Here is a 55567-nt window from a genome sequence, read left to right as displayed (position 1 = left end):
GAGTCTCCGGATCCTTGCGGATCTTGACCTCGCGGTACTTCATCTCCAGCGCGTCGTAGCTGACGAGCCTGCCCAGCAGCGGCTCACCGATGCCGGTGATCAGCTTGATCGCCTCGTTCACCATGATCGAGCCGATCGACGCGCACAGCACGCCCAGCACACCGCCCTCGGCGCACGACGGCACCATGCCGGGCGGCGGCGGCTCGGGGTAGAGGTCGCGGTAGTTGAGGCCCTTGCCGTTCGGCGCGTCCTCCCAGAACACGCTCGCCTGCCCCTCGAACCGGTAGATCGAGCCCCACACGTAGGGCTTGCCGGTGAGCACGGCGGCGTCGTTGACCAGGTAGCGCGTCGCGAAGTTGTCGGTGCCGTCGAGGATGAGGTCGTACTGCTCGAACAGCTCCAGCGCGTTGGACGACTCGAGCCGGTCGGTGTGCAGGTGCACCTTGACGAACGGGTTGATCTCGGCGAGCGACTCCTGCGCGGACGCCGCCTTCAGCTTGCCGATGTCGGACTGGCCGTGGATGACCTGGCGGTGCAGATTCGATTCGTCGACCTCGTCGAAGTCGACGATGCCGAGCGTGCCGACCCCGGCCGCGGCGAGGTACAGCAGCGCCGGGCTGCCGAGGCCGCCGGCACCGATGACCAGCACCTTGGCGTTCTTCAGCCGCTTCTGCCCGGTCATCCCGACGTCCGGGATGATCAGGTGACGGCTGTACCGGGCCACCTCTTCCTTGGTGAGCTCGGCGGCCGGCTCGACGAGCGGCGGCAGCGTGCCTGACATCGGGTCCTCCATCTCGCGTGGATCGCGGGTCGCATCCCAGTATCTACAACACGGAAAGGCCCGAACGCCTTCCCCTGTTCCAGACCCTGGGATATTCCAGCTGATGAGACGGCGCGGACTAGGGTGTCTGATTCGGCCAGGAGCCCGGCTTGCAGACCTTTCCGTCCGCAGGCACCTTGCCGCGGTCACCGCCGGGAAGATTGTTCAGCTGCGCCACGAAGTCGTTGGACACGCCGAACGTCTGCTGCATCATCACGGGCGCGATCCCGCCGTTCTCCTTGCAGCCCACATGCTTTCCGCCGAGGGCGTGCCCGACCTCGTGATTGATGGCGTACTGGCGATACCCGGTCATGTCGCTCTCGAAGGCCATCGCCCCCCGCACCCAGCGGGCGAGGTTGATCACCACGCGCTTGTCGAAGCTCGCGCGGTAACACGAGGTCTCGTAGGTGATCTGGAACATGCAGACGTCCGCGCGATGCGTCGTGTTCGGTGTGGTGAGGCTCACCCGGAAGCTGGGGTTCGGGTAACTCGCATCGACGCGCTGGAGCGCCTTCTTGCCGTCCCACGTCCAGCTCTTGGGGTTGGAGAGCGTGCCCTCCACCATCGTGGCGAAGCTGTCGTCACCGCTGTAGCTGGATGGATCGATGCCGTCCTCGACCTCGACGGTGTACGTGTACAACTGGCCCGTCCCGACCTTCTCGCCCTTGCCGGGCACCACGTGATAGGTGCCCTTGCCGGACTCGGTGTAGGGGCCGCCCTTGGGCAGGTCCGCGGTCGGGATCTTGAGGTCGACCGGTTTGGCCGGGTTCTCCGGGAGGACGTCGCCGCCCCCGTCCACGCCCGCGCCCGGCTCGCCGCCGTTGCCGGCGGACCCGTCGGATCCATCCGCCGAAGCGAGACTCGCCCCGTCCGTGGCGATCGGCTCCGGCGGGCCGGTGGCGGTGTTGAACACGACCAGTGCGGTGATCACCACGAGGATCGGCAGCGCGTACACGCGCCAGCCGTAGGTCTTGGCGAACTGGCCGATGCCGCCCTTGCCCTTACGCGCCTTGGACTTGGCCGCGCCCGGCTCGTGCGGCTTCCAGGACGCGCTGAGCGGCTGGGCACTCGTCCGGCGGCCGCCGGGGCGGTAGCGGTCCTCGTCGAGCCGCTGCGACGGCGGCGGCGTCGGCCGGTACTGGCCGGTGCGCGGTGCGTCGGAGGGCCGAGGCTGGGTACGCGGCGGTCGGCGACCGGAGGCGGAGTACTGAGACCGCCGTCCTTCGCCCTGCGCGCCTTGCTTTACCCGGTCCACGCGCACCAGGGTGCCATAACCGAACTGTGATGTTGTGAGCGACCGGCGCTTCGCGCGGCGTGTCCCGCCCACCCGAATGGGCTACCAGGTGCCCGATTCGACCGATTCCCACATCCCCAAAACAGCCTTCGCTACGACATTCGGGCGTTCCATCTGCGCCACGTGGCCGGTTCGGGGCAGGACCAGCAACCGGGCGTGCGGAAGTAGCCGGGCGGTGCGCTCAGCGCGCCGGACGGAGATCACCCGGTCGTGCTGCCCCCATACGACGAGCGTCGGCGCGTCGACCATCGGCGCGACCGCCCACAGCGACGCGGGCCCGCGGGCGGACCACGTCCGAAAGATGCCGAAGGTGCTGCGCGCCAGCGCGGGAGCGGCCCATTCGAAGGCGGCACGAGCGCTGTGCTCCTCTTCTAGCTCGTCCAGCCTGCTTTCGGCGAAGCGGCTCGGATCGGCGAAGCACAGCTTGATGACCTGCATGGCACGTTCACGCGGGCCGAGCGCGGCAAGCTGCCGCCGGACCCTCGGGCCGATCAGCGGCAGGTACGCGAACGCCATCCGCGGATCGGACAGCCGTTTCATGCTGGGCCGGAGATCCGGCATCGCGGGCGAGATCAGCGTCAGCGTCTTCACCAGCTCCGGACGGCGGGCCGCGACGAGCAGCGCGACCGCGCCGCCCATCGAGTTGCCGAACAAGTGCACCGGCCCCGCTTCGAGGCTCTCGATGTGGCTCGCGACGATCTCGGCGTGCGAGTCGAGGCTGAAGTCGAACGTACCGGGCGGCTCCGAATAGCCGAAACCCGGCAAATCGACCGAGGTGCCGCCCGCCTGGGGCGCCAGCAGCGCGGCGAGGTCGGTCCAGTTCGTGGACGAACCGCCGAGCCCATGGACGTAGACGGCCGTCTCCGGGCCGCCCGGCGTCCGGCGGATGTGCAATTTCACCCCGGCGACACCTATTGTTTCCCCGGGCCAAGGGGGCGGCGCGGGGTCCAGTGACGGCAACGACCTGCGCGAAAGCGGCACGTGGGTCAGCGGCGGCCGGCCCCCGGCGGCACGGGAAACTGGAGAAGACACAGCATCAAGGATGCCTGACCCTTGGCGGTCCGGCTGTACCGGCGAGTAATCTCGACCTCACTTCACGCGGTGGTGACCCCGCCTCGTGAAGCGCCGCTCGACTGCGCTGGTGATGCGTTCTCGGCGGAGACGAGTGCCTCGAACTGGAGGAACGATGACAGACATGGCGCGACTGCAGGCCCGAGGTGTCCGCCTGCCCAGAACGGAACGCCGCGCCCAGCTGCTGGCCGCCGCGCAGCGGGTGTTCGCCGCGAACGGATACCACGCCGCCGCGATGGACGAGATCGCCGAAGAGGCCGGAGTCAGCAAGCCGGTCCTCTACCAGCATTTCCCCGGCAAGCTCGACCTCTACATCGCGCTGCTGGAGAGCCACGTCGACGAACTGGTGCGGCGGGTCAAGGACGCGCTCGACTCCACGACGGACAACAAGCAGCGCGTGCCGGCGACCGTCGGCGCGTTCTTCGACTTCGTCAACAACGACGCCGGCGCGTTCCGCATGGTGTTCGAGTCCGATCTGCGCGGCGAGCCCGCCGTGCAGGAGGCGGTGGACCGGGCGACGTCGGCCAGCGTCGACGCGATCACCGAGACCATCACCGCCGACGCGGGCCTCGACGAGGACAAGGCCCGGCTGCTCGCCGTCGGCCTCGTGGGCCTCTCGCAGGTCAGCGCCCGGTTCTGGCTGGCGCACCACAAGTCGATGAGCCGCGAAGAGGCCGTCGCCCTCACCGCCAACCTCGCCTGGCGAGGCATCGGCGGTGGTTTCCCGCTGCAGCACTGACCCTCGTTTCGTCCTCTGAATGCGGTCCTTGCGCGTGCAACTACCGCATTCAGAGGACGAAATGCGTGGGGTTACTGGGGCAGGAGCTTCTTCAGGCGGTCGGCGGCAAGCTGGGCCTCGGCGACGACCTTCGCGGTGTCGATGCCGACAACGCGTCCTTCGCGCTTGAGGGCGCGGCCGTCGACGAACACCCACGAGACGTTCGCGGGCTGGGTGTTGAAGACCAGCTGATTGACCCAATCCACCTTCGGCGCGAAGTTGACCGCCTGCGCGTCGACCAGCTGGAGATCCGCCCGCTTGCCCGGCGTCAGCGACCCGATCTCCTTGTCCATGCCCAGCGCTTCCGCACCACCGAGGGTCGCCATGCGCAGGACGTCCGCGGTGGTCGGGTAGACCGCCGGATCCGTCGTGGTCGCCCGCTGGAGGCCGACGGCCGCGCGCATCACGTTGAACATGTCGCTCGTGTCGTTGGTGCCGCCGTCTAGGCCGAGCCCGACCTTCATGTTCCGCTTCTTCATCTCCGGCAGCCGGATCACCCCGGACGCGAGCCGCATGTTCGAGAGCGGGTTGTGCGCCACGCTGACCCCGGCGGCCGCGAGTTCGTCGAGGTCGGCGTCGGTGGTCTGGATGACGTGGTTCGCCACCAGCCCGGGATGCAGCGCGTTCGCCCGCCGGAGCGCGTCCATCTGCCCCGCGGTCAGGTCGGCCTTCGATTCGAGCAGGTGGACGTTCAGCGAGACACCGAGTTCGCGCGCGAGCTTCTCCGAGGCCTCGACGCTCGGGAAGTTCCCCGTGGACGGATGTGTCCCGATCTGCAGGCGTGCCAACGGGTTCGGGTCGATGACCTCGCGCTTCACGCGGCGGATCTCGTTCTGCAGCGCGGGATCCGTGGTGCCGTTGTAGGAGTACAGGAAGCGCAGCTTCGACTCGCCGAGCGCGCGGAGACCGCCCTTGGCGAAGTCGGTGTTGAAGGCGTGCGACCAGTCGGTGACCGTGGTGATGCCGGTCGAGACGACGTCGGCCGCGGCGAGTTTCGTGCCCGCGTACGCGTCCGCGTCGGTCACGGGCGCGCGGTACAACGGGATGACGCATTTGCCGAGCCAGCCGATGAGTTCCTTGTCGGCCGCGCAACCGCGGATGAGCGACTGCCACAGGTGGTTGTGCAGGTCGACGAAGCCGGGCAGCACGATCTTGCCGCGGCCGTCGACGACTTTCGCGGAGCCCGCGTCGAGGTCCTTGCCGACCTGCTTGATCTTGGTGCCTTCCAGCACGACGTCGGCATCGGCGAGGGCGCCGAGCGGTCCTTCGCCGAGGCTGGGATCCATCGTGAGCACCATCGAGGCGTCGCGGATGACGACGCGGCCGACACCGGCGAACTCGGCGTCACCGCCGGCTTCGGTGGTCTCACCGCCGAGATTCGTGAGCAGGGCCGCGCCGAGAACCGCGGCGAGAGTGAGGGTGAAGACGGACAGAATCGATCCACGCTGTTTCATCGTTTCAACTCCCCAGTCGATGAGATCACGTTAGCTCACCTGACGCGGACGCCCCGCAAAACGACCGCGACGGGATGCGCCAGCTGTCCGAGGTCTTGGCGCGGATCCTCCGCGTAGACGACGGCGTCGGCGGGCGCGCCCGGCACCAGCCCGGGCAACCCCAGGTACTCGCGCGCGGCCCACGAGCCCGCGGCGAGAGCGTCGTGCGGTCGCAGCCCCGCCTCCGCCAGCGCGCGGATTTCGTCGCCGACGCCACCATGCGGCCGGGAATCCGTGCCGGCGAGGATCTTCACGCCCGCCTCGGCCGCCGCCACGACCAGCGCCGGATGCGCCTCCGCCCCGCCGACGAACCAGCGTTTCCGCGGGGTGTCCTCGCGGTCCCGCACCCTCCCCAGCGCCGCCTGGAACACCGAAAGCGTCGGTGTGAGCGCGGTGCCGCGGGCCGCCATTTCCGACAGGTACGCGGGGTCGAGCCACATTCCGTGCTCGACGGAATCGACTCCGGCGGCCACCGCGGCTTCGCCTCCGGCGGCGTGCTGCGAGTGCACCGCGAGACGCCCGCCCACCGCGTGCACCGCCTCGACGACCGCGGTCAGGACGTCGGACGGCACGGCGTCGTCCCCGGTCTCCCAGTCGGCGATGACCTTCGCCCAGCCGGTGCGTTTCGCCTGCTCCGCGGCGAGCGCGGGCAGCTCCGCGTGCGTGGCGCGGCGACCCCAGCCATCGAAGAACTCGCCGTGCTGGGCGATCCATGGACCGGCGTGCACCGCGCGGGGCAGCCCTGGTTCGGCACCGAACCACTCGGGCGGCTCGCCGGGCAGCCCCGGCGAACGGATCATCGTGACCCCGGCGTCGACGTGCCGGTCCAGATCGGCGCGCAGGATTTCCTCGTCCATCGGATCGCCGGGCTCTTCGGCTCCGGGATGCGTGTGGGCGTCGACGAGTCCCGGCAGGAGCCAGCCCTCGGCCACCAGCTCCGCGCCCGGAACCGGATCGGCCGTCCAGCGGTCGCCGTCGGCGTACAAATCGACATACTCGCCGTCGGGAAGCGCGCGCCCCCGGACTCTGACGATCACGGTGTTCCCCTCGTGAGTGGTCGTCCCGACCCAACCACGATGGCCCCCTCGCGAGAAGAGCAAGGGACCTTTGCTACCGCTTTTGATCCATCCAGCGGCACCGGGCCCGGCCGGATCTCGGCTATGAATCGAACGATCACGTCACCGATCCGCGAGGAGTCACCCATGCCCCATATCGCGCTCGACGAGAACCTGCCCGGCATCACGGCTCTGTTCGCCTACCGGCCGGAGACGGCCGCGCCGCTCGGGCAACTCGCCGAGGTCCTGCTCCGCGGCCCGAGCAGCCTCAGCGTTGGCGAGCGCGAACTGATCGGCGCGGTCGTCTCGCGCGGCAACGACTGCACGTTCTGCTCACGCAGTCACGCCGCCGTCGCCGCCGAAGCGCTCGAAGGCGGCATGCCGGTCGTCGAAGCGGCCTGGAAGGACGTCGACGGCGCACCCGTGTCAGCGAAGGTGAAGGCGCTTCTGCACATCGCGCTCGCGGTCCGGGAAAGCGGGAAATCCGTGGGCGCCGATCTGATCGAGATGGCCCGCGCGGAGGGCGCGACGGACGTCGAAATCCACGACACGGTCCTGATCGCGGCCGCCTTCTGCATGTTCAACCGCTACGTCGACGGGCTGGCCACCCGCGCCGTCGACGACCAGGACGCCTACCGGGAGGCCGGGGTCCGGCTCCTGGAGCACGGCTACACGAACCTCTGAAGGGAGCAAGGGACCTTTGCTACCACCTAGGTACATGAAGGCCCCCTTCCTGTACCTAGGCGCAAGGAAGGGGGCCTTCATGTACTTGGCCTGTGACGCTTGGGGTTGCTGGGGCGATTCAGCGTTCCGTGAAGGCCCCCTTGAGGGACCCAGAGTCCGTGAAGGCCTCATTCACTACCTTCAGGGTAGGCACGGCACCGCCACGCCCAAAAGAGAGCAAGGGACCTTTGCTACCACTTGTCTCAATGTCGAGAGAAGCGGTAGCAAAGGTCCCTTGCTCCCCTTATTCAGACCCTCGCGGCGCGGCGGACGAGGGCGGCGATGCGGTCCGAAACCTCTTGCGCCCGTTCCTGCGGGAGCATGTGCCCGGCGCCCGGATAGCGCACGAACTCCGCCTCCGGCAGCTCGTCGGCGATGACCTTGGCGTGCGGCGGCGGGCAGAGCCGGTCCCGCTCCCCCGCGAGCACGACCACCGGTTTGCCTTGCAGCGCGGCCAGCGTGACCCGGCAGTCGTGCTGAGAGATCGCGTCCTGGAAACCCGCGACGCTCGCCGGATGCGCGCACAGCAACTGTTCCGCGACCGAGTCCACGTCGGCCCGCGCGGGCCGACGCCCGAAGACGAGCAGTCTGGCACCCGGCCGCACCACCGACAGCGGCAGCGGCAAGGCGTCACGGCGGTTCTTCGCGAGCAGCTTCGCGAGCCTCCGTTCGAACCTCGCCGCGCCGCTGCCCGCGATCCCCGGCAGGCCGAGGGTGATCCGGTCCATCTCACCGGACGACGTGGCGACGAACGCGACCCCTGCGACGCGCCGGGCCACGAGATCGGGATGTCTGCGGGAAAGTTCCATGATCGTCATACCGCCCATGGAGTGCCCGGCGAGCACGAGCGGTCCGTTCGGGACGCGATCCTGGATCAGCTCGGCGAGGTCGTCGGCGAGGGTGGCGATCGTGGCCGTCCCCGGTTTCGCCGGCGCGGAACCGCCGTGACCGCGCAGGTCGTAGCGCAGGATCCGGACCGAGTCGCCGAGGCGCGACGTCACGCCGTCCCAGGTCCGGTGGTCCTGGGTCCAGCCGTGCACGAGTACCAGGGTGAGTTCGGAGTCGGCGGGGCCGCTCGTCTCGACGTGCAGGGCGGTGCCGTCGCCCGTCACGAACCGGTGTTCCCGCGACGGGTCCCACGAGACGGCGTCGCGCTGCTTGACGCTCCTCATCGCTTTCCCGGCAGCAGGAAGGACTTGCGCCAGAAGTACATGCCCGGCTTGCCGACCAGCCCGGATTCCTGCAGGAACGGCATGATCTTCTCGCCTGCCCACTGGATGCTTTCGCGCCAGTGGGGGTTGTTCAGCGCGGCTTCGACACCGTCTCGCGGACGGATGCCGACGGCCTTGTAGACGTTCGGGTTGATGAAGGCCCGCGTCACGAAGTACGAAATGAGCGCGATGATGAACTGCTGGTAGACGATTTCCTTCTTCGACAGTTTCGCCATCCCGCGAGTCACCTCTTCGCGGGCGAAGGTGACGTGCCGGGCCTCTTCGAGGACGTGAATCCGGTTGACCATGCGCACCAGCGGCTGGATGTCCGGGTCGTTCATCTGCTCGCGCTGAAGCCGGTCGAGGACCTCTTCGGCGACGAGGATCGCGCCGTAGCGCGCGGGGCCGTAGCTGATAGTCGGCATCAGTTTCGCCAGCCGCCGCAGCCAGGGCACCGGCCCGTAGTTCGGGCAGCCGATCCGCGAAGCCATCCGCGCGAACATCGTCGAGTGACGGCATTCGTCGGCGATCTCGGTCAACGCGTACTGGGCGTGCGAGCTGGTCGGGTCCTCTTCGTAGACCTCCTTGAGCAGCATCTGCATCAGGAGGATTTCGAACCACAGCCCCGTCGTGGCGACACTCGCGACTTCGTGCTTGCCGAGTTCGATGCGCTGCACTTCGGACAGCGAATCCCACAACTCGGTGCCGTAGAGCGAAGAACGGTGGGCCGGGATGAAACGCTTCCCGTCGACGAGCGGGGCGTTCCAGTCGATGTCGACGTCGGGATCGTAGAACTTGTTCGCGGAGGACTTGAGCAGCCGCTCGGCCGTCTTCTCCCGGTCTGTTTCCTTCAGCGCCCGCGTCATTGCCGACACACCCCTATCTGTAACTCGTGGTAACAGTTACCTCTGGTAGCATGACTGGGGTGATCGAACGTGTCAAGCGCAACAGCAAGCAGTCGAGCAAGCACCCCACAGCGGGTGAGGCCGACACGGGTGACGCCCGTCGTGATCGCTGGCGCAAGCACCGGATCGCGCGCCGCGCGGAGTTCGTCGAGGCCGCCCTGCGCGCGCTCGACACCCACGGGCCGGACCTCGGCATGGAAGACGTCGCCGCCGAAGCGGGCGTCACGAAACCCGTGCTGTACCGGCACTTCGACGACAAGGCGGATCTGTACGTCGCACTCGGGCAGCGCGGCACGGAGATCCTCTTCCAGCGGCTGATCCCGGCCATCAACTCCGAACTCGCCCCGGTCCCCCGGATCCGGATGGCACTCGACGCCTTCTTCAGCGTCATCGAGGAGCACCCCAACCTGTACCGCCTGCTCGCGCGCGGCGGCCTCCAGGAGAAGGTGGTCGTCAAGGCCGACGTCGTCGCCGAGGACAAGGAACTGATCGCCACCGCGCTGACCGCGCTGCTCGGCGACTACATGCGGATGTTCAACATGGACTCCGGCGCCGCCGAACCGTGGGCGCACGGCATCGTCGGCATGGTGCAGAGCACCGGCGAATGGTGGCTGGACCGGCGCTCGATGGGCCGTGACAGCGTCGTCGAGTATCTGACGCAGATCATCTGGGCCGCGATCGACGGCCTCTCCCGCCAGCAGGGCATCGTCATCGACCCGAACCTGCCGCTCGAAGAGAACAAGGTCGTCCAGATGCGGAAGGAATCGGAGGCGAAATGAGCGAGCACGACGAAGACGGCTACTCCGGCGAAGCGGTCCTCGTGATCGACGGGACCGAGATCGCGACCACGGTCGACCTGAGGGGCTACTTCCAGCCCATCGACGGGTACTACCGCTGGTACGGCCGCGTCGCCACCAACGAGCAGGTGTCCGCGGCCGCGGGTGGCAAGAAGACCGCCGTCGAGATCCGCGCGGGCGAGTACAGCGCGAAGGGCGAACTCTCCGACCCGGACCCGTGGGACCGCTACCGCATCATGGGCACCAGCACGCCGCCCTTCTACGTGCCGACCAGCCTCGAAGAACTGAACGAACTCCACGCCTGAGCTCGTGAGTGGTAAGGACGGTTGGAACCGTCCTTACCACTCACGAGCCGGAGCGATCAGCCCCGCCGTTGAGCGGGCACCCGAGTACGCGGCACCACGTATTTCGGCCAGCTCGACAGCTTGTTCATCGCCCATTCCAGCGGCCCGCGCCCGACGAACTTCCGCCACAGCACCGCGGCGGTCAGCGCGACCACCGAGAACTCGACGAAGTGCAGCACGCTGAAGATCGAGTCGCCGTCGCTCTCGTCCCACAGCAGCGCGATCGCCACGAAATGCAGCACGTACGCGCTCAGCACCCGCCCGCCCAGATCCGAAAGCGGCCGCAGCACGCGTTCGAACTTCGGCATCAGCAGCTGGCAGCCACCGATCACCGCCGCCGCGATCCCGATCGAGATCAGCAGGTCGAACGGCGTGTACGAGGTCCCCGTCGGCAGTAGTTCCCAGGCCCAGCTGGTGGTGGGCGGCGTGCCGTGGATCCAGGTGTGGTGCAACCGCAGGAATTCCGGCGGCGTCATCCCCAGCTGCGCGGCGGCCGGTTCCAGCGAGCGGTACACGGCCTGCATGCCGCCGAGCGGCCCGGTCGCGATCCAGGACACGACATACCCGCCTACCGCGAGCGCGGATCCGCCGAAGAACAGCCGTCGGCACACGCTGCGCGAAGTCAGGTCCATCCGCCCGATCGCCATCCCGGCGAACACGTACGCCATCAGCGTCAACGCGGGGAAGGTTCCGGTGAGGACGAGAACGGTCGCGGCCTTCAGCAGACCGGTCGACGTGATGTCCTCCGCGGTCAGGTCCGGCGCGAAGAAGAGCAGGTCGCGGGGCAGAATCTGCGCCCTGATCAGATGCGAGAGCAGCGGGCCCGCCACGGCGACGACGACCGCCGCGATCGACAGCGCCTTCGCGCCCGCGCGCAGCCACGGGATCGCGAAGAGGAAACAGGCCCCGTAGTAGGCCAGGATCACCATGTAGCCGGTCTCGAGGCTGGTCAGCCACAGTCCCAGCGCCACCAGGAGCGGGGCACGGGTCGCCAGTTTGAGTGCGACGCGGGTCCGGTCGCGGCCCTGTTTGGGACGGCGGCCGCCGGACATCAGCGCGATCGAGACCCCGGCCAGCACCGCGAACAACGCCGCGGAATGGCCTTCGAACGGTTTGAACAGCACCCCGACGCCGCCTTTGGCGGGATCGGGGCCGACATGCACCGCGTACATGCCGAGTACGGCCAGGCCGCGGGCGACGTCGATACCGGTCAGCCGCCCCGCGACCCGTTTGCCTTGTTCGGGAACAGTGCGCACGCCGTCGACCAGCGCGCGGTCCATCACAGTGACGCCGTCCACCTCATTTCTCGGCTAGCCCCCTGCCGTCCCCGCCTTAGCGTGACGATCAAATCTGAGAGCTGGCTGAGACGCGGCGGTGACGCCACTGTGACATCCGACTACAACCCGATCGGGTTAGCCACCAACGGCGAAGCCGACCTTGCGAACGTCCGACGGCGCGATCTCGACGTAGGCGATCCGGTCGGTGGGCACGATGTACTTACGGCCCTTTTCGTCGTCGAGGCGGAAGATCCCGTCGCCGGCCCTCAAGGCGTTCGCGACCAGTTCCTCGACCTCGTCGGGTGACTGGCTGCTGGACACCACGAGCTCCCGCGGCGTGTCCTTGATGCCGATCTTGACCTCCACGTGGGACCTCCGCTTGAAAGTTCGAAAAATCACTGGTGCGCCAAGGCTAGCCGAAGAGACGTCAGCCGAGCCCCAGCACCTGCATGCGCTTGGTGTGCCCCTGCTGCAACCGGCGGAACAGCGCGGCGATTCCCGAAAGGTCGCCGGAGCCCTCGACGATCAGCTCGGCGAGCCCGTCGCGTTCGGCGACGACGTACTGGGCCTGCGTCAACGCCTCGCCCAGCAGACGGCGGCCCCACAGCGCGAGCTTGTCCCGCGCCTTCGGGTCGGCCTCGATACCGGCCGCGACTTCGCGCTCGGCGAACGCGGAATGCCCCGTGTCGGCGAGCACGGTGAGCACCAGATCCTTGGTCTCGGGGTCGAGCCAGCTGGCCATCTCGCGGTAGAGATCCGCCGCGAGCCCGTCTCCGACGTAGGCCTTCACCAGGGACTCGAGCCACGAACGCGGCGCCGTGGAGGCGTGCCAGGCGTCGATATGCCCGACGAACGGCCGCATCGCGTCCTCGATCGCGACGCCGTGCCCGGCGAGGTGCTTGGTGAGCAGGTCGTAGTGCCCGATCTCGGCGGCCGCCATGGACGCCAGCGCGGCCCGGCCTGACAGCGTCGGCGCGGTGCGCGCGTCCTCGGCCATGCGATCGAATGCGGACAATTCCCCATAGGCGAGTACGCCGAGCAAATCGACTACGCCCTCACTGATCTGCTTTGCCTCCGTCACGGCGGAAAGGGTATCGCCGAACACACCTCAGGGGCGGTGAAGAGACCGATCCCACCCTCCTCGGCGCGGCGGGGGGTATCAGAAAACCGCAGATCAGGTAGACTGGCGGCCGGATACGACGGATCATCCGTCCCGGATCGGGGCGCCGCTGCGGCTGAAGGACAGCCGGTGTGGCCCCGGTCAGCACAAGAATGATGTGCGTGCACGCCATCCTGCGGCATTCCCACGAAGGGCCGCTCCAGCGCCAGTAGCGCGGAGCCCGAGCGAATTTTCGTGGTCGAGTGTCGATCGGTGACCAGGGCAGTGCGCGCTGGTCACGAGAGAGGCGAGCACCCTGACCACGAACGAATCCACAACCGAAGAGCACACCACCACCGGCGTCCCGGAGGCCGTCGCGCTGGAGCACAGCGAGACAGGCCCGGCGGCGTTGGACACGTCGCACCCGCTTCAGGCGGGCGCGCCGGTGGAGGCCGAATCCCCCACCTTCGCCTCCTTCGGCGTCAAGCCGGAGATCGTGAAGGCCCTCAGCGAAGCCGGGATCGAGCGCACCTTCGCCATCCAGGCGCTGACGCTGCCGCTGGCCATGGCCGGCGACGACCTGATCGGCCAGGCCCGCACGGGCATGGGCAAGACGCTGGGCTTCGGTGTCCCGCTGCTGCACCGCGTCGAGGTCCCCGGCGACGGCACCCCGCAGGTGCTGGTCGTCGTGCCGACCCGTGAGCTGTGCATCCAGGTCGCGAACGACCTCAAGGGCGCGGGCAAGCACCTCGGCATCCGCACGCTGGCCATCTACGGCGGCCGCCCCTACGAGCCGCAGATCGCGGCGCTCCGCAACGGCGTCGACGTCGTCATCGGCACCCCTGGCCGCCTGCTGGACCTGGCCGAGCAGAAGCACCTGGTCCTGGGCAAGGTCCGCGGCCTGGTGCTGGACGAGGCCGACGAGATGCTCGACCTCGGCTTCCTGCCCGACATCGAGCGCATCCTGCGGATGGTCCCGGACAAGCGCCAGACGATGCTGTTCTCGGCGACCATGCCGGGCCCGATCATCACGCTGGCCCGCACGTTCCTCACCCAGCCGACGCATATCCGCGCCGAGGAGAACGACGCCGGCGCCATCCACGAGCGCACCACCCAGTTCGTCTACCGGGCGCACTCGATGGACAAGCCCGAGCTGATCGCCCGCGCGCTGCAGGCCGAAGGCCGTGGCCTGACGATGATCTTCACCCGCACCAAGCGCACCGCGCAGAAGGTGGCCGACGAGCTCGTCGAGCGCGGCTTCGCGGCCGCCGCCGTGCACGGTGACCTCGGCCAGGGCGCCCGTGAGCAGGCGCTGCGCGCGTTCCGCGCCGGCAAGGTCGACGTGCTGGTCGCCACCGATGTCGCCGCCCGCGGTATCGACATCGACGACGTCACGCACGTGATCAACTACCAGACGCCGGAGGACGAGAAGACCTACGTCCACCGGATCGGCCGCACCGGCCGCGCCGGGCGCACCGGTGTCGCGATCACCCTCGTCGACTGGGACGAGGAGCCGCGCTGGAAGATGATCTCGGACATTCTCGGCCTCGACATGCCCGAGCCCGCCGAGACGTACTCGTCGTCGAAGCACCTGTTCAGCGACCTGGGCATCCCCGAAGGCACCACCGGGCGCCTACCGCTGTCGAAGCGGACCCGCGCCGGTCTTTCGGCCGAGGTCGAAGAAGACCTGGGCGGCAAGCGCCGCGGCCGCGGTCAGGGTCCGGCGAAGGAAGAAGAAGCCCCCCGCAAGCGCAACCGCACCCCGCGCAAGCGGACCCGTGGTGGCGCGGACGCGGCCGCCAAGATCGAGGCCGCCGACGCCGCCGCGAGTGCTTCCGCGGACAGCGCCGAAGGCCAGAGCGAAGGCGCTTCGGAGGGCCGCACGCGGACCCGTCGCCGTAGCCGCGGTGCCGCGAAGCCGAGCCCGGAGGTCAGCGGCCCGGCGGTCGAGAAGGAGGCAGGCGACAGCGCCGAGCGTCCGGCTCGCCGACGCCGCCGTCGCCGTCCCTCGGCGACTTCTGATACACCTGCGTCGGCAGACTGAGCTTTCATACTGCGGACATGGGGAGCTAGGGGCACGTGAGCGAACGCTGGGACGCCGCGCCGGACGACGAACCGGTGCGGCCCGTGTCCGCCGATCCCGGCAGGCCGGACGGCAGTGAGCCGGAGACGGCCGAAACCGCGATCGGCACGGAAGACGTGCTGGACGCCGATCCCGCCCAGCCGGTGGCCGACGAGCCGCCGCTGGGCGGGAAACGCGCCCGGCGCTCGCCGTGGAACCGCACGCGGGACCGCGTGATCGCCGCGGCGATCGTGGTGGTCGTCGCGATCACCGGCGTCGTCATCGGCGTGACCAGCGACAACGCGGCCACGGTCGCGCAGGTCGCCGCCACCCTGCCGCCGGGGCTCCCGCCCGCGCCGGCGCAGGTTCCCGGATCCCTGAGCGAACTGTGGCAAGCACCGAGTTCCTCGACACCCGTCCCGATCGGCGAAGCCAACAGCGTCGTCACCGCGGACAAGGGCGAGGTACTCGGCCGGGACCCGTACACCGGCGAGGTCCGGTGGCGCTACGCGCGCGACCTCGAACTGTGCACCGTCGCGCTCGCCGGGATCAAGGTGGACGCGGTGTACCGCAAGGACACCGGCTGCAGCGAGGTCACCCAGCTCGACGCGGGCACCGGGCGCCGCACGGCGCAGCGCAACGGCGACGCCGAACTCGGGACCAGGCTGGTCGTCGACGGGTCGCACGTCACCACGACCGGCAAGAAACTGCTGAACACCTGGCGCGACGACCTGGTCAAGAGCATGGAGTACGGCCAGGTCCCCGCCATCGTGAACCCTGGCAAGCAGCCGAGGACCGGCTGCACCTACGGCACGGTGGCCGCCGCGGCGGGCAAGATCGGCGTGATCGAGCGCTGCCCCGGCGACCCGGCCGACCGGTTCACCGTCTACCGCGCGACCAACGACGAAGCCGACGACCCGAAGGTCGACTACAGCACCGTGCTCGCCGGCAAGAACGCGAAGGTCGTCGCGATGTCCGGCGATCTCGCGCTGATCGTGCTGCCCGAGCAGAAACTGCTCGTCATCTACGGCGGCGACGGACTGCAGAAGTCGGCGTATCCGCTCGACGCGCCCGAAGCGGACATCACGCCGGATCCGGTGGGCGGCGTCATGACGACGTCGTGGACCGCGGAGGGCGTCTACTGGTTCACCGGTTCGAAGACCATGGCGTTCTCACGGGACGACCTCACGCCGCGCTGGACGCTGAACAACTCCACCGGCCCCGGGGTGACCTTCGGGGAGCAACTGGTCGTGCCGATCCAGGGCGGGCTCGCCGTGCTCGACGAGACGACCGGCGCCACGATCCGCACCGTCGGCGTCGACAGGCGCGGCTACACCGGTCCGGTGCTGCTTTCCTCGGTCGGGCCGGTGCTGCTGGAGCAGCGCGGCCCCACCCTCGTCGCCCTCAAGTGACCGGCAGGCGGTAGCAAAGGTCCCTTGCTCCCGCCGTCCGTCATCGCGTCGTCGAAGTCCTGGAAGTACGCAGCCTGCTGACTTCCTTCCAGCACCACTTGCCGCCTTCGCTGACGAGCGTGCCGGTGGTGGCGCCCTGCCGCCCCGCGACGGTCACCGTGACAGCGACCGTGTACTTGGTCTCGGAGACCTTCGTGACCGCGCCGAGCGAAGCGTCCGACGCTTCGTCGACCCGGTCGATGATCTGGTCGATGTCCTTTTCGGCGTTCCCGCACTTGATCGCCGTCAGCGCGGCCCTGTCGTGGGCGTTGATGCCGTCGATGATCGCCTGCGCGGTCCCTTCCGGGCCGGACGCCTTTTCGGCCTTGTCGTCGCTGAGGAAGAACCCGGGAGCGACGAACCCCGTGATACCCAGCGTGACCACCACGACGGCAGCGGCGGCGATGGCCACGATCAGGCCGGTCTTGTTGTTCTTCGGAGGCGCGGGCGGGCCACCGAAGCCCTGGGGGTACTGCTGGTTCTGGCCCGGGTACTGCTGCTGGCCGTAGCCGGGGTACTGCTGCTGCGGGTACGCGCCGCTCTGGTCGTAACCGCCTTGCGGGTACTGCGGCTGTTGCGGGTATTGCTGCCCGCCTTGGTCGGGTTGTCCCGGGTACTGCTGCTGCGGGTATTGCTGTTGCCCTGGGTACTGCTGCTGTCCCGGGTACTGCTGCCCGCCTTGGCCGTGGTCGGGCTGTCCTGGCTGGGGTGGGTAGGTCATCAACGGTGCCCTTCGTCCTCGCTGCGGGGCAGCGTGTTCATCTACGACATGCCCAGTGAGCCATAGTTTCGCAGGGACGGCAGGCTTTTTCGGGCAATGGCACCTTCCTGCCGTGTCAGCTCCACCAGAACAGGCTCAGCGCGGCCGTCACGCTCACCACGACCAGGAGACCTGCGTAGCCCGCGACGCGGCCATTACGTGAGTCCGCGACGCGTTGTGCCGACAAGGACACGACCGCCGCGACCGGATGGCCGATCAGCATCAGGAGCCCCGGCCCCGGCGAGCCGGTGAACAGGCAGACCGAGGCGATCGCGACGACGCACACCGCCAGGACGGCCATCCCGGCCGCGAGCGCTCCGGTCAGCCCGCGCCAGAACCGGCCGCTTTCGCGCGTCGTGGGATCGTCCGCGGGCGGCGGCGTGGTCGCGAGCTCTTCGGTGTCCGGTGACGACACGTCCTCGCCTGTCCAATCGTCGGGTTTCGAAATCTAGGGCGCCAGCAACTCCCACGGCTGGGCCGCGGGCCCTGCCTCCTGGCCTGCCGCGCAACTGGGCCGGAAGTCGCACCATGAGCAACGACGGCCAGGGCGGGCCGGGAACAACACGTCCTCGTCGCCGCCGGCGTCCAGGGTATCCGCTGCCAGCCGCAGGTCCCCGGCGGTCTCGTCGGCGCGTTGGAGATGCCGTTTCAGGCTTTCTTCGGTGTGCTCGGCGGCCGCGATGGTGCCGGTGGGCACGTGATGCAGCTCGACCTGGTAGCACGGTGTCCGCAGCGTCCTGGCGGCCGCGACCGCGTACAGCGCCAAGGCCTGCGACGAACGCGCCTCGTACTCGTCCGGCTCGCGGCGGCCGGTCTTGTAGTCGATGATCACCAGTTCCCGGCCGCGCTGGTCGATCCGGTCGGCACGGCCTTCGATGATGAGGCTGGGCCCGCTGCCCGGCTCGAGTGTGACCGGCGCCGAAACCCAGCGCTCCAGCCCGACGGGATCGACGCTGACGTCGTTGTGCTCGACGTACTCCGCGACCCAGGCCTTGGCCCTGGCGCGGTACCGGGCGGCCTGGTCGGCGTCCTCGAACCCGGCGTCCTTCCAGTGTTCGGCGACGAGCGCCATCGCCCGCTGCGGCACGCGCTTGATCACCGGCAGGTCGAACAACGCCCGCAAAGCGTTGTGCACCACCGCACCCAACGTGCTGTGCGCCCACGCGCCGGTGCGTGCCGGGGACGGCCGGTCGAGATACGACATGCGGTAGCGGCGCGGGCAATCTTCGAACGTCGCGAGGCGCGCGGGCGAGACCTTCGTCAGCTTGCGCGGCGCCTCGACGCCGAAGTCGAAACCAATCTGCTCCATCGGATCACCCCGCGCGCAACGCTACGCACCCCCACCGACACTTTTCGAGGGGATCCCCAGGGAGGGGAGCAAGGGACCTTTGCTATCACTCGTGGCCTCAGGCGGCTTGCCGGTCCGCCCGCGTGCAATGAAAGGCTCTTTCCTTGCAAATTTGGCAAGGAAAGAGCCTTTCATTGCACGCGCGGCAAGAGGCGGGGCACGAGAGGGAGCAAGGGGACCTTTGCTACCACCCGCGCCCGGTCACGTGCCCGAGATGAAGCCCTTCACCGAGTTCGCCACCAGCTCGACCGCGATGGCGGCGAGCAGGAGACCGGCGATCTTCGCCAGCAGCGTGATCCCGCTTTCCTTGATCAGCCGGATGACCACGCCCGAGTACCGCATGCACAGGTACAGCACGAAGTGCACCGTCACGATCGAAAGCGCGAGAGCCACGTACGCGCCGACGTGCCCATCGGCCTGCCGCACGAAGACGATGGTCGCGGCGATCGCGCCGGGGCCGGCGAGCAGCGGTGTCCCGAGCGGCACGAGGGCGACGTTGACGTCGTCGCCCGCCGCCTCGGCCTCGCCGCCGGTCTTGCCGGTCAGCAGTTGCAGCGCGATGAGCAACAGCAGCAGCCCGCCCGCGCCCTGCAGCGCCGGGATCCCGATGCCGAGGTACGACAGGATCGCTTGTCCCGCGACGGCGAACAGCGAGATCACCAGCAAGGAGACCAGCACCGCCTGCCGCGCGGCCTTGGCGCGGAAGGCCACCGATTTGCGGCCGGTCAGGCTCAGGAACACCGGCACCGTGCCGGGCGGGTCCATGATGACGATCAGCGTGATCGTCGCGCTCATGAACAGGCGCGCGTCGAAGAAGTCCGTGATCGTCACCGCGTCACGACCTGGTAGCCGGTCGACCGCGCGACGAGTTCTTCGAGCGCGAGCGGGTCGGTGGTCTCGTCGCCGAGATCGATGGTCTTGTTCGTGCCGTGGTAATCGCTCGAACCGGTGCGCACGAGCCCCAGCTCCCCCGCCAGCCCGTGCAGCCGGACGCGGGTCTCCTCGTCGTGGTTCGGATGGTCGACCTCGACACCGGTGAGCCCGCGCCCCGCCAGCCCGGCGAGCACGTCGACGGTGATGGTCGCGCCGCGCGTGTAGGCGAAGGGATGCGCGATGACAGTGACGCCGCCCGCCTCGGCGATCATGTCGATCGCGTCCTCCACGAGCGTGTCCTGCCGCGCCACGAAGTACCCGCTGCCGTTGCCGAGATAGCTCCCGAAGGCCTCGTTCACCGACGAGACGACGCCTGCCCGCACCAGTGCCTGCGCGAGATGCGGCCGCCCGGCCGAACCGTCCTCCGGCAGCAGCGACATGACCTCGTCGGGATCGACGGGGAGACCGTCGGCGGCCATCCGCTCGGCCATCACCCGCAGCCGCCACCGCCGCTCCGACCGGAGCCGGGTCTGTTCGGCGACGATCGACGGCGACGCCGGGTCGAAGAGGTACGCGAGCAGGTGCACGCTGATATGCCGCCCGGTCACCGGATCGACGGAGATCGTGGACAGCTCGGCGCCGGGGACCAGCGTGAGCCCCGGCGGAAGTGCCTCGGCGGCCGGGGCCCAGCCGGCCGTGGTGTCGTGATCGGTGATCGCGACTACGTCGAGGCCAGCCTTCGCGGCGGCGGCGACCAGCCCGGCAGGGCTGTCGGTACCGTCGGAGGCGGTGGAGTGGGCGTGCAGGTCGATGCGCATCGCCGCTCAGTATCGACGATGCTCCAGGTCACAGCGACTCCGGGACCTGCGCTAACCGACCTTCTTCTTGCCGCGCGCCGCACGCTGCGCCTTGATCATCGAAAAGCGCTCGGCCTGCTTCTGCTTGTCGCCGAAGACGAGCTCGGAAATCGTGTCGTAGAACTCTTCCGGCTTCGGCAGGTAGTCGATGCGGTTCAGCGCCTGGATCTGACCGGCGGACTCGACCACCATGGTCCCGTACCCCATCATCCGGCCCCACGCCGAACGCTCGTAGGTGAGGTCGGTGACCTTGGTGATCGGCATCATCAGCACTTTCGTGGTGAAGACACCGGTGGTCATGACGAACCGCTTGTCGGTGACCACCAGGCGCTCGACCCACCACTCCATCACCACGTACGCGAAGCGCAGGATGATGAGCAACGCGGCATACCAGAGGATGTTCTGGATGACCCACGCGGCGGGCGGCAACAGGTAGGAGACCAGGACGCAGACGGCCAGCAACGCGGCCGTCTCGAACGTTTCCCACAACAGCACAGCCCAGTGCCGGCGGATCCTGATGACCCGCCGCTCGGTGTCGAGGAGATACTCGTCTGGATCGCGTGGGGCGAACATACCGCTAGAGTATCCGCTCCCTCGCTAGCTGAAGACGTTGCTGACGAAGGTGATCACCGATTCGGCCGAGTCACGCAGGAAGCCGATGATGTTTCCCACGAGGCCCGCGGCCTGACCTGGCTGCGCGATCACGAAGAACAGCACCAACGCGATTCCTGCGAAAGTGAGGAGCTTTTTCGCGTTCACAGCGATCAATCCTGTCTCTTACGGTGACTGACTGCGGATACTGACCATTCATTTTGTACCGCACCTTCCACCGGCGCGGGAGGGAAGTCCCGCGCTTGGGTCAGCCGGCGAGGTGAAGTGTACCGTACGGCTACTCTCCGTGTACAGGACAGCCATTGTCAGGAAGCCCGCGTCTACCATTCGGGAATGAACACCGTTTCGGACAGCACCGTCCGCTGCGTAGGCGGCATCGTCCACGACGAGCTGGGGCGGATTCTGCTGATCCGGCGCGCGAATGAACCCGGACGTGGACTCTGGTCGGTCCCCGGCGGGCGGGTCGAACCCGGCGAAACGGACGAAGCGGCCGTGATCCGTGAAATGCGCGAAGAGACCGGGCTCGACGTGATGCCGGGCACACTCGTCGGCACCGTCCGCCGCGGCCCGTACGACATCCACGATTACGCCTGCGCGGTCACCGGCGGCACTCTCCGTGCCGGGGACGACGCCACCGACGCCCGGTGGATCGACGCCCGAACCTTGATCGAACTCGACGAAGACGGCCACTTGGCCGAACTCCTGTTCGTCACTCTCCGCGATTGGGGAGTGCTGCCGACCGGGGAGATCCCGGCACCCTGACACCCGCTGTGCCCGATTCGGCGAAAGACCCGGTGATAAAGCGCCGCAAGGGGTGAAAATCAGCCTTCTCGACGCATTGCCGACATCTCGACGGGCCGAATGGGTAAACCCGGGAGCCGGGTCGGCCTAAACCGGCAGCCAGGTCATCCGCTGCCCGTGCGGCGCCGTCCGGGCCAGCGCCCGTACGTCCGGGACACCGGCGTCCCAGCGGACCAGCCCGAGCACGGCCTGGTCCACGGGTTCGGCCAGATCGGCCCGGCCGGGTACCAAAGGCTCCAGCGCGGCTGCGTAGAACTCCTCGCTGACCCACCACAACGGCCGGTCCGCGGCGAGCTTGCGGAGCGCCTCGATGAAGTCCGCCCGCCTCTCCCCCAGATACGCCAGCACGTGACTGGTCAACACGACGAGCGGAGCGTCGGCGGGCAGGGTGGCGGCCGCCGAGGCGAGGTCGTCGACGGCGTCGCCCGCGATCAGGTCCGGCCGCTGCTTGCCCTGGGCCGCCGCGGCCGTGCGCAGGAGACGGATCCGGTCCGGCTGGTCGGCCCAGACGCAGGCTTCGAGCCAGGCCAGTTCGTCCTCGTCGGCCAGATCCACCGGCGCGCGGTCGAGACCGGCGCGGGCGGTGATCGTCAGCTTCTTCGGCACCTTCGGCGTGACGGCGCCGGGCGCGAGGTCCAGCACGCAGTGCAGGCCGACCGCGGTCTTCGCGGGCCCGGCGGTGAGCTGTTCGCCGCCGTCGCACTGGTAGCGGTAGGCGTATTTGTCGAGGCCGAGCAGCAGGCCCGCGCTGCAGCCGACCTCGAGCAGCGCGATCTTGCCGCCCGCCTCCTTCGCGGCCGTCGTCATCGCGGGGTAGAGCAGCGCGGCACGGCGGACCTCGTTGGTCTGCGTGTACCGCGAGGAGATGATCGCCCTGGCCTTGTCCGCCCGTTCCAGCAGGAACGAGCGGAACAGCGGCCAGGTCTCCGAGTCCACGCCGTCGAAACCGCCGACGGAGGGGTAGTACCGCGAGAGCGGGTGGATGGGGTCGGCCTGGATGAGCCGGTGCGCCGTCGCCATCAGCAGCGTTCCGCGCGCTTCACCGCCGCGGGCGTCGGTCAGGAGCCCGGCGACGTCGTCGTCCTCGGACGCCTTCGTCGCCAGGTGCTCGTACAGCGGCGAAACACCGGCCGCCTCGACCGTCGCGAACTTCCGCAGACGGCTCTTGATCTCATCCAGCCCGATGGGCATCGACGCGCTCCCTCTTCCCGTTCGTGACACCCATTATTCGTGCGGGACGGGGCGGCCGGGCTGTTCACCGCCCCTGCTGTCTCCGTAAGACCGCTTCGGCACCATCACCTTGCGACGGAAGACACACACGATCGTGCCGTCCTGCTTGTAGCCGCGGGTCTCGACGTAGACGACACCGCGGTCGTCCTTCGACTTCGACGGCGTCTTGTCCAGCACCTCGGTCTCGCCGTAGATGGTGTCGCCGTGGAAGGTCGGCTTCACGTGCTTCAGCGATTCGACCTCGAGGTTCGCGATCGCCTTGCCGGACACGTCCGGCACCGACATCCCCAGCAGCAGCGAGTAGATGTAGTTGCCGACCACGACGTTCTTGCCGAAGTCGGTGGTCTCCTCGGCGTAGTGCGCGTCGAGGTGGAGCGGATGGTGGTTCATGGTGATGAGGCAGAACAGGTGGTCGTCGTACTCGGTGACCGTTTTGCCCGGCCAGTGCTTGTAGACCGCGCCGACCTCGAACTCTTCGTAATAGCGACCGAACTGCACCCATTCCTCCTGCACGAGTAACGCGGCGTGAGCCTGGAACGACAGGCCTTCGTGTTGAGGAGTACCCTCGACCATTGGTGTCGGGTCGTCAACGCGACCCACGCCACTGCGTAACCGTCCGCCGAGCCAAGGAGGTGAGGAACCCGATGTCCAGTGGCGATAGTCCGCTTCCTAGTAGTCGCAGCGTTTCCGCCTTCACGTCTCGCCGGATCCCCACCTGGCAGGGCTGACGAAACCGGGAACGCTGGCCTAGCCGAGCGGCTCCCCGACCGCTTGGCCCGTCGTCTTCGCGCATCAACGCACGACGTCCGCCCAGGAGATCCCATGCCTGCCATTCCCTCGCTCGGCGGCCTTCGCGGCCGGAGCAACGGCCGCGCCAAGAGCGTCCCCGAACGCCCGCTGCCCGTCCCCCTTTCGGCGTACGTCGTCGATTGCGCGGTGTACGTGGAGGGCAAGCGCCTGCCCGGCCGCTGGACGCATGCCGAGGCCATCAAAGAGGTGCGCAAGCGGCACGCCGGGTTCGTCTGGATCGGCCTGCACGAGCCCGACGCGGTCCAGATCCAGGGCATCGCGGACACCTTCGGCCTGCACGAGCTGGCCGTCGAGGACGCGCTGGAAGCACACCAGCGGCCCAAGCTGGAGCGCTACGACGACACGCTGTTCATGGTGCTGAAGACCGTCCGGTACGTCGAGCACGAGTCGCCCGCGACGGCGAACGAGATCGTCGAGACCGGCGAGCTGATGGCGTTCCTCGGCCGCGACTTCGTGATCACCGTGCGGCACGGGAACCACTCGGGGCTCGCCAGGCTGCGCCGCGAGCTCGACCAGGACCCGGAGCGGCTCGACCTCGGGCCGTCCGCGGTGCTGCACGCGATCGCGGACCACGTCGTCGACCACTACCTCGACGTCACCACCGCGATCGAGTCGGACATCGACGAGATGGAGACGCACGTCTTCGCCCCGCGGTCCAAGGTGAGCGCCGAGCAGATCTACTTCATGAAGCGCGAAGTGCTGGAGCTGCGCCGCGCGGTCATGCCGCTGGGTACCCCGCTGCAGCGCCTCGCCGAGGGGTACACGCGGCTGATCCCGGATGAGGTCCGCTCGTACTTCCGTGACGTCTCCGACCACCTGACGACCGTGGCGGAACGGGTCGCGAACTTCGACGAACTGCTGACCACCCTGGTCGACGCGACACTGGCGAAGATCACGCTCCAGCAGAACACCGACATGCGCAAGATCACCGCGTGGGCGGCGATCATCGCGGTCCCCACGGCGCTGGCGGGCATCTACGGGATGAACTTCGACTACATGCCGGAGCTGCATTGGCGCTTCGGCTACCCGGTGGCGATGACGGTGATCTTCGGCGTCTGCATCCTGCTCTACCGAATATTCAGGAAGAACCGCTGGCTCTGACCCTCTTCCCGCTTTCGGTAGTACCTGGAGTCCCCATGCCAAGGATCCTGACCAACCTCAAGTTCTGGGCGCTGGCGTTCTGCGTCGTCTGGCTCGGCATCGTGATCGCGATCATCGCCAAGGACCCCGCGTTCGCGCACGGCCCGAAGTAGCGCGTCCGGCATTACGCTGGAGCGCGTGAAAGCGCTGGTCGTCGCGGACGAGGTCGAAGAGCGGTTGTGGACGTCCGCCGTCCGCAACCACCGGGCCGACCTCGTCATCGGCGCCGGCGACCTGCCCTACGAATACCTCGAGTTCCTGGCGGGCGCGCTCGACGTGCCGTGTGTGTTCGTCCCGGGCAACCACGACCCGGACCTGTCCGGCTACACGCGCTACGGCGGACTGTCCATGAAGGACGGTTTCCCCACGGAGTGGCCCGGCCCGGCGGGCGGGGTGAACGCGGACGGCCGGATCGTCGACGTCGGCGGGCTCCGGTTCGCCGGGCTCGGCGGTTCGGTGCGCTACAACGACGGCCCGAACCAGTGGACACAACGCCAGCAGGCTCGGCGGGCCCGGCGGCTGGTGCGCCGAGCCTGGCTCCGCCGCTGGCGGGACGGGCGGGACGTCGACGTCCTGCTCACGCACGCGCCGCCCCGGCACTGTGGCGACCGCGACGATCCGCCGCACCGCGGGTTCGACTGTCTCCATCGCACGATCGAGTTGCTGCGCCCGAAGTGGTTGCTGCACGGGCACATTCACCCGCACGGTGAACCCGTGCCGGACCGGGTGGTCGGCGGGACCACGGTCCGCAACGTCGTCGGGCACCGGATCATGGAGTTCTCATGAAGGACACGGGCTTTCCCCGCGCGGACGCGGAGCACGACTTCCTTCGCGCGCGACGGCGTCAGGTGCTGTCACGGCTGGCGAACTGGCTTCGCCGCGAGCCCGACGACGTCAACATCATGCTGCCGTTCCACGAGGTGGTCGACGCGCTCGGCTATCTCGGCGAACGGAAGATCGGGGCGCGGGTGATCCGGCTCGATTCGATCGTCGGCAGCGTCGACCGCGGCCGCGACTTCGACCGGCGCTTCCGGCCGACGTCCGGGCGGGTCCGCGAACGCTGGGAACGGCTGGCGCTCGCCACCCGGCGCGGCGAGTCGATCCCGCCGATCGAGGTGTACCGCGTCGGCGAACTGCATTTCATCATCGACGGCCACCACCGCGTTTCGGTGGCGCACGCGATGCGACTGTCCACAATAGAGGCGATGGTCACCGAGGTGCGGACCAAACTGGACCCGAGCGGGATCCGGTACCGCGGCGACCTGATCGTGAAGGACTACCGGCGGCTGTTCCTGGAACGCGTCCCGCTGTCGGGGCACGCGCGGGCTTCGGTGGTGTTCACGGACCCGTGGGACTACGCGCGGCTCGGTGAGCACGTCGAGGCGTGGGGTTTCCGGCTGATGCAGGACGAAGGCGCGTACTCGGACCGCGCGACGCTGGCGCAGCGGTGGTTCGACGAGGAGTTCGTACCGGTGGTGGCGATGCTGCGGCAGGCGGACCTGATCGGCTCGCGGACGGACGCCGAGGCGTACCTGTGGGTGGCTTGCGAACGGTACCGGCTGATCCGGACGCACCGGTGGGACGACGAGGTCTTCGAGGCAGTGCGGTCGCAGTCCCGCTGATGGTCTCAAGTGTCATGAAAGGGTCGTTCGGGACATTTCTTGTCCTGAACGACCCTTTCATGACCGCACGCAGTGCGTGAAGGACGCCTTCCTCGCCTGCCATGCGGCGAAAGTCCCCTTCAGCCCTCCGCGCGTGCGATGAAAGGTCCCTTCACTGCAAAATTTGCAATGAAGGGACCTTTCATCGCACTCCCCCTACATGTGCACGGCGACCGGCGCACCCTCCGAAGCGCCTTCAGGAGCGCGAGCCGGAGCGCCCGACCGCAGCAGCAGCCCGCAGATCACCGCACCGATGACGAAGATCCACCCACCCCACACGAAAGCGGTCGTGTAACTGTGCACAGCCGCTTCGGCCGCGAGCTGCGGCGAAGGCGTCTTCCCGACAAGGAACGACGTCGCCGCGTTTCCGGCGAGCGTGCTCAGGAGCGCGGTCCCGATCGAGCCGCCGACCTGCTGCGCGGTGTTGACCGCCGCCGACGCGACACCGGCGTCGTGCGTGTCGACGCCGAAGGTCGCGACGCTCATCGCGGGCGCCATGGCGAGGCCGATGCCGACGCCCATGACCATCAGCGGGAACAGCACGCCGCCGGCGTACGTGCTGGTGGTGTCGATGGCCGACAGCCAGAACAGCCCCGCCCCGGCGATCAGCATTCCCAGTGACACCAACGGTTTCGCGCCGAACTTCGGCAGCAGCACGGCCGTCGCCGACGTCGCGCTCGCCATCAGGGTTGCCACCATCGGCAGGAACGCGACCCCGCTCTGCACCGGCGTGAACCCGAGGTTCAGCTGGATGTAGAAGGTGAGGAACAGGAAGATCGAGAACATCCCGATGGCCAGCAGGAACATCGCGAGATACGAGCCGCCGCGGTCGCGGTCGAGCAGCACGCGCAGCGGCAGCAGCGGGTGTTCGGCACGCTGCTGGATCACGACGAACGCGGTCAGCAGCACGACACCTGCGGCCAGGAAACCCCATACCGAGATCGAGGACCACGAGTCGCGCTCGGCGTTCGCGAAGCCGTAGACGAGCGCGAAGAGACCGGCCGACGCGGTGATCGTGCCCGGGATGTCGAGCTTCGGGCGCGGCCCGTCGGTTTCGGAGTTCTTCAGCAGTACGGCCGAACCGGCGAACGCGATCACCGCGAAGATGATGTTGACGTACATCGACCAGCGCCAGTCGAGGTACTCGGTCAGCACGCCGCCGAGCAGCAAGCCGATCGCCGCGCCGCCACCGCCGATCGCGCCGAAGACGCCGAACGCCTTGCCGCGTTCCTTCGGGTCGGTGAAGGTCGTGGTCAGCAGCGAAAGGGCGGCCGGGGCGAGAAGCGCCCCGAAGACACCTTGCGCGGCACGGGCGACGAGCAGCATTTCGATACTGGTGGCGGCGCCGCCGATCGCGGACACGATGGCGAAGCCGGCGAGCCCGACGAGGAACGCGCGTTTGCGGCCGAAGAGGTCCGCGAGCCGCCCGCCCAGCAGGAGCAGGCTGCCGAACGCGAGCGCGTAGGCGGTGACGACCCATTGGCGGGCGTCGTTCGAGAACTCGAGGTCCTGCTGCGCCGACGGCAGCGCGATGTTCACGACGGTGGCGTCGAGGACGACCATCAGCTGAGCGAGGCCGATCATCACCAGGATCAGCCATCTCCTGGCGTGGTGCGGGTTGGTGTGCTGCGCGGCCGCGTCCCCCGGCGGCGTGGCGACAGCGGTGGATGAGTCAGACATACGGGCGGTTTCCTCACCGGTAGTGACGAAGAAGCTATGTGGAGTAGGTATCTCCCCTTTCCGCGCCCAAGGTACACAAGAAGTGGAGAGGTGTCCTCTACTTCGTTTGTTAAGCTGGACGAATGGCTCGGGAACTCGCTCCCGCCGCACCGGCGCGGCCGTTGCGGCGCGACGCTGAACTCAATCGGCAGCGCATCATCGCGGCGGCGCACACTGTCTTCGGCGAGCGCGGGCTCGAAGCGACCCTCGACGACGTCGCGCATCACGCGGGCGTCGGCGTCGGCACCGTCTACCGCCGCTTTCCGAGTAAGGAACACCTGGTCGAGGCCATGTTCGTCGACCAGTTCGAGACGATCCGCGAGCTCGCCGAAGAAGCGCTTCGCGCCGACGATCCCTGGGACGGATTCGCGGGCTTCACCTGGCGCGCGGCCGAACTGCACGCCGGTGACCGCGGGTTACGTGAAGTCATGCTGTCGAACGTCTTCGGCCAGGAGCGCGTCGCCGAGGCGAAATCCCGCATGGTGCCGTTGATCACACAGCTCGTGGAGCGGGCTCAGGCGGCGGGCGTCCTCCGCGCGGATTTCGTGCCGACGGACATACCGCTCCTGCACCAGATGATCGGCTCTGTCATCGAGTTCACGCACGGTATTCAGCCGGACCTGTGGCGCCGATGCCTCGCGATGCTGCTGGACGGCCTGCGCGCCGAGCCCGGCCGCGCCACCGCGCTGCCGCATCCGCCGCTCGACGTCGAGGCGCTGGACGAGGCGATGTGCTCTTTCCGGCTGCCCAAGCTGCGCTAACCCCCCGCATCTAGTCCTCTGAATGCGGGCCCTTCGCGTGTCCAGAGGCGGAACTCGCGTGCTTGAAGGCGCAACTCGCGTGATTGGAGGCGCAACACCCGCGAGTTACGCCTTCGAGCACGTGAGTTACGCACCCAAGCACGTGTGTTCCGCCTTCGAGCACGCGGCCTGGAGCTGAAGGCCACGCGTTTGGTCCTCTGGATGCGGTAGTTGCGCGTGCAAGGACCGCATCCAGGGGACGAAATGCGTCAGGGGAGCTTCGGGAACACCGCGACGGCGACTTCCCTGGCCACCGCGCAGGTGGCGTCCTCGGGCGCCCCGTCGACACCCACCACCGAGAGCATCGCCTGCTCGACCCGGTCCGGGGTGCCCGGGATCGGCCGGTGCGTGGTCACCTGGCAGAACGCGCCGGACGTGGTGACCTGGGCTTGCCGTCCGCCCAGCGCCTCCGTCGCACCCGGCGTGGTGTCCGCGCCCACCGACAGCGAGAAGCTGACCTTGCCTCGGATGCAGCTGTGCCCGGACAGCGCCGGCGCCGGTTTGGTCTCCGGGCCTGCCGCGGCGTCGAGCTCGTCCTGGTCGAGCGACGCGCACGGAGCGACCCGGCCCCACGAACGCTGGTCGAGGTTCAGCCGCCCGACCTTGCGAGCACCGATCACCCCGGCCGCGCCGTCGACCGTCGCGTCGGCGATCCGGCAGCGGTCGGCCTGATCGGCGGGCGCCGTGTCGTCGGAGGTCACCGTGATGGACAGCCTGATGCCGTCGGCGAAGGTGAGCAGCCGGGTGCAGGCGGTGTCCTCGTTGAACGTCGATCGCTGGACGCTGACACCTTCCGGCAACGGACCGGCGTATTCGTACGGCTGATTGTTCGGATCCTGCCCGGAAGTGATCGGGCCGGTGGTCACGGTGTAGCGATTGGCGCCCTCGACGAATTCGAGGCGGCAGAACTCGAAAGAGGTCAACGGCGCTTTGACGGCGTTTCCGCCGCCGATCACTTTCCGCTGGTCGACAAGGCTGCAGTAATCGAGCGACGAGTATTCCCCGAGCGCCTCGGAGGCGGTCAAGGCCTCCTCACCCGCCGTGGTCGACGGCGCCACCACCGGTTCCGGGGTGGCACAGGCCGCGGCGAGGAACAGGCCGCAGAGTACCGCGCTGAGTCTCTTCGAGGGCACCGGAGCAGTATCGTCAAAAGATCGCGGAACACCAGCCCCTACGGGCGAAGAACACAGGGTCCGCCACGTTTGCCCAGGTGAGTGCTTTACGGCGATTTCACGCCCTTAAGGGTGCGTTTCGTCCCGCGGTGGGATGCGGCAGGGCCGTCACAAGACGAGAATGGGTTTCACACACCGTGACGACCGAGAGGGAAGTACCGTGACGAACCCCGTAGCCGCCCGCCTGACCCGACCGCGCCAGGGCCGCATGATCGGCGGCGTCTGCGCCGGTCTCGCCAAACGCTTCGGCACCACGCCGGGCAAGGTCCGCCTCCTCGCCGTGCTGTCCTGCCTGCTGCCCGGCCCGCAGTTCATCGTCTACCTCGTGCTGTGGCTCGCCCTGCCCGAGAGCGAGTACTGAGCGGGCCTCAGGCGTTGGGGTCGAACGGGATGCCCGCCGGTTTGGCCTTCCCCAGATTGTGTTCGAAGGCGCCGTCCTTGATCGCCAGGCTCGCGCTGCCGAAGTCGGCGCGGACGAGCGTGTCGCGGATACCGGGCGGAAACCGGTCCCAGCTGACGAGGTCCGGGTACTGCCAGGCGTTGTAGTGGTTCTCCGGCGGTTCGGTCGCGCTCGCGATGCGGAAGCAGTGGGTGCTCGCGCCGTCCTTGTGATAGACGATCTTCGGGTGGGTCCCCTCCCAGGAGACCTTGGAGCGGTCGTAAGTGGAGTAGTTGCCGTGCGCCGACGTCGAGACGTACCGGGCCTGGCCCTCGTTGACCCAGACGACGACGTGTTCGATGTCGTGCCGGTGCCCGCAGCAGTCGATGATCGGGACGGCCTGGTCCTTTTCGAAGTAGAGGTCGTAGAGGTGGGCGCACCAGCCGTTGTTGCACTTCGACCGCGCGTAGGAGTTGGTGTTGTCGAGATCCGACCGGTCGCGGCACTGACCGTTGAGGGCGCCGGAGTTCTTGAGGCCGGTGGCGATCGCGCCGGTCGGTGAGATCGCGGGCGTCGGGTAACAGCCGTCGGTGTCGTAGTCGAACGCGGGCTGCCACCTGCTGTCGGCGTCGGTCGCGTTCGCCGGTAAGGCCTGTGGCGGTTCGGCCCAGGCGACGGCCGGCGCGAGCGTGGTGATGAGGACCGCTCCGACCAGGCCCTGCAGGAGACGGCGTGTCAGCTTCTTCGGCAAGGCAGGCGCCCTTCTCTAGGTACCGATGCGGGGCTGAGGATCCCCGATCGGCCCGTGAGGCGTACACCGCCGAAGGTGGGGAATTCACGATGTCCGAAGTGGACAACGCACACGCGTGATTGGAGGCGCAACACGCGTGATTGGGCGGCGAACACGACCGAGGCCGGACGCACGGAGACTTCCGGCTTCAATAACGCGTGATCCGGCTGGGCGCACGTGGTGCGCGTGAAGGCCCCTTCCCTCGGCCGGGGGAAGGGGCCTTCACGCGCTTCGGGGGTCAGTCGGTGTAGGTCAGGTTCTTTCCGCTGGCCCCGTCGAACAACTTGATCTTGTCCGCGTCGAACCACAGCTCGACGTCCTGGTTCTCCGCCGCCGACGAGGCCGCCGAGAGGCGGGCCACGATCTGCGACTCGGAGCCGGGAACGTCCGAGGAACCGCTGTCGGCGGCGAGATCCGCGAGGTCGGACGACGACGCGGCCTCACCCTCGACCGAGAAGTGCGCGAACTTCTCGGACCCCATCGACTCCAGGACGTCGACGTGGGCGGTGAACGTCGCGCCCTGGCGGGCGGCGGCGTCCACCAGCGCGGCGTCCTCGAAATGCTCCGGCCGGATACCGACGATGACGTCACGCGGCGCGTCGGCCGCTTCGACCAGTTGCCGCACCCGGTCGGTGAGCGGGATGTCGCCCAGCGCGCTGCGAGCGGTCCCGTTCTCCAGCGTCGCGGGCACGAAGTTCATCGACGGGCTGCCGATGAACCCGGCCACGAACAGGTTCGCCGGGTTGTCGTAGAGGAACTGCGGCGACCCGATCTGCTGCACGTAGCCCGCGCGGAGCACGACGACCCGGTCGCCGAGGGTCATGGCCTCGGTCTGGTCGTGCGTGACGTAGAGCGTCGTCGTGCCCAGCTGCTTCTGGATCTTCGACACCGACGTCCGCATCTGGCCGCGGAGCTTCGCGTCCAGATTGGACAGTGGCTCGTCCATCAGGAACGCCTTGGGGTTACGGACGATCGCCCGCCCCATCGCGACACGCTGTCGCTGACCACCGGAGAGGTTCGCCGGCTTGCGGTCCAGGTGCCCGGTCAGGTCGAGGATCTGCGCCGCCTCCTCGACCTTGGCCCGCACCGTCCGGTCGTCGACCTTGGCCAGCCGCAACGGGAACGCCATGTTCTCCCGCACGCTCATGTGCGGGTACAGCGCGTAGGACTGGAACACCATCGCGATGTCGCGGTCCTTCGGCGCCTTCTCGTTGACGCGCTGGCCGTCGATGCGCAGTTCGCCGGACGAGATGTCCTCCAGCCCCGCGACCATGTTCAGCGTCGTGGACTTCCCGCAGCCGGACGGGCCGACCAGGATGATGAACTCACCGTCGGCGATCGTGATGTCCACTTCGGACACCGCGAGGGCGCCGTCGGGGTACTTCTTGGACACTTTTTCGAGAACGATTTCAGCCATGGGTCAGCCCTTCACCGCACCGGACGTCAGCCCCGCCACGATGCGACGCTGGAAGAACAACACGAACAGGATGATCGGGACGGTGATCACCACGGCGGCCGCGGAGATCGTCCCGGTGGGGTCTTCGAACTGCGAGGACCCCGTGAAGAACGACAACGCCGCCGGGACCGTGCGCGAGGCCTCGGTCGAGGTCAGCGAGATCGCGAACAGGAAGTCGTTCCAGCAGAAGATGAACACCAGGATCGCGGTGGTGAACACCCCTGGTGCCGCCAGCGGCGCGATCACCTTCCGGAACGCCTGCGCCGGGGTCGCGCCGTCCATCTTCGCCGCCTTTTCCAGCTCCCACGGGATTTCCCGGAAGAACGCGGACAGCGTGTAGATCGACAGCGGCAGCGCGAACGTGATGTAGGGCAGGATCAGCCCTGGCCAGGTGTCGAACAGGCCGAGTTCACGTTCGATGTTGAACAGCGGCGTCACCAGCGACACCTGCGGGAACATCGCGATCAGCAGCGACATCCCGACCAGCACCTGCTTGCCGGGGAAGTCCAGCCGCGCGATCGCGTACGCCGCCATCGTGCCGAGGACGACCGCGATCACCGTCGCGATGACCGCGATCCCGATCGAGTTCACCAGTGCCCTGATGAACTCCGTGGTCTCGAAGATGTCCGCGTAGTTCTGCCACGTCCATTCCGACGGGATGAAGTTCCCGTCGTCCAGGGTCTCCTTGGTCTTGAACGAAAGCGAGACCACCCACAGCACCGGGAACAGCGCGAACACCAGGACCAGGATGTCGACGAGGCCCCATTTGAACTTGCGGCCGGGAGTGACCGCTCCACCGATCGCCATCAGCGCTTACCCCCATTGTCACTGCCGGGTGCGGCCGTGCCGAACACCTTGATGAAGATGAACGCGATGATCGCCACCGTGAGGAAGATCAGCACCGCCATCGTCGACCCGATCCCGAGGTTCAACCCCTTGACCAGGTTGTTGTAGGTCTGCATCGACACCGACGACGTATCCTGCGCGCCGTTGGTGAGCACGAAGATGTTGTCGAAGATGCGGAACGCGTCCAGGGTGCGGAACAGCAGCGCCACCAGGATCGCCGGCTTCATCACCGGCAGCATCACCTTCGTGAACCGCTGCCACGCGGTCGCGCCGTCCATCGCCGCGGCCTTCAGCAGGTCGTCCGGTACCAGCGCCAGACCCGCCATCAGCAGCAGCGCCATGAACGGCGTCGTCTTCCAGACCTCGGCCAGCACGATGATCGCCAGGGACGGCCAGTACTCGGTCAGCGGCGCGCTGTCCGGGAAGAACAGGTTGGCCAGGTAGCCCGTGTCCGGCGTCCAGGCGTAGTACCAGGAGAACGCCGCGACCACCGTCACGATGCCGTACGGGATCAGGGCGACCGTCCGCACGAGGCCCCGTCCGACGAGTGTCCGGTGCATGATCAGCGCCAGCCCCATGCCCAGGACGAACTCGATCACCACCGAAACGATGGTCAACCCCATCGTCGTACCGAACGCCGTCCACCAATATCCGTTGGACAGCACCGCGATGTAGTTGTCGAGGCCGACGAACTCCTGCTGCGCCGGGAACCTGAGGTCGTAGCGCTGCAGGGAGAGCCAGATCGAGTAGATGATCGGGTACCCGGTGACCGCGATCATCACGATCGCCGCCGGGGCGCACAACCACAGCCCGAGTCTGCGCTCGGCCTTCTTTCCTTCACTGAGAGCGGGTTTGGCCTTCTTGCCCGGCTTGCTCCCGGTCGCCGTACCGGCGGTTTCCTGCACGGTCACGGGATCACTCCCTTCGACTGGAGCGCGTCGGCGAGTTCTTCTTTGAGTTTCTCCGCCGTCTTCCTCGGATCGATCTCGGAGGGCGGGGAAAGCACCTTCGACAACACCGTCGAGGCGTTCTGGTAGGCCGGGGTCAGCGGACGCACCGCGGCGTCCTTGAGGGCCTCCAGGATCGTTTCCCGCATCGGGTACTTCGTGTCCATGCTCGGGTTGTCATCGCTCACGCCCGCCGTCGCGTCGAGGGGGACCGTGTCGGTGTAGAGCGATTCGATCGTCGGCGGGACACCGTCCTTGAGCGCGGAGAACTTCTGGTTCTTCGCGCTGCGCAGGCACAGCGCGACCTCGTAGGCCTCGGCCTTGTGCTTCGAGGTCGAACTGACGGCCAGGTTGTAGCCACCGATCGTGGTCTTCGCGGGCCTGCCCGCTTCGAACTCCGGATAGGTGGTCCACTTGAAGTGCTTCAGCTCGTCCTTCTTCTCCTTGGCGTACGAGGCGTAGACGAACGGCCAGTTCAACTCGAAGGCGGCGTTCCCGCGCTGGAAGGCCTGCCGGACCTCGTCCTCCTTGGAGTTGGTCAGCGACGGGTCGGTGATCCCGGCCGTGGTGACCTTCTTGAGCATCTCCAGCGCCTTGATCGCGCCCTCGTCCATCACGACCGACTTGCCGTCGTCGGAAAGGATCTTGCCGCCCGCCGACTCGACGAGCGTGTTGTAGATGACGACCAGGCCTTCGTACTGCGCGCCGGTGAACACGACGTTCGCCGGCTTGCCCTGCGCCTTGAGCGCCTGTGCCTGCTGGATCATCTCGTCCCAGGTCTTCGGCGGCGTCGGGGTCAGCCGGTCGTCGTACCAGAGCAACTGGACGTTGGTGTTCTTGGTCGCCGCGTAGAGTTTTCCGTTCCACGTGGCGGTTTCGAGCGGACCCGGCAGGACACCAGCGGTCGCCTCGGCCTTGGCGTCACCGGTCCATTCGTCGATCCAGCCCGCCTCGGCGAACTCCGCGACCCAGGTGACGTCCAGCCCCAGTACGTCGAGCGAATCGTCCCCGGCGGCCAGCCGTCGCACCATCTGTTCCCGCTGGCCGTCGGCCGGACGCGGGAGTTTGTTGTACACGACCTCGTACCGCCCGCCCGAGGCCTTCGTGCAATCGTCCACAACGGACTGGAAATTGTCTTCGGGCGCGTAGTAGACGTTGATCTTCAGTCCGGCGTCCGAACCGCAACCCGCCAGCAAGCCGGCCGTCAGCGCTGCCGCGCCGAGTAGCGAGCCGGTGCGGCCTGGTGAGCGGCCCCTCCGGCTCGCGCTCATCCTCTTCCCCATGAGGCCTCCTCACCCGCGCACGCTCGGGGAGCGGCGGCACTAGGACGCGTTGGAGAAGCCCGCGCGCCAGCACCCCGACGTGCTAGTGCTCGGGCGGACACGCTGGAGTACGCGACCGCCCGACTGGTGTTGTGCAACCTATTCCGGGCGATCACCGCCCGCAAGCAGTATCGGTAACGATTCAGCGGACCGCACGACGAACAGGTGAACGAGTACCGCCGAATGTCAGTGGCCCGGCCTCCGGGTCATCCGGTGGGACGGCCGCCCAACGCCAGCTGGGCGAGGAGCTCACGCCCCTGTTCGGCCGAACGCGGCTGGCAGAGCACGTCGTAACGGCCGGCCACCAGCTGGCTCGCGGAGGAGAAGTCGCGGCGGGACATGCTGTAGCTGATCGCCGCGAAGACCGTCCACGCCAGAATGCCGAGCACGAGCCCGCCGATCATGGGCTGCCAGGCGAAACCCTGGTTGTTGAACATGCCGAGCAGCAACCCGATGATCAGGCCGAACCAGGCGCCGGACACCGCGCCCGTGCCGAGGACCCGGCCCCAGCTCAGCCGCCCGACGACACGCTCGACGAGCATCAGGTCGACGCCGACGATGGTCACGTCGGAGACCCCGAACTCCTTCTCCGCGAGGAAACCGACGGCTTGCTGGGCTTCGCCGTACGTCGCGTAGGAACCGATCGGCCAGCCGGTAGGCGGTGTCGGCAGCCTGGGCAGCCCGCCCGCGGCCCGGCCGCTTCCGCCAAAGGGAGCACTCACGTAATCACCTCTCGCCCGTCCTGGTCCATCTTCTCAAGGACGGGCGAAAGGCGCGAACGTGAGCTGAAGGACGCCTTCACCGCATAGGACACGACGAAGGGAGCTTTCACCGCATTAGACGCGGTGAAAGCGTCCTTCAGCTCCTTCAGGAGCGGGACTTGTACTCGCGGAGCAGGCCGCGGCTGATGATGGTCTTCTGGATCTCGCTGGTGCCTTCGCCGATGAGCAGGAACGGTGCCTCGCGCATGAGGCGCTCGATCTCGTATTCCTTGGAGTAGCCGTAGCCGCCGTGGATGCGGAAGGAGTCCTGGGTGACCTCGGCGCAGTACTCGCTGGCGATGAGCTTGGCCATGCCCGCTTCGACGTCGTTGCGTTCGCCGGAGTCCTTGAGGCGGGCGGCGTTGACCATCATCAGGTGCGCGGCCTCGACCTTGGTGGCCATCTCGGCGAGTTTGAACGCGACCGCCTGGTGCTCGGCGATGGCCTTGCCGAAGGTCTTGCGCTGCTGGGCGTACTCGACGGCGAGCTCGAACGCGCGGATCGCGATCCCGCAGGCGCGGGCGGCGACGTTGACGCGGCCGACCTCGACACCGTCCATCATGTACGCGAAGCCCTTGCCCGGCGCTTCGCCGAGGACCTTGTCGGCACCGATCTTGAAGCCGTCGAACACGGCTTCGGTGGTGTCGACGCCCTTATAGCCCATTTTGTCGATCTTGCCGGGGATGGTGAGGCCGGGAGCGACCTCGCCGAAGCCCTCGGGCTTCTCGACCAGGAACGTGGTCAGGTTCTGGTGGGCCTTCTCGGCGCCTTCGTCGGTCTTGACGAGCAGCGCGATCAGGTTGGAGCTGCCGCCGTTGGTCAGCCACATCTTCGAACCGTCGATGACGTAACCGTCGTCGGTCCGGCGCGCGCGGGTCTTGATCGCGGCGACGTCGGAACCGAGGTCGGGCTCGGACATCGAGAACGAGCCGCGGACCTCACCGGTCGCCATACGCGGCAGGAAGTGCTGCTTCTGCTCCGGCGTCCCGTGCTGTTTGATCATGTGCGCGACGATGAAGTGCGTGTTGATGACACCCGAGACGCTCATCCAGCCGCGCGCGATCTCCTCGACCACGAGCGCGTAGGTCAGCAGCGATTCGCCGAGGCCGCCGTACTCCTCCGGGATGGTGAGCCCGAACAGGCCCATCTCCTTCATCCCCTCGACGATGTCGGCGGGATAGGTGTCGGAATGCTCCAGCTCCTGCGCGCGCGGGATGACCTCCTTGTCCACGAACTGGCGGACCGTGGCCAGGATCTCGGACTGCACGTCGGTCAAACCGGCGGTCTGGGCGAGGCGAGCCATCGCTGCTCCCTAAATTCGCGCGCGCCGGGCTCCCGGCGCTGGGTTACCGGTGAGTATGACGCCTGACGGGGGACCCCGCTATGAGCGCAGTCACGCGTACGCCATCCGTGACCATGGCACTGCAGTGACAAGCCGATCACAGTCCGAGGGGGACGAAACGTGGCTCAGCAGCCTTTCGGTGGATTCCCACCACAACAGCAGTACGCTTTCCCGAACCAGCCTCCGGCGCGGAGCAAGGACTCCGGTCTCGCGATGGCCGCCCTGATCTTTTCACTCTTCGGGCTGATCGGGCTGCGTCGCCTTCGCGAAGGCCCGGCGCGGCGAGGTGGGCGGCAAGGGCATGGCACTCGCCGCGTTCGTCGTCGGCTACCTGATGATCGTCCTGTACGCCATCGCGATCCCCGTCGCGCTGAACATCGCCGCGAAACACGGGGCTTTCCGGTAGCGATACGGTCCTCGTCGACGAGGGGACCGGCATGACGAATCCGCACGACCCGTACGGCCACCAGCCGTCCGGGCAGTTCCAGCGGCCCTACGGTCTCCAGCCGTACCAGCCACCTCAGCAGTACTACGTCCAGCAGGCCTACGTGCGGCCGCCGGACCAGGGCATGGCGGTGGCGTCGCTGGTGTGCTCGCTGGTTGGGCTGCTCCTGTGTTTCCCGGCGATCCTGGGGATCGTCTTCGGGCACATCGCGCTGTCGAAGGCCAAACGTGGCGAAGCGGGCGGCCAGGGCATGGCGCAGGCGGGCATGATCGTCGGGTACGTCGTCACCGCGGTCTGGCTGATCCCGGTCATCCTGTGGTTCGTTCTCGTCGTGCTCGCGATCGGAGCCGCGGGCGTCTCGTGACCCGTCCCCGGATACGGTGGTGTCCCGCACGAACCAGGGGGCCAACCGGATGAGCAGCTCCGACTCGCAGGACACACCGTCGACGTCGTCCTACACCGACTCGAACACCTTCTCGGACCCGACTTCGGCGCCGGAAACCGTGTCGGGCCCGGCGGAACCGCAGCAGTTCCAGCCGCCGGCGCCCTTCACCCCGCCTCCGCCGTTCGAGCCTCCCACCCCGTTCGAGGCACCTTCGACCTCGGCTCCGGACCCTGTTCCCGCTCCCGATCCGGCTTCCGTCCCGGTTCCGGTCGAGACGTACGGGCAGGCCATCGACCCGCTGACCGCCGAGCCCGTGCCGCCGCCCTACGCGACTCCGGAGCCGCCGGCCTCGCCGGTGTACGCACCCGCGCCGTTGCCCGCCGCGTACCCGCCGCCGCAGCCGTACAACCCGTACGCGGCGGTCGCTCCCCCGCGACCGCAGGACAACGGGATGGCGATCGCCGGGCTGGTGTGCTCGCTCATCGGGATCTGCTCGTGTGTGACGGTGATCGTCGGGCTGATCCTGGGGCATATCGGGCTGGCGAAGGCGAACCGCGGTGAGGCGGGCGGGCGCGGCATGGCGCTCGCGGCGGTGATCATCGCCTACGTCGTGATCGCGCTGTACGTCGGTTTCGGCGGCACGATGATCATCCTGGGCGTGAACGGTCAGCTCGACTAGCGGTCGGCCGTCGTCACCGCCGCTGCACGAAAGCCGAGCCCCGTCCGGTGCCGAAATGAGGCAGCGCCTCACGTAGCTGCCGGTGGTCGGGACGTCCAACGACCCTTCGCGACCTTGCGGTCGAACCGATCGTCCGAGGTACCGAGCCCGGAGATGCTAGCGTCGGTGACGAACGCCCCAGTGTCGCCTCTGAGGCAAGCGCCTGGGGCTTCTTCACGTCTCAAGGACGCTGTTCCACATCACCCGGTTCCCTGGGCGCCGGCGCCACCCGGCCGTTGGCCGCCGCGTCCTCCGGGGGCGTTTCCCGCTTCGGCGTGTTCGCGTCGAGGAAACGCAGCAGCTCCACCGGGAACGGCAGGACCAGCGTCGAGTTCTTCTCCGCCGAGACCTGCACGACGGTCTCCAGCAGCCGCAACTGCAACGCCGCCGGGGTGTCGGCCATGGTCGCGGCCGCCTGCGAAAGCTTGTGCGACGCCTGCAGCTCCCCGTCGGCCGAGATGACCCGGGCCCGCCGTTCGCGTTCGGCTTCGGCCTGGCGCGACATCGAGCGTTTCATCGACTCCGGCAGCGCGACGTCCTTGATCTCGACCCGGTCGATGTGGATGCCCCAGTCCAACGCCGGACTGTCGATCATCAGCTCCAGGCCCTCGTTCAGGCGTTCGCGGTTCGACAGCAGGTCGTCCAGGTCGCTCTTGCCGATGATGGACCGCAGCGAGGTCTGCGCGACCTGGCCGACGGCCGAGCGGTAGTCCTGCACGTTGACCGCGGCCAGCACCGGGTCGATCACCTTGAAGTAGACGACCGCGTCCACCCGCACGGTGACGTTGTCGCGGGTGATGCCGTCCTGCGCGGGGATCGGCATCGTGACGATCTGCATGTTGACCTTCTGCAGCCTGTCCGCGATCGGCACCAGCAGCGCGAGCCCCGGCTGCCGGATGGCCGGGCGCACCCGCCCGAACCGGAACACGAGGCCGCGTTCGTACTGTTTCACCACGCGAAGGCTGGTCGCGAGCCAAGCACCGCCCGCGACGGCGACCGCACTGAGAATCTCCACCACCATGGCTGCTCCCGGGGTTGTTCTCGCTGTTCACGGTACGCCCGGCGGGTCACGAGGGAAACACGGTGGACAGGGCTGCCAAGGTGGATCCGTGACCGGTTTCAAGATCCCGCCCAAGTTCCTCGACCGTGCCGCCGATCTCGGCCCCGGAGCCGCCGAGTGGCTCGATTCCCTCCCGTTCCTCGCCGGGAAGTACACCGCCAAGTGGCAGCTCGAATACGACGGCGAGGCCATGCACGGCTTCGTCGGCGTCGCGCAGCCCGTTCGCCGTGCGGACGGCTCCCCCGCGATCCTCAAACTCGGCTGGCCGCACGAGGAATCCGACGACGAACCACTCGCACTGTCCACTTGGGCCGGTCAGGGCGCGGTTTTGATGTACGACAACGTGCCCGAGGACGGCGTGCTGCTCCTGGAGCGGCTCGACGCCGGCCGGTCACTCGAAACGGAGCCGATCCGCGAGGCCGTCGAGACCGTCGGCGCCCTGGCGCGACGGCTGGCCGTCCCCGCGCCCGAAACGCTGCGGCGATCCCTTCGCGAGGAAGCCGCGGAGCTGGTCACCGAACTCCCGGAGACCTGGAGCGAGCTGGGTGAACCGTTCGATCGCAAGTACCTCGACGCCGCCGTGGAAATCTGCGTGAACCTCGGACCGGAGGCCGGTGAGCTGATGGTGAACGAGGACCTCCAGTTCGAGAACGTCCTCGCCGGGGAACGCGAACCGTGGCTGGTGATCGACCCGAAGCCGCTTTCGGGTGACCTCGAGTTCGGCGCGATCTCGATCCTCTGGAACCGGGCGAACGAGTCCACAATGGACGAAAAGCTCGCGTGGTTCGCCGCGGCCGCCGGGGTCGACGCCGAACGCGCGCGGGCGTGGACGCTGGTCCGCGCGGTGCAGAACTGGATCTGGCTGTACGAAGACCTCGCCGAGGGCGCCTCGCCCGAGACCCTCGCCGAAGACCCGGCCTACGCCGCCGTTCCCGGAATCGCCGCCTGGGCATTGCGGTGATCACACGAATCGTCTCGGGCCCCGGGAGCGGATAACCTTCGGGCATGGCAGCCGTGAACAGGGTATTCGCAGCTCAGCTGGCCGGTTTGCCGGTTTTCGGCCCCGATGGTGAATCGATCGGCAAGGTGCGGGACCTGGTGGCGGGCCTCCGCCTGGACCAGCAGCCCCCGCGGATCCTGGGCATCGTGGTCGAGCTGACGACGAGGCGCCGCGTGTTCGTGCCGATGTTGCGCGTGACCTCGATCGAGCCCAGCGCGGTCACGCTCGCCACCGGATCGGTGAACATGCGGCGATTCCATCAACGGCCCAACGAGGTGCTGGTGGTCGGGCAGCTGTTCGACGCGCACGCCACCCTCGCCGGCTCGGATACGCGGGTCACCGTCGTCGACGCCGGCATGGAGCCGACGCGCACGCGCGACTGGGTGCTCGCGAAACTCGCGATCCGGGAACGGTCGAGCAGGCTCGGCCTCGGCAGACGGCGTTCGGCGATGCAGGTGCTGCCGTGGGCGGAGGTGTCCGGGCTCGGGCTCACCGACCTGACCGGCCAGACGCAGGGCGCGGCGCAGCTGCTGATGCTGTTCGACACCATGCGCGCGGCGGACATCGCCGCCACGGTCCGTGATCTGCCGCTGAAACGGCGGCACGAGGTCGCCGACGCGATGGACGACGAGCACCTCGCCGACCTCATCGAGGAGCTTCCCGAGGACGACCAAAAGGAACTGATGTCCTATCTCGCCGAGGAACGCGCCGCCGACATCCTCGAAGCGATGAACCCCGACGACGCCGCCGACCTGCTGGCCGAGCTGGCGCCCGCCGACCAGAACCGGTTCCTGGAACTCATGGAACCCGAGGAATCGGCGCCGGTGAAACGGCTGCTGGAGTACTCGTCCGACACCGCGGGCGGGCTGATGACCCCCGAACCGGTGGTGCTGACGCCGGACGCCACGATCGCGGAGGCGCTCGCGCATATCCGCAACGCCGACCTCCCGGTGGCGCTGGCGAGCATGGTCTTCGTCAGCCGTCCGCCGACGGAGACGCCGACGGGCCGCTTCGTCGGCGTCGTCCACTTCCAGCGCCTGCTGCGTGAACCACCCGCGGAGATGGTGGCGAGCGCCATCGACTCCCAGCTGCCCGCGCTGCGGCCGAACGCCACCTTGTCCGAGGTCACGCGCTACTTCGCCGCCTACAACCTCACCTGCGGGCCGGTGGTGGACGCCGAAGACCATCTGCTCGGCGCGGTCACCGTCGACGACGTGCTCGACCACCTGCTCCCGGAGGACTGGCGCGAGACCGGGCTGCACGACATCACCGGCGAGACCATCGAAGAGCGCGAGGAGGCCGAACGTGCCTGAACTGACGTCCGGGCGACGGCTCGACCAGCCCCGTGGCCAAGGCCGGTTCAGGCTGAACCTGGATCCCGACACCTTCGGCAGGCTCACCGAACGGGTCGCGCGGTTCCTCGGCACCGGTAAGTACCTCTTCTGGCAGACCCTGACCGTCATCGTCTGGATCGTGCTGAACCTGGTCGCGGTCTCCCTGCGCTGGGATCCGTATCCGTTCATCCTGCTGAACCTGGCGTTCTCGACCCAGGCCGCGTACGCCGCGCCGCTGATCCTGCTGGCGCAGAACCGCCAGGACGACCGCGACCGCGTCTCGCTGGAGGAAGACCGGAACCGCGCCGAGCAGACCAAGGCGGACACCGAATACCTCGCGCGGGAGCTGGCGTCGCTGCGGATCGCGCTCGGCGAGGTCGCCACGCGGGACTTCCTGCGTGGCGAGCTCGACCGGCTCCGTGAGGATCTTGATGCCAAGCCGCGCAAGGCCAAAACCGACCGCACGGCCACCGGTACTTGATCTTCGCGGATGAGGCGCCGCCCGCGATCCCATCGCCAGGGCGCACGCTGGCCGAACAGGTCGCTTCTTGCTCCCCATGGCGCCCTGCCGCTGTGATCCCGGGCCTTCGGCCAGGCGGGTTCGTCCAGCTCCGCCTACCGGTACGTAACATGGTGGGGTGACCAGTACGCAGCAACTCCCCAGCGTCGACGATGTCCGCACCGCGCTGAAGGCCGTGTACGACCCGGAGATCAAGAAACCGATCACCGAACTCGGCATGGTCAAGGACGTGGAGGTCGGCTCGGACGGTGTGGTCACCGTCGGGATCTACCTGACGGTCGCCGGCTGCCCGCTGAAGGCGACCCTGACCAACGACACCACCGAAGCCGTCAAGAAGCTCCCCGGCGTCAGCGACGTCCGGGTCGAGCTCGACGTGATGAGTGACGAACAACGCACGGAGCTGCGAAAATCGCTGCGCGGTGACGCCGCGGAGCCGGTGATCCCGTTCGCGCAGCCGGGTTCGCTGACGCGGGTCTACTGCGTCGCGTCCGGCAAGGGCGGCGTCGGCAAGTCCTCGGTGACGGTGAACCTCGCGGCCGCGATGGCCGAACGCGGGCTTTCCGTCGGCGTGGTGGACGCGGACATCTACGGGCACTCCGTGCCGCGGATGCTCGGCGCGCGGGAGAAGCCGACCAAGGTCGACACCATGATCATGCCGCCGCAGGCGCACGGCGTGAAGGTCATCTCGATCGGCATGTTCACCCCTGGCAACCAGCCCGTCGTGTGGCGCGGGCCGATGCTGCACCGCGCGCTGCAGCAGTTCCTCGCCGACGTGTTCTGGGGCGACCTCGACATCCTGCTGCTGGACCTGCCGCCCGGCACCGGCGATATCGCGATCTCGGTGGCGCAGCTGATCCCGAACGCGGAGATCCTGGTCGTCACCACCCCGCAGCAGGCGGCCGCCGAGGTGGCCGAGCGCGCGGGCGCGATCGCGTTGCAGACGCGGCAGCGGGTGGCCGGGGTCATCGAGAACATGTCGTGGTTGGAGACGCCCGGCGGCGAGCGGATGGAGATCTTCGGCTCCGGTGGCGGGCAGTCCGTCGCGGACTCGCTGTCGAAGTCGGTCGGGTCGACCGTGCCGCTGCTCGGTCAGGTCCCGATGGACCCGCGGGTGGTCTCCAACGGCGACGCCGGGACGCCGATCGTGCTGGCCGAGCCGGACGCGCCGGCGTCGCTCGTGCTCAAGGAGGCGGCGAAGAAGCTGACCGTCCGGGCGCGCGGGTTGGCCGGGATGATGCTGAACGTCACTCCCGCGGGCCGCTGACCTGCTGTTTCTCTCCTTTGGGGAGCAAGGGACCTTTGGTGTCGCTTTCGCGGGCGGCGGGGGTCCCGGCCTGGTCCCGATGTCAGGAAGGGTCGTTCAGGACATTTTTCGTCCTGAACGACCCTTCCTGACATTTGGCGAGGTTCACGCGACTCCACGGACGACGCTATGAACGGTCCTTTCCTTGCGAATTTTGCAAGGAAAGGACCGTTCATAGCGCTTGAGTGAGCGCGAGACCTCAGGTGGCGTCCGGGTCGACCGGCGGGCGCTCCCCCGGCTTCAGCGGCTCGGGCTGCGAAGCCGTCGCCGGGTACCCGTTGGGCTTCGAGGCCCCGTTGGCACCGTTCGCCCCGTTGGCACCATTGGTGCCGTTGATGTTGTTGAGCCTCAGCGGATCCGAGTCACCATCGAACAGGTGCTGGGTGACGACCCGCTTCGGGTCGAAGTTCCGCAGGCCCCTCAGGTCCTCCAGCGGCTTGCGCAGCTGATCGAACTCCGGGCCCATCTCCTCGCGCAGTTGCGTCTTGGCCCCGGTCGCGAAGTCGCGGACCTTGCGGACGCTCTTCGCCACCCAGGACGCCGCTTCGGGCAGCCGTTCCGGACCGAGGATGAAAAGACCCGCGACGACGATGATGAGGATCTCTCCCCAGCCGACACTCTCGAACACCCGTGTGAACCTCCGCCTCGGCGTCTTCCCCGTTCAGGGTACCCGGCCGAACCCGCTAGTCCGAGGCCAGTTTCACGTCGACGACAAGTGAAGACCCATCCCGGACAAGACGGACAGGGACCACTTCGCCGACTTCGCGGGCGCGGACCGCGACGAGCAGTTCCGCCGAGTCGCGCACGAGCCGTCCGCCGACCTCCGTGATGACGTCGCCTTCCTTGATCCCGGCGGAGGCCGCGGGGCCCCCAGGGGCGACGTTGCGAACCTGTGCGCCCATGGTGCTGGAGCCCGCGACGGTCGACGAAGCGTTGATGCCGATGTCGGGATGGACGACCTTGCCGTCCTTGATCAGTGTTTTCGCGATTTTCACCGCGTAGTCACTGGGGATGGCGAACCCGATGCCGATGCTGCCGCCTTCGGCGCTGGACGAGCGGATCGCGGAGTTGATCCCGACCAGCGCACCGGTCGCGTCGACGAGCGCGCCGCCCGAGTTGCCGTGGTTGATCGCGGCGTCGGTCTGGATGGCCTCGTAGATCACCGGCGCGCTGCCGCCGTCACCACCGGCGGTCACCGGGCGGTTGAGCGCGCTCACGATGCCCGCGGTGACCGAGTTCTGCAGCGCCAGCGGCGAGCCGACGGCGATCACCGAGTCGCCGACGGCGAGGTCGGAGGACTTCCCGACCTGTAGCGCGGTCAGGTTCTTGACGTCGACCTTGACCACCGCGAGGTCGGTTTTGGGGTCGGCGCCGACGACCTTCGCCTCGACGCGCCTGCCGTCGAAGAACACGGCTGTGACCTTGGTGGCCGCGTCGGCCGTCGCGGCGGAGATCACGTGTTCGTTCGTGAGCACGTAACCCTGGGTGTCGATGACGACACCGGAGCCCTGCTGGCCCGCGTCGGCGCCGGGTTTGAACACCTCGAGCGAGACCACGGCGGGCGCCACCCGGTGGGCGATGTCCGCGATCGACCCTGCCGGACGCTCCTTGGCCGCGTCGGCTTCGGAGATACTGGCCTGCCCGGTCAGTTCGGTGCCGGTGTCGGCGAACCACCAGCCGATCAGCCCACCCGCGGCGCCGATGACCAGCGCGACGGCGGCGAGCATCGCCAGCGCCTTCGTCTGCACACGCCGCCCGAAAAGGACCTCCGGAAGGCTCAGCAGCGCACCCTGCGGGCGCTTCGCGTCCTTCTCCTCTTCCGAGTCCTGATGCACGGCGGGCCCGGCGAGCACCGCGCCGGACGACGGGTCGCGCCAGGGATCCGAGGTCGTGGTCCAGAGCGGGCCTTCGCTGCCGTTCGCGGACGGTTCGGAGCCGTTGGTCCCGTGCGGCCGCTCCAGCACGACACCTTCGGCGCCCGGCGGGCGGCGAAAGGCCTCGGCGAGCGATTCCGGCGTCGGGGGCGCGAGGTTCAGACCCGGCGCGGACTGCCCGTTGGTGCCCGGCTGGTACAGCTTGTCGAAGGCACCGTCGACACCGCGCGGCCTGCCGAACGTGGCCGCCTGCGCCGGATCGACGGCGGGCCGGGCCAGCGGGCGCGGCGCCAGCCGATCCCCCGCCGGGTCACCAGGCTGCTGCGGATTCGCGTTCGGCTGCTCGGTCATCATTCCCCGGGACTGAGATCAGGTTGGCCGGACGCGAGAGTACGCCAGGCCTTACCCGGGATTCTGCCGTGACCACGGTGAAGTGCGCGTTGATTCCCCGAACCGGCGAGAAATGTGACACACCAGGCAACGGTGTTTCACGTCTGGCAGTCTCACGGTCATGCCGGAGAACCCCGGGGCTCCTTTTCCGCCCCAGCACACCCCTCACCAGCCACGCAAGAAGAAGGGCTTCTCCTTCAAGGTCCAGATGATCCTGCTTGCCGCCTCGCTCGTCGTGGCCATCGGCGGCTTCGCCGTGATCATCACGCTGAACAATATCGCGGGCCCGGAGAAGCAGGCCAAAACGCTGAGCGAGGGCGACTGCGTCGTGCTGACCGGATCCGGCGAGGAGGCCGACGCGGTCCCGACTGGGTGCGATTCACCGCAAGCGCCGTACACGGTGGGCCTCATCGGGGTCGACAAGGGTGAGTGGAGCTGCGACAACCGTTTCTACAAGTACGCCGTCCCGACGCCGCTACGTGGGGAGGGCGTCGGACTGTGCCTGGCGATCAACGCCCAGGTCGGGTTGTGTTTCGACGACGTCGCGACCAAGACACCGCCGCCGCTGAAGGACTGCGGCTCGGCGCGGCTGAAGATCAGCGAGGTCTTCCCGCGGACGAGCGTGGAGGAAAGCCTCTGCGCCGACGACTCCGTGGAGGTCATCTCCTACGTCGGCAACGAGACTTCGAAGTTCAAGAGCGCGACGATCTGCTTCGTCACGCCCTGACGAAGCAGATCAGCGGGCGGACACCGGCATGGGCACGCTGGACGTGCTCGGGCTCGGCGTGGTGCTGCGCGGCGGTTCCAGCTGGGCGCCGCCACCCAGCTGCGCGGGCAACAGCCCGGCGTTGACGCCTTGCGGCGGGGTGAAACCGGTGGTCGGCTGGTCTTCGGTGCCGTCACCCGAGGTCGCGACGAGGGCGAGGGCACTCAGGACCAGGCCCGAAACGACGACGCCGGCGCCCTGCGCGTACTTCCGGCGGGCGAGGCCGAACCGCCCGCCGCCGAGGACGTTCGGCGACTGGCCCAGTGGCGCCGTTGATCCCAACGGCGCTGTACCACCCAAAACCCCGGTGTCGCGAAGTCCGGCGACCCGGTCGGGCCGCTGGATGGCCACCAGCTGACCGTCGGCGGTCATCGCCAGGTTGTCCGGTGTGCCGGGAAGTTCGGTGTTCTGCGGGATGGAGCACAGGCTGGCCAGGAAACCCGCCGACATCGACGGGGCTCCCGCCTGCTTCACGGCGGCGACGGCCTGGCGCTGCGCGGTCACCTCGGCCGCGCACGCCTGGCAGCGGGCGATATGGGCCGAAGCCCTGTCCTGGGCGCCGAGGGACAGCTCCCCGTCGACGAAGGCGACGATGGCGTCCGGAAGCAGATGCGACTCGGGGAGTCCCCAACCTCGCGGTGCGGTCATACCCCCACCTTCGCAGACTCCTGCGCCGCGGCGCGACGGCGCTCCAAAGAAGCGCGAAGCGCCTGGCGGCCGCGGTGGATCCGGCTGCGCACGGTGCCGAGCTTGACACCGAGGGTGGCGCCGATCTCCTCGTACGAGAGACCTTCGACGTCGCACAGCACGACCGCGGCACGGAACTCGGGCGGCAACTCGTCGAGCGCGGCCTGCAGGTCCGGGTCGAGATGCGTGTCCGAGTAGACCTGCTCGGGGCTCGGGTCGTCGCCGACGATGCGGTCGGTGTCCTCGGGGAGGCCTTCCATCCGCACGCGCGAGCGGCGGCGGGCCATGTCGAGGAAGAGGTTCGTGGTGATGCGGTGCAGCCAGCCTTCGAACGTGCCGGGCTTGTAGGACGCGAGCGAGCGGAAGACCCGGATGAAGGTCTCCTGCGTCAGGTCTTCGGCGTCGTGGGCGTTACCGGTCAGGCGGTACGCCAGCCGGTACACGCGGTCGGCGTGTTCACGCACGACCTCGTCCCACGAGGGCGGCGTCCATGCGGCCTCGTCCACCGTCACCGGCGTGACCTGGTCCGCGTGCTGGTCCTGCATCGTTTCCTGCATCGGGGAAGTAGGCACCTCCATCAGCGTCTTCTCCCAACTACTCCACCCAACGCGGGCGATGAGCACGGTGTTCCCGTTGTCGAGGACCAGTCTGTCCGGCCTGCTTATGTTTCTAGTGAGACTGGACTGAGAGGAGGCTGAGAAGTCGGTACCAGGGAGTCTTCGCTCTTTTGACGATAGGCAGCGCTAACCTCCGCGTGTGAATTCCGGGACGCATGCGGGCTCGCCTGCCGAGGCCGCCGACGCCGACCTCGTCGACGGGTACGTCCCCGACGACGAGGTACTGGCCGCCGCGCGGGCGCGGTCGGCCGATCTGGGGTGCGGTCCGCTGAGCGCGGGCGCGGGTGCGACTCTGCGTTTTCTCGCCACGACGCTGCGGGCGAAGGCCGTCGTGGAGGTCGGGACCGGGGCCGGGGTGAGCGGGTTGTGCCTGCTCGGCGGCATGGTCGACGACGGGATCCTCACCTCCATCGACATCGAGCCGGAGTATCACCGGGCGGCGCGGATGGCGTTCCGCGAAGCCGGCTACGCGCCGGGGCGGACCCGGTTGATCATGGGACGCGCGCTCGACGTCCTCCCCCGGCTCACCCCCGGCGGCTACGACCTGGTGTTCGTCGATTCGGCACCGGTCGAGTACCCGAGCTGCTACGAGAAGGCGGTCTCGCTGCTGCGGCCTGGCGGGATACTGGCGTTCCACAACGTCTCGGGGTCGAGGGTGACCGATCCCTCACGACGTGATCCGGACACCCTCGCGCTGAGGGAGGTCGCACGGGCCTTCCGGGAGGACGAGCGGCTGGTCCCGGCACTGTTGCCGGTGGGCGGCGGGCTGCTGGTCGCCGCGATCGCGTAGCAAGGGACCTTTGCTACCGCTTTGGGCTGAAGGACGCCTTACCCGCGTCTGACGTGGCGAAGGGCGCTTTCACCGCGTGTGATGCGGGGAAAGTCCCCTTCAGCACGGCGACCGCGGCGATGGCGAGCCAGGCGGCGGTGAGCACGATCAGCCAGGTCCAGCCCGCGTGCCCGTAGACGGTCGCACCCACGGCGCCGCCGATGCTGCTGCCGAGGTAGTACGAAAGCGTGTAGAGCCCGCCCACCTGGCCGCGGGCGTTCTCGGGCGCCTCCGCGGCGGCCCAGCCGTTGGCGACGGCGTGCGCGGCGAAGAACGCGCCGGTCAGCACCACGAACCCGGCGACGACCATGGGCAGCGAGTCGGACAGGGTCAACGCGGCGCCCGCGATCGTGAGCAGCAGGGCGCCGGCGAGCGACCGGCGGCGGCCGAACCGGCCGACGAGCTTGCCCGCAGTCGCCGACGAGACCGAGCCCATCGCGTACGCGAGGAAGACGAGCGACGCGATCGCGGGCGAGAGGTACAGCGGCTCGCCGGTCAGGCGGAATCCGGCGGCGTTGTACAGCGCGACGAAGGAGCCCATCGCCAGCAGCGCGACCGCGTACTGGACCAGCAGGACCGGCTTGCGCACCGCTGCGCCGAGCCCGGACAGCACCGCTCTGCCTTGCTCACGTAACCGCTCTGACCTGCGACGATCCCCCAAAGTGGTAGCAAAGGTCCCTTGCTCCCCCGGCGGCAGGGCCAGCACCGTGACCACCGTGCAGACCAGCCCGATCCCCGCGACCACGATCAGCGCGCCCTGATATCCGAACGGTCCGGCGGTGAACCCGGCCGCGAGCCGTCCGATCATGCCGCCGATGGTGTTCCCGGCGATCATCGCGCCCACCGCCGCCGCGAGCCCGGCCTTGCCGAGCCGTTCCGCGAGGTAGGCGGCGGCCACTCCGGGGAACCCGGCGATGGCGACCCCTTGCAGCGCCCGGAGCACGAGCAGCGCCGGATAACTGGGCGCCAGCGGCAGCAGGAATCCGAACACGACCGACGCGACGACCGAAGCGATGATCACCGGACGCCGTCCCACGACTTCGGAGAGCGCGGCGATGGGCAGGACGGCGATCGCGAGGGCACCGGTCGCGACACTCACCGCGAGCGAAGCGCCACCGGGATCGAGGTGATACTGCTCGGCCAGCTGCGGCAGCACCGGCTGTGGCGCGTAGAGCAGCGCGAACGAGGAGATCCCGGCCGCGGCGACGGCGATCGTCACGCGGCGGGTGGTTCCGGTGGCAGGCACGATCCCGAAGCTAAGCCCAGCTAAACGATACGTCTAATACGCTCATCTGCCACAATCAATACCGTGCTGAATGAAAGGATGACCGCCCAGCTAGCCCCGCAGCTCGCCCTGCTCACCGCACTCCGCCGCACGACGAACGTCACACGCGCGGCCGAACTGCTCGGCGTCCCACAGCCCACGGTAAGCCGCCGGATCTCGGCGCTCGGCGAGGCCCTCGGCGCCCCGCTCACGGTCCCCGACGGCCGCGGCATCCGGCTCACCCGTGCCGCCGAACTGCTGGCCGACGCCGCCGAACGAGCACTCGCCGCCGTCGACGCCGGAGTTCGCCAGGCCCGCGAAGAGGTCGACCCCGGATCCGGGCACGTCGTCCTCGGCTTCCTGCACCTGCTCGGCAGGTCGCTGGTCCCCACCTTGCTTCGCGGTTATCGCGCGGACCATCCGGGCGTCCGGTTCACCCTGGTCCAGGGGTCACGTCAAGACATGGTCGACAGGCTGACCAGCGGCGAACTCGACCTCGCGCTGCTCGCGCCCGCGCCCGTCGACGACCCGCTGCTCGACACGGCCGTGCTCACCGAGCAGGAGATCTTCCTGTCCGTTCCGACGTCGCACCGCCTCGCGGAGCGGCCCAGCGCCGCCATCGAAGACCTCAAGGACGAGGAATTCGTACTCCTCGAAACCGGCTACGGCCTCCGCACCATCACCGACGAACTCTGCGCCGAGGCCGGCTTCGAGCCGAAGATCGCCTTCGAGGGCCAGGAGTCCGACACCGTCCGCGGGCTGGTCGCGGCCGGGCTCGGTGTCGCGCTGCTGCCCCGTTTCGAACCGGGCAGCCCCGCAGGAGTCGTCGAAGTCCCGCTGGTGCCGCCGGTCGGGCGGACCATCGGGCTGGCCTGGCGCCGCGATGTCGTCCTGCCGCCCGCCGTGCTGCGATTCCGTGAGCGGGTCCGCGCGCAGCGCTGGTGACGATCGTCAGGGTCGATCACTGCCGTTCGTCCACCCCGGCCGGGAAGCATTTTCGCTAACTTCGGGTGAATGTACGACGACATCGTGGAGTTGGCGGGCGAGAGCCCGAGCTGGCTTCAGGCGACGGGGATCCTGTTCACCGAAGCAGGGCTGCTCGTCTTCGCCGGGCTCTTCGCCTGGATGTTGTGGCGGGCGCGCACCTCACCCGTCCGGCTGGCCGTGGCGCTGCTGCCGCCAGCCGCGACCGCAGCCGCGTATCTGATCAGCGAGGGTCTGAAGAGCGTGATCCAGGAGGACCGGCCGTGCCGTCACCTGGTCACCCTCGTCGAGTGCCCGCCGACCGGCGACTGGTCCTTCCCGAGCAACCACTCCACGATCGCCGCGGCGGCCGCCGTCGGCTTGGCACTCGCCTGGCGACGTCTGGCGCCGTGGGTGCTCCCGGGCGCCCTGCTGATGGGCTTCTCACGGGTCTTCGTCGGCGCGCATTACCCGCACGACGTGCTCGCCGGACTCGTCCTCGGCTCCGTCACGGCGTGGCTCGTGCTCCGGTACCTGAAAGCCCCGGCGACGGGGATCGCCCGACGGCTCACGGCTCATGCCGGAGACGCGCCGACCCAGCCCATGCCCAAGGTCGACCTGCGGAGCGGTAGCAAAGGTCCCTTGCTCCCGCCCCGCAGGTAACCGCAGGTCAGGCGTAGGAGGCGACCAGTTCGACCAGCGTCCGCGCCGCGAAACCGGTGGCCCCCGGCACGACGTCGGCGTAGGTCTTGTCGGCCCGCGCGGGGCCGGCGATGTCGAGATGCGCCCACGGCACGTCGCCGACGAACTCCCGCAGGAACAGCGCCGCGACGATGCCGCCGGGGCCACCCGGCGCCTGCCGGACGTCACCGAGCGAGCCCTGCACGGTCTCGGCAAGGTCCTCCAGCAGCGGCATCCGCCACCACGCCTCGCCGACCCGCTCGCCCGCCTTGGCGACCCGCTCCGCGAGTTCGTCTTCGGTGGCGAAGACACCGCCGGTGCGGACGCCGAGCGAGACCTTCATGGCTCCGGTCAGGGTCGCCGCGTCGATCACCGCGTCCGGCTTGTGCTTCTTGATGCCGTAGACGAGCGCGTCGGCCAGGACCATGCGGCCCTCGGCGTCGGTGTTGCCCACCTCGGTGGTCTTACCGCCGTAGTGCCGGACGATGTCGCCGGGCCGGTACGACGAACCGGACACGTGGTTTTCGGCGGCGGGCACCAGCCCGGTCACCTTGACCGGCAGGCGCAGCGCCGCGATCGCGCGGACCGCGGCGATGATCGCCGCGCCGCCCGCCATGTCGGTGCGCATGAGGTGCATGCCGTCGGCCGGTTTGATCGACAGACCGCCGGTGTCGAAGGTGATGCCCTTGCCCACCAGCAGCAGATGCGTCGTCGCCCCGCGAGGCCGGTACTCCAGTTCGATCAGCCGCGGCGGCGCGGCCGACCCGCCACCGACGGCGAGGACGCCGCCGAAGCCCTGCTCCGCCAGCCACTTCTCGTCCCGTGCCGTAACGGTCAGGTTCGGGATGCCACCGGCGACCCTGGCGGCCGTGTCGGCGAGCCAGGCGGGGGTCTTGACGTTCGACGGCGTGTTCGCCAGATCGCGCGCGAACGCGGAGGCCGCGGCGAGTTCGCGGACCCGCTCCAGGTCGACCTCGTGCCGTGTGATCAAGCGCACGGTCCGCAGGCTCGGCTTCGGGTCCTCGGCCGTCACCGTGAACCGGTAACCACCGAGCAGCAGCCCGAACGCGAGTTCCTCGATGTGCTCGGCGCCCGCGTCCTCCGGCAGTTCGACGGCGAAGGCGCGGAACGTCTTCTGCCCCGCCTTGACGTCTTCCTCCAGCGCCGACGTGACGGCGCGGACCAGCGCGGCACCGGCCTTGCGGTACTGCTTCGGCTCGCCGTCGCCGACCCCCGCCAGCCAGCGGACACCGCCGGCCGGCACGGTCTGTACGTCACCGGCCTTGCCGGTGGGCCGCACTCCGCCGATCTCCTCGAGCCCGGCGTCACCGTCCTCTTCGGACGGCGCGGCGATCAGCGTGGCCAGCGGCGTACCGCGCTTCAGGTCGTCCGAGACCTCGAGTTCGAGCAGCTTCCCCGGAACGGGGGGTAGCGGGTTACGCACAGTGAGCGACCTCCGGGCGCAGATGAACCGCGACCCCGGCCTCCGAAGGGAGACCGGGGTGCGGGTGGTTGAACGTTGGTGCGGTCCGGCTCAGCCGGTGACCTCCTGCAAGGCCGCGCCGAGATCCTTCGCTTCTTCCGCGGAGAGTTCGACGACGAGGCGCCCACCACCCTCGAGTGGTACGCGCATCACGAGGCCCCGCCCCTCCTTAGTCACTTCGAGGGGACCATCTCCGGTCCGGGGCTTCATGGCCGCCATAGCGTGCTCCCTCCGTCTCAACCGGCGCGCCCGGGTCGCGCTCGTCAAAGCCAGCCGGGTCTACTGTCCATTGTCCCTCATCAGCGGCCGAGCGCGAACGCGGACCGATCTTTTGCCGCCGTATCGGTGCTGGTATGCGGCTCGCGAGGCTGAAAGACTCCTCTCAGACCGCAGTTTCGCCGACTAGGAGATCCCGTGACCACATCCGACGTTCTGCTGACCGCCGACGCCGATGGCGTGCGCACCTTCACGCTGAACCGGCCGCAGGCGTACAACTCGCTGACCGTCGAACTCAAGGAACGGCTGCTGGCGGGCCTGACCGAGGCCGCGGCCGACGACAGTGTCCGCGCGGTCGTGCTGACCGGTTCGGGCAAGGCGTTCTGCGCGGGGCAGGACCTGAAGGAGCACGTCGGGCTGCTGCAGGCGGGTGACCCCGCGCCGCTACACACGGTCAAGGAGCACTACAACCCGATCGTCAAGACGATCGTCGGGATGCCGAAGCCGGTCATCGCGGCGGTGAACGGCCCCGCGGCCGGCGCGGGCGCGGCCTTCGCCTACGCGAGCGACCTCCGGATCGCCGCGACGTCGGCGAACTTCCTGATGGCGTTCGCGAACGTCGGCCTCGGCCCGGACTCGGGCGCGTCGTGGACGCTGCAGCGGCTGATCGGTCTCGGCCGCGCGGCCGAGCTGATGCTGCTGGCGCGCACGGTGGACTCCACCGAGGCGCTGACGCTGGGGCTGGTCAGTGAGGTCGTTCCCGACGAGGAACTGGCCGCCCGCGCGCAGAAGGTCGCCGCGAAGCTCGCGGCCGGACCGACGGTCGCGTACGCGAAGATCAAGAACGTCCTGTCGGTCGCCGCGGAGTCGTCCCTCGAAACCGCGCTGGCGGCCGAGGACGAGGCCCAGACCGCGCTCGGCGCGACCGCCGACCACACCGAGGCCGTCGAGGCCTTCGTGGGCAAGCGCAAGCCGAACTTCCAGGGCAAGTGACCTCGTGAGTGGCGGTGGGGGGGGTGTAGCGGG

59 protein-coding genes (1 of these 59 cut by a window edge) are annotated in these 55567 nt (G+C 68.5%); 23 read left to right on the top strand and 36 right to left on the bottom strand.

The genetic code is table 11. The annotated features are described in order from the left end of the window. The 3 genes from moeZ to ACFVM3_RS22370 form a co-directional block, all read right to left on the bottom strand. On the bottom strand, positions 1 to 781 hold the 5' portion of the coding sequence (gene moeZ / locus ACFVM3_RS22380) for an adenylyltransferase/sulfurtransferase MoeZ (RefSeq protein ID WP_034313402.1). It extends 398 nt beyond the left edge of the window; only the first 781 of its 1179 coding nucleotides appear in the window; the start codon lies at positions 779 to 781; its stop codon lies off the left edge, out of view. A gap of 118 nt (positions 782 to 899) precedes the next feature. Next, positions 900 to 2075: a DUF3152 domain-containing protein gene (locus tag ACFVM3_RS22375; RefSeq protein ID WP_378441379.1), complete on the bottom strand. Its 1176-nt coding sequence runs from the start codon at positions 2073 to 2075 to the stop codon at positions 900 to 902. 81 nt (positions 2076 to 2156) lie between these two features. Then, positions 2157 to 3014 (bottom strand): alpha/beta fold hydrolase, encoded by an 858-nt coding sequence (locus tag ACFVM3_RS22370; protein WP_378441377.1) that lies wholly within the window; start codon positions 3012 to 3014, stop codon positions 2157 to 2159. Between the two features lie 286 nt (positions 3015 to 3300). Between ACFVM3_RS22370 and ACFVM3_RS22365 the strand changes: the two genes are divergently transcribed. Next, complete coding sequence (locus tag ACFVM3_RS22365; protein ID WP_125680286.1) at positions 3301 to 3924, top strand: TetR/AcrR family transcriptional regulator; 624 nt, start codon at positions 3301 to 3303, stop codon at positions 3922 to 3924. A 71-nt stretch (positions 3925 to 3995) separates the two neighbouring features. On the opposite strand, the gene ACFVM3_RS22360 is transcribed toward ACFVM3_RS22365, so the two are convergent. Continuing rightward, entirely contained in the window at positions 3996 to 5417 is a 1422-nt protein-coding gene (locus ACFVM3_RS22360) for an amidohydrolase family protein (RefSeq protein WP_378441375.1), read from the bottom strand. 35 nt (positions 5418 to 5452) lie between these two features. Then, on the bottom strand, positions 5453 to 6493 hold the full coding sequence (locus ACFVM3_RS22355) for an amidohydrolase family protein (protein ID WP_378441373.1): 1041 nt from the start codon (positions 6491 to 6493) through the stop codon (positions 5453 to 5455). Positions 6494 to 6658: 165 nt separating this feature from the next. On the opposite strand from ACFVM3_RS22355, the gene ACFVM3_RS22350 reads away from it, so the two are divergent. After that, complete coding sequence (locus ACFVM3_RS22350; protein WP_378441371.1) at positions 6659 to 7195, top strand: carboxymuconolactone decarboxylase family protein; 537 nt, start codon at positions 6659 to 6661, stop codon at positions 7193 to 7195. A 287-nt stretch (positions 7196 to 7482) separates the two neighbouring features. Here ACFVM3_RS22350 and ACFVM3_RS22345 read toward each other — a convergent pair whose 3' ends face one another. Further along, positions 7483 to 8406 (bottom strand): alpha/beta fold hydrolase, encoded by a 924-nt coding sequence (locus ACFVM3_RS22345; RefSeq protein WP_378441369.1) that lies wholly within the window; start codon positions 8404 to 8406, stop codon positions 7483 to 7485. After that, on the bottom strand, positions 8403 to 9311 hold the full coding sequence (locus tag ACFVM3_RS22340; protein WP_378441367.1) for a diiron oxygenase: 909 nt from the start codon (positions 9309 to 9311) through the stop codon (positions 8403 to 8405). The genes ACFVM3_RS22345 and ACFVM3_RS22340 overlap by 4 nt, the downstream gene beginning before the upstream one ends. A 50-nt stretch (positions 9312 to 9361) precedes the next feature. Here ACFVM3_RS22340 and ACFVM3_RS22335 point away from each other — a divergent pair, with 50 nt between their 5' ends. Next, positions 9362 to 10129 (top strand): TetR/AcrR family transcriptional regulator, encoded by a 768-nt coding sequence (locus tag ACFVM3_RS22335; protein ID WP_378441365.1) that lies wholly within the window; start codon positions 9362 to 9364, stop codon positions 10127 to 10129. Further along, positions 10126 to 10452: a DUF4873 domain-containing protein gene (locus tag ACFVM3_RS22330; RefSeq protein WP_378441364.1), complete on the top strand. Its 327-nt coding sequence runs from the start codon at positions 10126 to 10128 to the stop codon at positions 10450 to 10452. The genes ACFVM3_RS22335 and ACFVM3_RS22330 overlap by 4 nt, the downstream gene beginning before the upstream one ends. 56 nt (positions 10453 to 10508) lie before the next feature. Here the strand turns inward: ACFVM3_RS22330 and ACFVM3_RS22325 are convergent, their stop codons facing one another. The 3 genes from ACFVM3_RS22325 to ACFVM3_RS22315 form a co-directional block, all read right to left on the bottom strand. Further along, on the bottom strand, positions 10509 to 11789 hold the full coding sequence (locus ACFVM3_RS22325; protein WP_378441362.1) for a heparan-alpha-glucosaminide N-acetyltransferase domain-containing protein: 1281 nt from the start codon (positions 11787 to 11789) through the stop codon (positions 10509 to 10511). A gap of 114 nt (positions 11790 to 11903) precedes the next feature. After that, a complete protein-coding gene (locus tag ACFVM3_RS22320; protein ID WP_005167610.1) occupies positions 11904 to 12134 on the bottom strand; it encodes a DUF3107 domain-containing protein in 231 nt (76 codons plus the stop codon). Between the two features lie 61 nt (positions 12135 to 12195). Then, a complete protein-coding gene (locus ACFVM3_RS22315; RefSeq protein WP_034313407.1) occupies positions 12196 to 12849 on the bottom strand; it encodes a ferritin-like fold-containing protein in 654 nt (217 codons plus the stop codon). A gap of 463 nt (positions 12850 to 13312) precedes the next feature. Between ACFVM3_RS22315 and ACFVM3_RS22310 the strand changes: the two genes are divergently transcribed. Together ACFVM3_RS22310 and ACFVM3_RS22305 are read left to right on the top strand one after the other, a co-directional pair. Then, complete coding sequence (locus ACFVM3_RS22310; protein ID WP_378441360.1) at positions 13313 to 14911, top strand: DEAD/DEAH box helicase; 1599 nt, start codon at positions 13313 to 13315, stop codon at positions 14909 to 14911. A 35-nt stretch (positions 14912 to 14946) separates the two neighbouring features. After that, complete coding sequence (locus tag ACFVM3_RS22305) at positions 14947 to 16341, top strand: hypothetical protein (protein ID WP_378441359.1); 1395 nt, start codon at positions 14947 to 14949, stop codon at positions 16339 to 16341. Positions 16342 to 16381: 40 nt separating this feature from the next. Here the strand turns inward: ACFVM3_RS22305 and ACFVM3_RS22300 are convergent, their stop codons facing one another. The 7 genes from ACFVM3_RS22300 to ACFVM3_RS22270 form a co-directional block, all read right to left on the bottom strand. Then, positions 16382 to 17101, bottom strand: coding sequence for a hypothetical protein (locus ACFVM3_RS22300; protein ID WP_378441357.1), 720 nt, complete (start codon positions 17099 to 17101; stop codon positions 16382 to 16384). A 115-nt stretch (positions 17102 to 17216) separates the two neighbouring features. Then, entirely contained in the window at positions 17217 to 17555 is a 339-nt protein-coding gene (locus ACFVM3_RS22295) for a hypothetical protein (RefSeq protein WP_378441355.1), read from the bottom strand. Positions 17556 to 17588: 33 nt separating this feature from the next. Then, positions 17589 to 18449 carry a RecB family exonuclease gene (locus ACFVM3_RS22290; RefSeq protein WP_378441353.1) on the bottom strand — a complete coding sequence of 287 codons (861 nt, stop codon included), beginning with the start codon at positions 18447 to 18449 and terminating at the stop codon, positions 17589 to 17591. Between the two features lie 240 nt (positions 18450 to 18689). Then, complete coding sequence (locus tag ACFVM3_RS22285; RefSeq protein WP_016331481.1) at positions 18690 to 19319, bottom strand: MarC family protein; 630 nt, start codon at positions 19317 to 19319, stop codon at positions 18690 to 18692. Beyond that, positions 19316 to 20179, bottom strand: coding sequence for a PHP domain-containing protein (locus tag ACFVM3_RS22280; protein ID WP_378441351.1), 864 nt, complete (start codon positions 20177 to 20179; stop codon positions 19316 to 19318). Before ACFVM3_RS22280 ends, ACFVM3_RS22285 begins: the two co-directional genes overlap by 4 nt. A 51-nt stretch (positions 20180 to 20230) precedes the next feature. Continuing rightward, positions 20231 to 20791: a PH domain-containing protein gene (locus tag ACFVM3_RS22275; RefSeq protein ID WP_034313292.1), complete on the bottom strand. Its 561-nt coding sequence runs from the start codon at positions 20789 to 20791 to the stop codon at positions 20231 to 20233. A gap of 24 nt (positions 20792 to 20815) precedes the next feature. Further along, on the bottom strand, positions 20816 to 20977 hold the full coding sequence (locus ACFVM3_RS22270) for a hypothetical protein (RefSeq protein ID WP_005167589.1): 162 nt from the start codon (positions 20975 to 20977) through the stop codon (positions 20816 to 20818). 186 nt (positions 20978 to 21163) lie between these two features. Between ACFVM3_RS22270 and ACFVM3_RS22265 the strand changes: the two genes are divergently transcribed. Continuing rightward, complete coding sequence (locus tag ACFVM3_RS22265; protein WP_378441349.1) at positions 21164 to 21592, top strand: NUDIX hydrolase; 429 nt, start codon at positions 21164 to 21166, stop codon at positions 21590 to 21592. 126 nt (positions 21593 to 21718) lie between these two features. On the opposite strand, the gene ACFVM3_RS22260 is transcribed toward ACFVM3_RS22265, so the two are convergent. Then, positions 21719 to 22822 carry a DUF2332 domain-containing protein gene (locus ACFVM3_RS22260; protein WP_378441347.1) on the bottom strand — a complete coding sequence of 368 codons (1104 nt, stop codon included), beginning with the start codon at positions 22820 to 22822 and terminating at the stop codon, positions 21719 to 21721. A gap of 33 nt (positions 22823 to 22855) precedes the next feature. Beyond that, positions 22856 to 23434 carry a MaoC family dehydratase gene (locus ACFVM3_RS22255; RefSeq protein ID WP_225949972.1) on the bottom strand — a complete coding sequence of 193 codons (579 nt, stop codon included), beginning with the start codon at positions 23432 to 23434 and terminating at the stop codon, positions 22856 to 22858. 249 nt (positions 23435 to 23683) lie between these two features. Here ACFVM3_RS22255 and corA point away from each other — a divergent pair, with 249 nt between their 5' ends. From corA to ACFVM3_RS22240, 3 genes are all read left to right on the top strand, one after another. After that, positions 23684 to 24772, top strand: a complete 1089-nt coding sequence (corA, locus tag ACFVM3_RS22250) for a magnesium/cobalt transporter CorA (RefSeq protein ID WP_034313298.1) — start codon at positions 23684 to 23686, stop codon at positions 24770 to 24772. Positions 24773 to 24949: 177 nt separating this feature from the next. After that, positions 24950 to 25597: a metallophosphoesterase gene (locus ACFVM3_RS22245; RefSeq protein ID WP_378441345.1), complete on the top strand. Its 648-nt coding sequence runs from the start codon at positions 24950 to 24952 to the stop codon at positions 25595 to 25597. Next, positions 25594 to 26433, top strand: a complete 840-nt coding sequence (locus tag ACFVM3_RS22240) for a chromosome partitioning protein ParB (RefSeq protein ID WP_219145861.1) — start codon at positions 25594 to 25596, stop codon at positions 26431 to 26433. The genes ACFVM3_RS22245 and ACFVM3_RS22240 overlap by 4 nt, the downstream gene beginning before the upstream one ends. Positions 26434 to 26628: 195 nt before the next feature. Here the strand turns inward: ACFVM3_RS22240 and ACFVM3_RS22235 are convergent, their stop codons facing one another. Next, the gene (locus ACFVM3_RS22235) at positions 26629 to 28152 is read right to left on the bottom strand and encodes an MFS transporter (RefSeq protein ID WP_378441343.1); all 1524 of its coding nucleotides are present in this window, start codon (positions 28150 to 28152) and stop codon (positions 26629 to 26631) included. Positions 28153 to 28274: 122 nt separating this feature from the next. Here ACFVM3_RS22235 and ACFVM3_RS22230 point away from each other — a divergent pair, with 122 nt between their 5' ends. Beyond that, positions 28275 to 28952 carry a TetR/AcrR family transcriptional regulator gene (locus ACFVM3_RS22230; protein ID WP_378441341.1) on the top strand — a complete coding sequence of 226 codons (678 nt, stop codon included), beginning with the start codon at positions 28275 to 28277 and terminating at the stop codon, positions 28950 to 28952. 248 nt (positions 28953 to 29200) lie between these two features. Here the strand turns inward: ACFVM3_RS22230 and ACFVM3_RS22225 are convergent, their stop codons facing one another. Continuing rightward, positions 29201 to 30124 (bottom strand): hypothetical protein, encoded by a 924-nt coding sequence (locus ACFVM3_RS22225; protein ID WP_378441339.1) that lies wholly within the window; start codon positions 30122 to 30124, stop codon positions 29201 to 29203. 199 nt (positions 30125 to 30323) lie between these two features. On the opposite strand from ACFVM3_RS22225, the gene ACFVM3_RS22220 reads away from it, so the two are divergent. Then, positions 30324 to 30524, top strand: coding sequence for a PspC domain-containing protein (locus ACFVM3_RS22220; protein ID WP_034313416.1), 201 nt, complete (start codon positions 30324 to 30326; stop codon positions 30522 to 30524). 7 nt (positions 30525 to 30531) lie between these two features. On the opposite strand, the gene ACFVM3_RS22215 is transcribed toward ACFVM3_RS22220, so the two are convergent. The 7 genes from ACFVM3_RS22215 to ACFVM3_RS22185 form a co-directional block, all read right to left on the bottom strand. Continuing rightward, positions 30532 to 31293 carry an NPP1 family protein gene (locus tag ACFVM3_RS22215; RefSeq protein ID WP_378441337.1) on the bottom strand — a complete coding sequence of 254 codons (762 nt, stop codon included), beginning with the start codon at positions 31291 to 31293 and terminating at the stop codon, positions 30532 to 30534. A gap of 277 nt (positions 31294 to 31570) precedes the next feature. After that, positions 31571 to 32749: an ABC transporter ATP-binding protein gene (locus ACFVM3_RS22210; RefSeq protein ID WP_378441335.1), complete on the bottom strand. Its 1179-nt coding sequence runs from the start codon at positions 32747 to 32749 to the stop codon at positions 31571 to 31573. Positions 32750 to 32752: 3 nt separating this feature from the next. Beyond that, positions 32753 to 33595 carry a carbohydrate ABC transporter permease gene (locus tag ACFVM3_RS22205; protein ID WP_378441333.1) on the bottom strand — a complete coding sequence of 281 codons (843 nt, stop codon included), beginning with the start codon at positions 33593 to 33595 and terminating at the stop codon, positions 32753 to 32755. Next, complete coding sequence (locus tag ACFVM3_RS22200) at positions 33595 to 34545, bottom strand: carbohydrate ABC transporter permease (RefSeq protein WP_378441332.1); 951 nt, start codon at positions 34543 to 34545, stop codon at positions 33595 to 33597. Before ACFVM3_RS22200 ends, ACFVM3_RS22205 begins: the two co-directional genes overlap by 1 nt. After that, the gene (locus ACFVM3_RS22195; RefSeq protein WP_378441330.1) at positions 34542 to 35864 is read right to left on the bottom strand and encodes an ABC transporter substrate-binding protein; all 1323 of its coding nucleotides are present in this window, start codon (positions 35862 to 35864) and stop codon (positions 34542 to 34544) included. Before ACFVM3_RS22195 ends, ACFVM3_RS22200 begins: the two co-directional genes overlap by 4 nt. 245 nt (positions 35865 to 36109) lie before the next feature. Beyond that, positions 36110 to 36625: a general stress protein gene (locus ACFVM3_RS22190; protein WP_016331463.1), complete on the bottom strand. Its 516-nt coding sequence runs from the start codon at positions 36623 to 36625 to the stop codon at positions 36110 to 36112. A 145-nt stretch (positions 36626 to 36770) separates the two neighbouring features. Further along, on the bottom strand, positions 36771 to 37967 hold the full coding sequence (locus ACFVM3_RS22185) for an acyl-CoA dehydrogenase family protein (protein WP_126736350.1): 1197 nt from the start codon (positions 37965 to 37967) through the stop codon (positions 36771 to 36773). Positions 37968 to 38443: 476 nt separating this feature from the next. Between ACFVM3_RS22185 and ACFVM3_RS22180 the strand changes: the two genes are divergently transcribed. Then, the gene (locus ACFVM3_RS22180; RefSeq protein ID WP_378441328.1) at positions 38444 to 38815 is read left to right on the top strand and encodes a DUF4190 domain-containing protein; all 372 of its coding nucleotides are present in this window, start codon (positions 38444 to 38446) and stop codon (positions 38813 to 38815) included. A gap of 49 nt (positions 38816 to 38864) precedes the next feature. Continuing rightward, positions 38865 to 39515 (top strand): DUF4190 domain-containing protein, encoded by a 651-nt coding sequence (locus tag ACFVM3_RS22175; RefSeq protein WP_378441326.1) that lies wholly within the window; start codon positions 38865 to 38867, stop codon positions 39513 to 39515. A gap of 220 nt (positions 39516 to 39735) precedes the next feature. On the opposite strand, the gene ACFVM3_RS22170 is transcribed toward ACFVM3_RS22175, so the two are convergent. Next, positions 39736 to 40575 (bottom strand): slipin family protein, encoded by an 840-nt coding sequence (locus tag ACFVM3_RS22170; RefSeq protein WP_378441324.1) that lies wholly within the window; start codon positions 40573 to 40575, stop codon positions 39736 to 39738. Between the two features lie 88 nt (positions 40576 to 40663). On the opposite strand from ACFVM3_RS22170, the gene ACFVM3_RS22165 reads away from it, so the two are divergent. The 4 genes from ACFVM3_RS22165 (at position 40664) to ACFVM3_RS22150 (ending at position 44732) form a co-directional block, all read left to right on the top strand. Next, positions 40664 to 41575, top strand: a complete 912-nt coding sequence (locus ACFVM3_RS22165) for an aminoglycoside phosphotransferase family protein (RefSeq protein WP_378441322.1) — start codon at positions 40664 to 40666, stop codon at positions 41573 to 41575. 44 nt (positions 41576 to 41619) lie between these two features. Then, positions 41620 to 42927 carry a magnesium transporter MgtE N-terminal domain-containing protein gene (locus ACFVM3_RS22160; RefSeq protein ID WP_378441320.1) on the top strand — a complete coding sequence of 436 codons (1308 nt, stop codon included), beginning with the start codon at positions 41620 to 41622 and terminating at the stop codon, positions 42925 to 42927. Next, entirely contained in the window at positions 42920 to 43429 is a 510-nt protein-coding gene (locus ACFVM3_RS22155) for a DUF1003 domain-containing protein (RefSeq protein WP_378441318.1), read from the top strand. The genes ACFVM3_RS22160 and ACFVM3_RS22155 overlap by 8 nt, the downstream gene beginning before the upstream one ends. A 157-nt stretch (positions 43430 to 43586) precedes the next feature. After that, positions 43587 to 44732, top strand: coding sequence for an Mrp/NBP35 family ATP-binding protein (locus ACFVM3_RS22150; RefSeq protein WP_378441316.1), 1146 nt, complete (start codon positions 43587 to 43589; stop codon positions 44730 to 44732). A gap of 238 nt (positions 44733 to 44970) precedes the next feature. On the opposite strand, the gene tatB is transcribed toward ACFVM3_RS22150, so the two are convergent. Together tatB and ACFVM3_RS22140 are read right to left on the bottom strand one after the other, a co-directional pair. Then, positions 44971 to 45399 (bottom strand): Sec-independent protein translocase protein TatB, encoded by a 429-nt coding sequence (gene tatB, locus ACFVM3_RS22145; protein ID WP_378441314.1) that lies wholly within the window; start codon positions 45397 to 45399, stop codon positions 44971 to 44973. 55 nt (positions 45400 to 45454) lie between these two features. Further along, complete coding sequence (locus tag ACFVM3_RS22140; RefSeq protein ID WP_378441390.1) at positions 45455 to 46996, bottom strand: S1C family serine protease; 1542 nt, start codon at positions 46994 to 46996, stop codon at positions 45455 to 45457. A gap of 160 nt (positions 46997 to 47156) precedes the next feature. Between ACFVM3_RS22140 and ACFVM3_RS22135 the strand changes: the two genes are divergently transcribed. After that, positions 47157 to 47762: a hypothetical protein gene (locus ACFVM3_RS22135; protein WP_378441312.1), complete on the top strand. Its 606-nt coding sequence runs from the start codon at positions 47157 to 47159 to the stop codon at positions 47760 to 47762. 9 nt (positions 47763 to 47771) lie between these two features. On the opposite strand, the gene ACFVM3_RS22130 is transcribed toward ACFVM3_RS22135, so the two are convergent. Both ACFVM3_RS22130 and sigE read right to left on the bottom strand, forming a co-directional pair. After that, complete coding sequence (locus tag ACFVM3_RS22130; RefSeq protein WP_378441310.1) at positions 47772 to 48449, bottom strand: anti-sigma factor family protein; 678 nt, start codon at positions 48447 to 48449, stop codon at positions 47772 to 47774. Continuing rightward, entirely contained in the window at positions 48446 to 49045 is a 600-nt protein-coding gene (gene sigE / locus ACFVM3_RS22125) for an RNA polymerase sigma factor SigE (RefSeq protein ID WP_016331450.1), read from the bottom strand. The genes ACFVM3_RS22130 and sigE overlap by 4 nt, the downstream gene beginning before the upstream one ends. A 199-nt stretch (positions 49046 to 49244) precedes the next feature. Here sigE and ACFVM3_RS22120 point away from each other — a divergent pair, with 199 nt between their 5' ends. Continuing rightward, positions 49245 to 49895 (top strand): O-methyltransferase, encoded by a 651-nt coding sequence (locus ACFVM3_RS22120; RefSeq protein WP_378441308.1) that lies wholly within the window; start codon positions 49245 to 49247, stop codon positions 49893 to 49895. 13 nt (positions 49896 to 49908) lie between these two features. On the opposite strand, the gene ACFVM3_RS22115 is transcribed toward ACFVM3_RS22120, so the two are convergent. After that, a complete protein-coding gene (locus ACFVM3_RS22115; protein ID WP_378441388.1) occupies positions 49909 to 51153 on the bottom strand; it encodes an MFS transporter in 1245 nt (414 codons plus the stop codon). A 105-nt stretch (positions 51154 to 51258) separates the two neighbouring features. On the opposite strand from ACFVM3_RS22115, the gene ACFVM3_RS22110 reads away from it, so the two are divergent. Both ACFVM3_RS22110 and ACFVM3_RS22105 read left to right on the top strand, forming a co-directional pair. Further along, entirely contained in the window at positions 51259 to 52143 is an 885-nt protein-coding gene (locus ACFVM3_RS22110; protein WP_378441306.1) for a LysR family transcriptional regulator, read from the top strand. Positions 52144 to 52212: 69 nt separating this feature from the next. After that, on the top strand, positions 52213 to 52824 hold the full coding sequence (locus tag ACFVM3_RS22105) for a phosphatase PAP2 family protein (protein WP_378441304.1): 612 nt from the start codon (positions 52213 to 52215) through the stop codon (positions 52822 to 52824). Between the two features lie 7 nt (positions 52825 to 52831). Here ACFVM3_RS22105 and ACFVM3_RS22100 read toward each other — a convergent pair whose 3' ends face one another. Both ACFVM3_RS22100 and ACFVM3_RS22095 read right to left on the bottom strand, forming a co-directional pair. Beyond that, positions 52832 to 54286, bottom strand: a complete 1455-nt coding sequence (locus tag ACFVM3_RS22100) for a leucyl aminopeptidase family protein (RefSeq protein ID WP_378441302.1) — start codon at positions 54284 to 54286, stop codon at positions 52832 to 52834. A 90-nt stretch (positions 54287 to 54376) separates the two neighbouring features. Then, positions 54377 to 54544 (bottom strand): DUF3117 domain-containing protein, encoded by a 168-nt coding sequence (locus ACFVM3_RS22095; protein WP_005155393.1) that lies wholly within the window; start codon positions 54542 to 54544, stop codon positions 54377 to 54379. A 195-nt stretch (positions 54545 to 54739) separates the two neighbouring features. Here ACFVM3_RS22095 and ACFVM3_RS22090 point away from each other — a divergent pair, with 195 nt between their 5' ends. Further along, on the top strand, positions 54740 to 55534 hold the full coding sequence (locus ACFVM3_RS22090; protein ID WP_378441300.1) for an enoyl-CoA hydratase/isomerase family protein: 795 nt from the start codon (positions 54740 to 54742) through the stop codon (positions 55532 to 55534). Positions 55535 to 55567 lie beyond the last annotated feature (33 nt).

It is taken from the genome of Amycolatopsis sp. NPDC057786, from assembly GCF_042797905.1.
GTDB lineage: Bacteria > Actinomycetota > Actinomycetes > Mycobacteriales > Pseudonocardiaceae > Amycolatopsis.
The sequence above is the reverse complement of the archived record's forward strand: the minus strand, read 5'-3'. Positions and strand labels throughout refer to the sequence as shown.

Coding starts and splice junctions, on each gene's coding strand:
- ACFVM3_RS22365 (WP_125680286.1), top strand. CDS start 3,301: ATGACAGACATGGCGCGACTGCAGGCCCGAGGTGTCCGCCTGCCCAGA.
- ACFVM3_RS22360 (WP_378441375.1), bottom strand. CDS start 5,417: ATGAAACAGCGTGGATCGATTCTGTCCGTCTTCACCCTCACTCTCGCC.
- ACFVM3_RS22350 (WP_378441371.1), top strand. CDS start 6,659: ATGCCCCATATCGCGCTCGACGAGAACCTGCCCGGCATCACGGCTCTG.
- ACFVM3_RS22345 (WP_378441369.1), bottom strand. CDS start 8,406: ATGAGGAGCGTCAAGCAGCGCGACGCCGTCTCGTGGGACCCGTCGCGG.
- ACFVM3_RS22340 (WP_378441367.1), bottom strand. CDS start 9,311: ATGACGCGGGCGCTGAAGGAAACAGACCGGGAGAAGACGGCCGAGCGG.
- ACFVM3_RS22335 (WP_378441365.1), top strand. CDS start 9,362: ATGACTGGGGTGATCGAACGTGTCAAGCGCAACAGCAAGCAGTCGAGC.
- ACFVM3_RS22330 (WP_378441364.1), top strand. CDS start 10,126: ATGAGCGAGCACGACGAAGACGGCTACTCCGGCGAAGCGGTCCTCGTG.
- ACFVM3_RS22300 (WP_378441357.1), bottom strand. CDS start 17,101: ATGACCTACCCACCCCAGCCAGGACAGCCCGACCACGGCCAAGGCGGG.
- ACFVM3_RS22290 (WP_378441353.1), bottom strand. CDS start 18,449: ATGGAGCAGATTGGTTTCGACTTCGGCGTCGAGGCGCCGCGCAAGCTG.
- ACFVM3_RS22280 (WP_378441351.1), bottom strand. CDS start 20,179: ATGCGCATCGACCTGCACGCCCACTCCACCGCCTCCGACGGTACCGAC.
- ACFVM3_RS22275 (WP_034313292.1), bottom strand. CDS start 20,791: ATGTTCGCCCCACGCGATCCAGACGAGTATCTCCTCGACACCGAGCGG.
- ACFVM3_RS22265 (WP_378441349.1), top strand. CDS start 21,164: ATGAACACCGTTTCGGACAGCACCGTCCGCTGCGTAGGCGGCATCGTC.
- ACFVM3_RS22260 (WP_378441347.1), bottom strand. CDS start 22,822: ATGCCCATCGGGCTGGATGAGATCAAGAGCCGTCTGCGGAAGTTCGCG.
- ACFVM3_RS22255 (WP_225949972.1), bottom strand. CDS start 23,434: ATGGTCGAGGGTACTCCTCAACACGAAGGCCTGTCGTTCCAGGCTCAC.
- corA (WP_034313298.1), top strand. CDS start 23,684: ATGCCTGCCATTCCCTCGCTCGGCGGCCTTCGCGGCCGGAGCAACGGC.
- ACFVM3_RS22240 (WP_219145861.1), top strand. CDS start 25,594: ATGAAGGACACGGGCTTTCCCCGCGCGGACGCGGAGCACGACTTCCTT.
- ACFVM3_RS22235 (WP_378441343.1), bottom strand. CDS start 28,152: ATGTCTGACTCATCCACCGCTGTCGCCACGCCGCCGGGGGACGCGGCC.
- ACFVM3_RS22230 (WP_378441341.1), top strand. CDS start 28,275: ATGGCTCGGGAACTCGCTCCCGCCGCACCGGCGCGGCCGTTGCGGCGC.
- ACFVM3_RS22210 (WP_378441335.1), bottom strand. CDS start 32,749: ATGGCTGAAATCGTTCTCGAAAAAGTGTCCAAGAAGTACCCCGACGGC.
- ACFVM3_RS22205 (WP_378441333.1), bottom strand. CDS start 33,595: ATGGCGATCGGTGGAGCGGTCACTCCCGGCCGCAAGTTCAAATGGGGC.
- ACFVM3_RS22195 (WP_378441330.1), bottom strand. CDS start 35,864: ATGGGGAAGAGGATGAGCGCGAGCCGGAGGGGCCGCTCACCAGGCCGC.
- ACFVM3_RS22185 (WP_126736350.1), bottom strand. CDS start 37,967: ATGGCTCGCCTCGCCCAGACCGCCGGTTTGACCGACGTGCAGTCCGAG.
- ACFVM3_RS22180 (WP_378441328.1), top strand. CDS start 38,444: ATGACGAATCCGCACGACCCGTACGGCCACCAGCCGTCCGGGCAGTTC.
- ACFVM3_RS22175 (WP_378441326.1), top strand. CDS start 38,865: ATGAGCAGCTCCGACTCGCAGGACACACCGTCGACGTCGTCCTACACC.
- ACFVM3_RS22170 (WP_378441324.1), bottom strand. CDS start 40,575: ATGGTGGTGGAGATTCTCAGTGCGGTCGCCGTCGCGGGCGGTGCTTGG.
- ACFVM3_RS22160 (WP_378441320.1), top strand. CDS start 41,620: ATGGCAGCCGTGAACAGGGTATTCGCAGCTCAGCTGGCCGGTTTGCCG.
- ACFVM3_RS22140 (WP_378441390.1), bottom strand. CDS start 46,996: ATGACCGAGCAGCCGAACGCGAATCCGCAGCAGCCTGGTGACCCGGCG.
- ACFVM3_RS22135 (WP_378441312.1), top strand. CDS start 47,157: ATGCCGGAGAACCCCGGGGCTCCTTTTCCGCCCCAGCACACCCCTCAC.
- ACFVM3_RS22130 (WP_378441310.1), bottom strand. CDS start 48,449: ATGACCGCACCGCGAGGTTGGGGACTCCCCGAGTCGCATCTGCTTCCG.
- sigE (WP_016331450.1), bottom strand. CDS start 49,045: ATGCAGGAAACGATGCAGGACCAGCACGCGGACCAGGTCACGCCGGTG.
- ACFVM3_RS22110 (WP_378441306.1), top strand. CDS start 51,259: ATGACCGCCCAGCTAGCCCCGCAGCTCGCCCTGCTCACCGCACTCCGC.
- ACFVM3_RS22105 (WP_378441304.1), top strand. CDS start 52,213: ATGTACGACGACATCGTGGAGTTGGCGGGCGAGAGCCCGAGCTGGCTT.
- ACFVM3_RS22095 (WP_005155393.1), bottom strand. CDS start 54,544: ATGGCGGCCATGAAGCCCCGGACCGGAGATGGTCCCCTCGAAGTGACT.